This is a genomic window from Pedobacter nototheniae, from assembly GCF_004335085.1.
In the GTDB taxonomy this organism is placed as follows: Bacteria; Bacteroidota; Bacteroidia; order Sphingobacteriales; family Sphingobacteriaceae; genus Pedobacter; species Pedobacter nototheniae.
In genome coordinates, this window is record NZ_RQRS01000021.1 from 1 (window position 1) to 57,671 (window position 57,671).

53 protein-coding genes (1 of these 53 running past the window's edge) are annotated in these 57,671 nt (G+C 35.9%); 27 read left to right on the forward strand and 26 right to left on the reverse strand.

Going from position 1 to position 57,671, the window contains the following annotated elements; translation table 11 throughout:
- From EHC72_RS16930 to holA, 7 genes are all read right to left on the reverse strand, one after another.
- Positions 1–6,919: MBG domain-containing protein (locus tag EHC72_RS16930; RefSeq protein WP_165585856.1), on the reverse strand; the 6,919-nt coding region annotated here is incomplete at its 3' end.
- 203 nt (positions 6,920–7,122) lie between these two features.
- Positions 7,123–7,671, reverse strand: coding sequence for a phage tail protein (locus EHC72_RS16935; protein ID WP_131538902.1), 549 nt, complete (start codon positions 7,669–7,671; stop codon positions 7,123–7,125).
- A 449-nt stretch (positions 7,672–8,120) separates the two neighbouring features.
- Positions 8,121–8,654: an adenylyl-sulfate kinase gene (gene cysC / locus EHC72_RS16940; protein WP_131538903.1), complete on the reverse strand. Its 534-nt coding sequence runs from the start codon at positions 8,652–8,654 to the stop codon at positions 8,121–8,123.
- Positions 8,654–9,619: a hypothetical protein gene (locus tag EHC72_RS16945; protein ID WP_131538904.1), complete on the reverse strand. Its 966-nt coding sequence runs from the start codon at positions 9,617–9,619 to the stop codon at positions 8,654–8,656. The genes cysC and EHC72_RS16945 overlap by 1 nt, the downstream gene beginning before the upstream one ends.
- Complete coding sequence (locus EHC72_RS16950; RefSeq protein ID WP_131538905.1) at positions 9,620–10,303, reverse strand: aspartyl/asparaginyl beta-hydroxylase domain-containing protein; 684 nt, start codon at positions 10,301–10,303, stop codon at positions 9,620–9,622.
- Between the two features lie 121 nt (positions 10,304–10,424).
- The gene (locus EHC72_RS16955; RefSeq protein ID WP_131538906.1) at positions 10,425–10,787 is read right to left on the reverse strand and encodes a VOC family protein; all 363 of its coding nucleotides are present in this window, start codon (positions 10,785–10,787) and stop codon (positions 10,425–10,427) included.
- Positions 10,788–10,798: 11 nt separating this feature from the next.
- Complete coding sequence (holA, locus tag EHC72_RS16960; RefSeq protein ID WP_131538907.1) at positions 10,799–11,821, reverse strand: DNA polymerase III subunit delta; 1,023 nt, start codon at positions 11,819–11,821, stop codon at positions 10,799–10,801.
- A gap of 132 nt (positions 11,822–11,953) precedes the next feature.
- Here holA and EHC72_RS16965 point away from each other — a divergent pair, with 132 nt between their 5' ends.
- Positions 11,954–12,415 carry a type I restriction enzyme HsdR N-terminal domain-containing protein gene (locus tag EHC72_RS16965; protein ID WP_131538908.1) on the forward strand — a complete coding sequence of 154 codons (462 nt, stop codon included), beginning with the start codon at positions 11,954–11,956 and terminating at the stop codon, positions 12,413–12,415.
- 103 nt (positions 12,416–12,518) lie between these two features.
- Here EHC72_RS16965 and EHC72_RS16970 read toward each other — a convergent pair whose 3' ends face one another.
- The 4 genes from EHC72_RS16970 to EHC72_RS16985 all read right to left on the reverse strand — a co-directional run bounded on the left by EHC72_RS16970 (position 12,519) and on the right by EHC72_RS16985 (position 18,753).
- On the reverse strand, positions 12,519–15,185 hold the full coding sequence (locus tag EHC72_RS16970; protein ID WP_131538909.1) for a valine--tRNA ligase: 2,667 nt from the start codon (positions 15,183–15,185) through the stop codon (positions 12,519–12,521).
- Between the two features lie 279 nt (positions 15,186–15,464).
- The gene (locus EHC72_RS16975; RefSeq protein WP_131538910.1) at positions 15,465–16,094 is read right to left on the reverse strand and encodes a Uma2 family endonuclease; all 630 of its coding nucleotides are present in this window, start codon (positions 16,092–16,094) and stop codon (positions 15,465–15,467) included.
- 3 nt (positions 16,095–16,097) lie between these two features.
- Positions 16,098–16,727 carry a Uma2 family endonuclease gene (locus tag EHC72_RS16980; protein WP_246029451.1) on the reverse strand — a complete coding sequence of 210 codons (630 nt, stop codon included), beginning with the start codon at positions 16,725–16,727 and terminating at the stop codon, positions 16,098–16,100.
- 28 nt (positions 16,728–16,755) lie between these two features.
- Entirely contained in the window at positions 16,756–18,753 is a 1,998-nt protein-coding gene (locus tag EHC72_RS16985) for a heavy metal translocating P-type ATPase (protein WP_131538911.1), read from the reverse strand.
- Positions 18,754–19,045: 292 nt separating this feature from the next.
- On the opposite strand from EHC72_RS16985, the gene EHC72_RS16990 reads away from it, so the two are divergent.
- The 4 genes from EHC72_RS16990 to EHC72_RS17005 all read left to right on the forward strand — a co-directional run bounded on the left by EHC72_RS16990 (position 19,046) and on the right by EHC72_RS17005 (position 22,943).
- Positions 19,046–21,082, forward strand: a complete 2,037-nt coding sequence (locus EHC72_RS16990) for a M13 family metallopeptidase (protein ID WP_131538912.1) — start codon at positions 19,046–19,048, stop codon at positions 21,080–21,082.
- 143 nt (positions 21,083–21,225) lie between these two features.
- On the forward strand, positions 21,226–22,014 hold the full coding sequence (locus EHC72_RS16995) for a DUF2625 domain-containing protein (protein ID WP_170311736.1): 789 nt from the start codon (positions 21,226–21,228) through the stop codon (positions 22,012–22,014).
- Positions 22,004–22,486 carry a tetratricopeptide repeat protein gene (locus EHC72_RS17000; RefSeq protein ID WP_131538913.1) on the forward strand — a complete coding sequence of 161 codons (483 nt, stop codon included), beginning with the start codon at positions 22,004–22,006 and terminating at the stop codon, positions 22,484–22,486. The genes EHC72_RS16995 and EHC72_RS17000 overlap by 11 nt, the downstream gene beginning before the upstream one ends.
- Entirely contained in the window at positions 22,467–22,943 is a 477-nt protein-coding gene (locus EHC72_RS17005) for a DinB family protein (RefSeq protein ID WP_131538914.1), read from the forward strand. The genes EHC72_RS17000 and EHC72_RS17005 overlap by 20 nt, the downstream gene beginning before the upstream one ends.
- Before the next feature lies 1 nt (position 22,944).
- Here the strand turns inward: EHC72_RS17005 and EHC72_RS17010 are convergent, their stop codons facing one another.
- Positions 22,945–23,283, reverse strand: coding sequence for an MmcQ/YjbR family DNA-binding protein (locus tag EHC72_RS17010; protein ID WP_131538915.1), 339 nt, complete (start codon positions 23,281–23,283; stop codon positions 22,945–22,947).
- Positions 23,284–23,397: 114 nt separating this feature from the next.
- Here EHC72_RS17010 and mnmD point away from each other — a divergent pair, with 114 nt between their 5' ends.
- From mnmD to EHC72_RS17030, 4 genes are all read left to right on the forward strand, one after another.
- The gene (gene mnmD, locus EHC72_RS17015; RefSeq protein ID WP_131538916.1) at positions 23,398–24,060 is read left to right on the forward strand and encodes a tRNA (5-methylaminomethyl-2-thiouridine)(34)-methyltransferase MnmD; all 663 of its coding nucleotides are present in this window, start codon (positions 23,398–23,400) and stop codon (positions 24,058–24,060) included.
- A 108-nt stretch (positions 24,061–24,168) separates the two neighbouring features.
- Positions 24,169–25,116 carry an aldo/keto reductase gene (locus tag EHC72_RS17020; RefSeq protein WP_131538917.1) on the forward strand — a complete coding sequence of 316 codons (948 nt, stop codon included), beginning with the start codon at positions 24,169–24,171 and terminating at the stop codon, positions 25,114–25,116.
- Between the two features lie 78 nt (positions 25,117–25,194).
- Positions 25,195–26,307, forward strand: a complete 1,113-nt coding sequence (locus EHC72_RS17025) for an AI-2E family transporter (protein ID WP_131538918.1) — start codon at positions 25,195–25,197, stop codon at positions 26,305–26,307.
- Complete coding sequence (locus tag EHC72_RS17030) at positions 26,308–26,604, forward strand: hypothetical protein (RefSeq protein ID WP_131538919.1); 297 nt, start codon at positions 26,308–26,310, stop codon at positions 26,602–26,604.
- On the opposite strand, the gene EHC72_RS17035 is transcribed toward EHC72_RS17030, so the two are convergent.
- Positions 26,597–26,803: a hypothetical protein gene (locus EHC72_RS17035; RefSeq protein WP_131538920.1), complete on the reverse strand. Its 207-nt coding sequence runs from the start codon at positions 26,801–26,803 to the stop codon at positions 26,597–26,599. The two genes, EHC72_RS17030 and EHC72_RS17035, sit on opposite strands and share 8 nt — an antisense overlap.
- 183 nt (positions 26,804–26,986) lie before the next feature.
- Here EHC72_RS17035 and mazG point away from each other — a divergent pair, with 183 nt between their 5' ends.
- The 3 genes from mazG (at position 26,987) to EHC72_RS17050 (ending at position 29,123) form a co-directional block, all read left to right on the forward strand.
- Positions 26,987–27,793: a nucleoside triphosphate pyrophosphohydrolase gene (gene mazG / locus EHC72_RS17040; RefSeq protein ID WP_131538921.1), complete on the forward strand. Its 807-nt coding sequence runs from the start codon at positions 26,987–26,989 to the stop codon at positions 27,791–27,793.
- On the forward strand, positions 27,794–28,594 hold the full coding sequence (gene truA, locus EHC72_RS17045; RefSeq protein WP_131538922.1) for a tRNA pseudouridine(38-40) synthase TruA: 801 nt from the start codon (positions 27,794–27,796) through the stop codon (positions 28,592–28,594).
- An 88-nt stretch (positions 28,595–28,682) separates the two neighbouring features.
- Positions 28,683–29,123, forward strand: coding sequence for a hypothetical protein (locus EHC72_RS17050; RefSeq protein ID WP_131538923.1), 441 nt, complete (start codon positions 28,683–28,685; stop codon positions 29,121–29,123).
- 174 nt (positions 29,124–29,297) lie between these two features.
- On the opposite strand, the gene EHC72_RS17055 is transcribed toward EHC72_RS17050, so the two are convergent.
- Positions 29,298–30,518: an ABC transporter permease gene (locus EHC72_RS17055; protein ID WP_131538924.1), complete on the reverse strand. Its 1,221-nt coding sequence runs from the start codon at positions 30,516–30,518 to the stop codon at positions 29,298–29,300.
- A gap of 126 nt (positions 30,519–30,644) precedes the next feature.
- On the opposite strand from EHC72_RS17055, the gene EHC72_RS17060 reads away from it, so the two are divergent.
- Both EHC72_RS17060 and EHC72_RS17065 read left to right on the forward strand, forming a co-directional pair.
- The gene (locus EHC72_RS17060; RefSeq protein WP_246029452.1) at positions 30,645–31,937 is read left to right on the forward strand and encodes an exo-beta-N-acetylmuramidase NamZ family protein; all 1,293 of its coding nucleotides are present in this window, start codon (positions 30,645–30,647) and stop codon (positions 31,935–31,937) included.
- An 83-nt stretch (positions 31,938–32,020) separates the two neighbouring features.
- Positions 32,021–32,233, forward strand: coding sequence for a hypothetical protein (locus EHC72_RS17065; protein ID WP_131538925.1), 213 nt, complete (start codon positions 32,021–32,023; stop codon positions 32,231–32,233).
- Positions 32,234–32,260: 27 nt separating this feature from the next.
- On the opposite strand, the gene EHC72_RS17070 is transcribed toward EHC72_RS17065, so the two are convergent.
- Both EHC72_RS17070 and EHC72_RS17075 read right to left on the reverse strand, forming a co-directional pair.
- Positions 32,261–34,114, reverse strand: a complete 1,854-nt coding sequence (locus EHC72_RS17070; protein ID WP_131538926.1) for a PAS domain-containing sensor histidine kinase — start codon at positions 34,112–34,114, stop codon at positions 32,261–32,263.
- A gap of 32 nt (positions 34,115–34,146) precedes the next feature.
- On the reverse strand, positions 34,147–35,184 hold the full coding sequence (locus tag EHC72_RS17075; RefSeq protein WP_131538927.1) for a DNA topoisomerase IB: 1,038 nt from the start codon (positions 35,182–35,184) through the stop codon (positions 34,147–34,149).
- A 100-nt stretch (positions 35,185–35,284) separates the two neighbouring features.
- On the opposite strand from EHC72_RS17075, the gene fmt reads away from it, so the two are divergent.
- Both fmt and EHC72_RS17085 read left to right on the forward strand, forming a co-directional pair.
- Positions 35,285–36,193, forward strand: a complete 909-nt coding sequence (gene fmt / locus EHC72_RS17080; protein ID WP_131538928.1) for a methionyl-tRNA formyltransferase — start codon at positions 35,285–35,287, stop codon at positions 36,191–36,193.
- A 23-nt stretch (positions 36,194–36,216) separates the two neighbouring features.
- A complete protein-coding gene (locus EHC72_RS17085; protein ID WP_131538929.1) occupies positions 36,217–36,642 on the forward strand; it encodes an SRPBCC family protein in 426 nt (141 codons plus the stop codon).
- Positions 36,643–36,686: 44 nt separating this feature from the next.
- Here EHC72_RS17085 and EHC72_RS17090 read toward each other — a convergent pair whose 3' ends face one another.
- From EHC72_RS17090 to EHC72_RS17105, 4 genes are all read right to left on the reverse strand, one after another.
- Entirely contained in the window at positions 36,687–38,012 is a 1,326-nt protein-coding gene (locus tag EHC72_RS17090; protein WP_131538930.1) for an alpha/beta fold hydrolase, read from the reverse strand.
- Between the two features lie 77 nt (positions 38,013–38,089).
- Positions 38,090–38,914: a helix-turn-helix domain-containing protein gene (locus tag EHC72_RS17095; protein ID WP_131538931.1), complete on the reverse strand. Its 825-nt coding sequence runs from the start codon at positions 38,912–38,914 to the stop codon at positions 38,090–38,092.
- A 4-nt stretch (positions 38,915–38,918) separates the two neighbouring features.
- Positions 38,919–39,758, reverse strand: coding sequence for an aminotransferase class IV (locus EHC72_RS17100; protein ID WP_131538932.1), 840 nt, complete (start codon positions 39,756–39,758; stop codon positions 38,919–38,921).
- 3 nt (positions 39,759–39,761) lie between these two features.
- Positions 39,762–40,790 (reverse strand): RluA family pseudouridine synthase, encoded by a 1,029-nt coding sequence (locus EHC72_RS17105; RefSeq protein WP_131538933.1) that lies wholly within the window; start codon positions 40,788–40,790, stop codon positions 39,762–39,764.
- Between the two features lie 485 nt (positions 40,791–41,275).
- On the opposite strand from EHC72_RS17105, the gene EHC72_RS17110 reads away from it, so the two are divergent.
- The 4 genes from EHC72_RS17110 to EHC72_RS17125 all read left to right on the forward strand — a co-directional run bounded on the left by EHC72_RS17110 (position 41,276) and on the right by EHC72_RS17125 (position 44,246).
- A complete protein-coding gene (locus EHC72_RS17110; RefSeq protein WP_131538934.1) occupies positions 41,276–42,148 on the forward strand; it encodes a 1-aminocyclopropane-1-carboxylate deaminase/D-cysteine desulfhydrase in 873 nt (290 codons plus the stop codon).
- 89 nt (positions 42,149–42,237) lie between these two features.
- Entirely contained in the window at positions 42,238–43,098 is an 861-nt protein-coding gene (locus tag EHC72_RS17115; RefSeq protein ID WP_131538935.1) for a hypothetical protein, read from the forward strand.
- Between the two features lie 8 nt (positions 43,099–43,106).
- Positions 43,107–43,688: a Crp/Fnr family transcriptional regulator gene (locus EHC72_RS17120; protein ID WP_131538936.1), complete on the forward strand. Its 582-nt coding sequence runs from the start codon at positions 43,107–43,109 to the stop codon at positions 43,686–43,688.
- Between the two features lie 123 nt (positions 43,689–43,811).
- The gene (locus EHC72_RS17125; protein ID WP_131538937.1) at positions 43,812–44,246 is read left to right on the forward strand and encodes an SRPBCC domain-containing protein; all 435 of its coding nucleotides are present in this window, start codon (positions 43,812–43,814) and stop codon (positions 44,244–44,246) included.
- Between the two features lie 50 nt (positions 44,247–44,296).
- Here the strand turns inward: EHC72_RS17125 and msrA are convergent, their stop codons facing one another.
- Positions 44,297–44,788: a peptide-methionine (S)-S-oxide reductase MsrA gene (msrA, locus tag EHC72_RS17130; protein ID WP_131538938.1), complete on the reverse strand. Its 492-nt coding sequence runs from the start codon at positions 44,786–44,788 to the stop codon at positions 44,297–44,299.
- Positions 44,789–44,987: 199 nt separating this feature from the next.
- Between msrA and EHC72_RS17135 the strand changes: the two genes are divergently transcribed.
- From EHC72_RS17135 to EHC72_RS17145, 3 genes are read left to right on the forward strand one after another with little or no spacing between them, the layout of a single operon-like run.
- A complete protein-coding gene (locus EHC72_RS17135; protein ID WP_131538939.1) occupies positions 44,988–46,229 on the forward strand; it encodes a porin in 1,242 nt (413 codons plus the stop codon).
- 55 nt (positions 46,230–46,284) lie between these two features.
- Positions 46,285–47,700, forward strand: coding sequence for an inorganic phosphate transporter (locus EHC72_RS17140; protein WP_131538940.1), 1,416 nt, complete (start codon positions 46,285–46,287; stop codon positions 47,698–47,700).
- A 39-nt stretch (positions 47,701–47,739) separates the two neighbouring features.
- Positions 47,740–48,573, forward strand: coding sequence for a universal stress protein (locus EHC72_RS17145; protein ID WP_131538941.1), 834 nt, complete (start codon positions 47,740–47,742; stop codon positions 48,571–48,573).
- Between the two features lie 23 nt (positions 48,574–48,596).
- Here EHC72_RS17145 and corA read toward each other — a convergent pair whose 3' ends face one another.
- Positions 48,597–49,568, reverse strand: coding sequence for a magnesium/cobalt transporter CorA (gene corA, locus EHC72_RS17150; protein ID WP_131538942.1), 972 nt, complete (start codon positions 49,566–49,568; stop codon positions 48,597–48,599).
- A gap of 590 nt (positions 49,569–50,158) precedes the next feature.
- Here corA and lat point away from each other — a divergent pair.
- Entirely contained in the window at positions 50,159–51,490 is a 1,332-nt protein-coding gene (gene lat / locus EHC72_RS17155) for an L-lysine 6-transaminase (protein WP_131538943.1), read from the forward strand.
- A gap of 2 nt (positions 51,491–51,492) precedes the next feature.
- Positions 51,493–51,897 (forward strand): hypothetical protein, encoded by a 405-nt coding sequence (locus EHC72_RS17160; RefSeq protein ID WP_131538944.1) that lies wholly within the window; start codon positions 51,493–51,495, stop codon positions 51,895–51,897.
- Positions 51,898–52,197: 300 nt separating this feature from the next.
- Here EHC72_RS17160 and EHC72_RS17165 read toward each other — a convergent pair whose 3' ends face one another.
- Positions 52,198–53,559, reverse strand: coding sequence for an acyl-CoA dehydrogenase family protein (locus EHC72_RS17165; protein WP_131538945.1), 1,362 nt, complete (start codon positions 53,557–53,559; stop codon positions 52,198–52,200).
- Between the two features lie 102 nt (positions 53,560–53,661).
- Between EHC72_RS17165 and EHC72_RS17170 the strand changes: the two genes are divergently transcribed.
- The gene (locus EHC72_RS17170) at positions 53,662–54,228 is read left to right on the forward strand and encodes a hypothetical protein (RefSeq protein WP_131538946.1); all 567 of its coding nucleotides are present in this window, start codon (positions 53,662–53,664) and stop codon (positions 54,226–54,228) included.
- A 16-nt stretch (positions 54,229–54,244) separates the two neighbouring features.
- Here the strand turns inward: EHC72_RS17170 and bshB1 are convergent, their stop codons facing one another.
- Genes bshB1 through EHC72_RS17185 form a run of 3 tightly spaced genes read right to left on the reverse strand, consistent with a single transcriptional unit; the run spans position 54,245 to position 56,105 of the window.
- Positions 54,245–54,961, reverse strand: coding sequence for a bacillithiol biosynthesis deacetylase BshB1 (gene bshB1 / locus EHC72_RS17175; RefSeq protein WP_131538947.1), 717 nt, complete (start codon positions 54,959–54,961; stop codon positions 54,245–54,247).
- A 7-nt stretch (positions 54,962–54,968) separates the two neighbouring features.
- Positions 54,969–55,481 (reverse strand): glutathione peroxidase, encoded by a 513-nt coding sequence (locus EHC72_RS17180; RefSeq protein WP_131538948.1) that lies wholly within the window; start codon positions 55,479–55,481, stop codon positions 54,969–54,971.
- A 9-nt stretch (positions 55,482–55,490) separates the two neighbouring features.
- Positions 55,491–56,105 carry a DUF4294 domain-containing protein gene (locus tag EHC72_RS17185; protein WP_131538949.1) on the reverse strand — a complete coding sequence of 205 codons (615 nt, stop codon included), beginning with the start codon at positions 56,103–56,105 and terminating at the stop codon, positions 55,491–55,493.
- Positions 56,106–56,215: 110 nt separating this feature from the next.
- On the opposite strand from EHC72_RS17185, the gene EHC72_RS17190 reads away from it, so the two are divergent.
- On the forward strand, positions 56,216–57,671 hold the 5' portion of the coding sequence (locus EHC72_RS17190) for a RelA/SpoT family protein (RefSeq protein WP_131538950.1). Its footprint extends 752 nt past the window's final position; only the first 1,456 of its 2,208 coding nucleotides appear in the window; it begins with the start codon at positions 56,216–56,218; its stop codon lies off the right edge, out of view.

Sequence of the window (57,671 nt, forward strand, 5' to 3'; positions counted from 1 at the left end):
TTAACGCACCGCTTGCCGTAAGCACCGTGGTAATGCCCTTACTAATGCTGTTGCCCTTGCTGCTTACAATACTGATGATTGGTGCTGGGTTATCCAAAATGGTTAGGCTTTGGCTCACCGCAGCGGCGGCCGTATAGTTACCGTTACCGGCCTGGTTTGCTGTTATCGTTACTACACCTGCTTTTAAAATCTCAACCTGGTTGCCATTTATAATCCGCGCTACGCTAACATCGCTGCTGCTATAGCTTACCGCCAAGCCTGAAGTAGCTGTGGCCGTTAGGGTAAATGGTGCATCGGTAGATAGTTTATTTGCCAGTGCCGCAAACGTGATGCTTTGGCTGGTAGCCGAAATAACCAGGCTGCCCGGCACATAAGTAATGCTGTAATTGGCTGCCGCAGCACCACTTGCCGTTATTGGGTAGGTACCCGATGGGGAAGCTAGCGTTGCCGTAGTGCTAATTAATGGCGCACTGCTTAATACCGTGCTCCCCTCGCCACTGATAAAACCATTGTAGCTTACCGTTAACGCAGGGTTGGCCACACCATAAAGCCTGGTTTTATTATCTGCGGTAATAATTAAGCCTTTTGGCGTAATGCTTAGGCTTGCAGGTGTGTAGGTAATGGTATAGTTACTCCCTGCAGTAAGCGTGTTCTGGCTTATTAAATAAGTGCCCACATTCTCGCCCGTTGCACGGCTTAATGATCCGGTAATTGCATCTGTACCCACCAGTGAGCCTGCGGCAACTGTATAACTTAAAGCCGGATCTGCAGAACCATAGGTTTTACTCTTGGCATCTGCCGTTACCGTAATCCCCTTAGGGGCTATTACTAAACTTCCTGTAACATTCGGAGCCGCATAATTGGCGTTATTCAGGCTCGCTACAACAGCATAAGTTCCTGCTGATGTAGGTACAGTTGCAGAACCATTGTAGCTTAAGCTTACTCCACTTAAACCGGCAGGTGTAGTTACAGCAGTAGCGCTTTTTGCGGTACCATTATAAATTTGTGCCAAATTGCTAAGTGTAATAGAAGCTGTCGCCTTATTAACTGTTAAAACCTGTACAATATTAGGTGCAGGATTATAACCTGACCCACCAGCTTGTGATGCTGTAATATTTGCTGTTCCTGCACCATTAATTGTTAAAACATTACCACTAATGCTAGCAACAGCTGGATTATCTGAAGCAAAACTCACCGTTAAGCCAGAAGTTGATGTTGCAGCCAAAGTAACCGGTCCGTTTCCAAATATTTGCGTTGGAATTGTGGTAAAAGTAATCGTTTGATCGCTTGTAATAGCTGTAATGCTAAAGCTTAATGTTGAGCTTTGACCGCATCCACTATCAGTTACCTTAACATCAAAATTAAATGTGCCCGATACTGTAGGTGTTCCGCTTATTACACCCGCTGGACTTAAACTTAAGCCATTAGGTAAATTACCAGAAGCTACACTATAAGTATAAGTACCTACACCACCAGTAGCGCCAAGATTTGCACTATAAATATTTGCAACTTGAGCTTGTGGTAATGTTGATGCCGTTAAAGCAATTAGAGATGGTTGGGTAATGGTGAAACTTCGTGTGGTTTGGCAAAGATTTGCATCTTTTATCGTTACCGTATAAGTTCCGGCTGTAAGCCCTGTTGCTGTTGCTGCAGTACCACCACTTGGTGCCCATAAATAAGTATAAGCTCCTGTACCTCCACTTACTACAACAGTAGCAGAACCAGTTGCACCACCATTACAAGCAACATTAGATTGTGAAGCACTTGCAATAATTGCAGTAGGTTGTGTAATGGTAAAACTCTGAGTGGTTTGGCAAAGATTTGCATCTTTTATCGTTACCGTATAAGTTCCTGCTGTAAGACCTGTTGCAAAAGCAGCCGTTCCACCACTTGGTGCCCATGAATAAGTATATGGACCTGTACCTCCACTTACTGTTACAGCAGCCGAACCAGTTGCACCACCATTGCAAGAAACATTAGATTGTGAAGCACTTACAGTAATTGCAGTAGGTTGGGTAATGGTAAAACTTTGTGTGGTTTGGCAAAGATTTGCATCTTTTATCGTTACCGTATAAGTTCCAGCTGCAAGACCAGTAGCCGTTGCGCCAGTGCCACCACTTGGTGACCAAGCATAAGTATATACGCCTGTACCACCAGTAACAGTTACAGTTGCTGTTCCAGTTGAGCTGCCATTACAAAGCACATTAGTTTGTGATGGGGTAGCAACCAAAGCAGCTGGCTGTGTTATGGTATAACTTTGGGTGGTTTGGCAAGCATTTGCATCCGTAATGGTTAGCGTATAAGTTCCGGCAGTAAGCCCTGTTGCTGTTGATGCAGTGCCACCAGTTGGTGACCAAGAATAAGTATAAGCGCCAGTACCACCAGTAACAACTGCAGTTGCAGAACCATTTGATCCTCCATTACAACTTACATTGGTTTGAGATGGAGCTACAGCTAGTGCTGCTGGTTGTGTAACGGTAATGGTTTTAGTAAGTGTACAACCATTTGCATCTGTAATCAACACGCTATAAGTTCCGGCGATAAGCCCTGTTGCTGCTGATGCAGTGCCACCACTTGGCGACCATAAATAAGTGTATGATGGTGTTCCGCCTGATACCGTTACAGCAGCTGAACCATTTGATCCTCCATTACAACTTACATTGGTTTGTGAAGTAGTTGCAGCAATTGCAGTAGGTTGTGTAATGTTAAAATTACGAGTAGCTGTACATCCGTTAGCATCCGTAATGGTTACGGTATAGGCACCTGCTGCAAGGCCAGAAGCTGTTGCTGCAGTACCACCACTTGGCGCCCATGAATAAGTGTATGAACCAGCACCACCGCTTGCTGTTACACTAGCAGAACCAGTAGTACCGCCATTACAAGCAACATTAGTTTGTGCAGCACTTGTAGTAATCGCTGTAGGTTGCGTAATGGTAAAACTCTGAGTGGTTTGGCAAAGATTTGCATCTTTTATCGTTACCGTATAAGTTCCGGATACAAGACCTGAGGCCGTTGCGCCAGTGCCACCACTTGGTGCCCAAGCATATGTATATGCACCTGTACCACCAGTAACAGCTACAGTTGCTGAACCATTTGATCCTCCATTACAACTTACATTGGTTTGAGATTTAGTAGCAACTAAAGCAGCTGGCTGTGTTATGGTATAACTTTGGGTGGTTTGGCAAGCGTTTGCATCCGTAATGGTTAGCGTATAAGTTCCGGCAGTAAGTCCTGTTGCTGTTGCTGCTGTGCCACCACTTGGCGACCAAGAATAAGTATAAGCGCCAGTACCACCAGTAACAACTGCAGTTGCTGAACCATTTGATCCTCCGCTACAACTTACATTGGTTTGAGATGGAGCAACAGCTAGTGCTGCTGGTTGTGTAACGGTTATGGTTTTAGTAAGTGTACAACCATTTGCATCTGTAATCAACACACTATAAGTTCCGGCTGTAAGCCCTGTTGCTGCTGATGCAGTGCCACCACTTGGCGACCATAAGTAAGTGTATGATGGCGTTCCGCCTGATACCGTTACAGAAGCTGAACCATTTGATCCTCCGTTACAACTTACATTGGTTTGTGCAGTAGTTGCAGCAATTGCAGTAGGTTGTGTAATGTTAAAATTACGAGTAGCTGTACATCCGTTCGCATCCGTAATGGTTACGGTATAAGCTCCTGCTGCAAGGCCAGAAGCTGTTGCTGCAGTACCACCACTTGGCGCCCATGAATAAGTGTATGGACCTGTACCCCCACTTACTGTTACACTAGCAGAACCAGTAGAACCGCCATTACAAGCAACATTGGTTTGTGCAGCACTTGTAGTAATTGCAGTAGGTTGTGTAATAGTAAAACTTTGTGTGGTTTGGCAAAGATTTGCATCTTTTATCGTTACCGTATAAGTTCCAGCTGTAAGACCTGAGGCCGTTGCGCCAGTGCCACCACTTGGTGCCCAAGAATAAGTATATGCGCCTGTACCACCAGTAACAGCAACAGTTGCTGAACCATTTGTTCCTCCATTACAACTTACATTGGTTTGAGATTTAGTAGCAACCAAAGCAGCTGGCTGTGATAGGGTATAACTTTGGGTAGTTTGGCAAGCATTTGCATCCGTAATGGTTAGCGTATAAGTTCCGGCAGTAAGCCCTGTTGCTGTTGCTGCCGTACCACCGCTTGGTGCCCATGAATAAGTATATGGGCCAGTGCCACCAGCAACAACTGCAGTTGCTGAACCATTTGATCCTCCGTTACAACTTACATTGGTTTGAGATGGAGTTACAGCTAGTGCTGCTGGTTGTGTAAGCGTGATGGTTTTAGTAAATGTGCAACCATTTGCATCTGTAATCAACACGCTATAAGTTCCGGCGATAAGCCCTGTTGCTGCTGATGCAGTGCCACCACTTGGCGACCATAAATAAGTGTATGATGGTGTTCCGCCTGATACCGTTACAGCAGCTGAACCATTTGATCCCCCATTACAAGCAATATTAGTTTGTGCAGTAGCTACACTAAGCGCTGAAGGTTGTGTTATCGTAAAATTACGAGTAGCTATACATCCGTTTGCATCTGTAATGGTTACGATATAAGCTCCTGCTGTAAGCCCAGAGGCTGTAGCTGCAGTACCACCACTTGGTGCCCATGAATAAGTGTATGGACCAGTACCACCGCTTGCTGTTACACTAGCAGAGCCATTAGTACCGCCATTACAAGCAACATTGGTTTGTGCAGCACTTGTAGTAATTGCAGTTGCTGGTTCAGTTAAAATAACAGCCTTCGTTATCATACACGAGTTAGCATCCGTAATGGTTACCGTATAAGTTCCGGCTGTAAGACCAGTAGCCGTTGCGCCAGTACCGCCACTTGGTGCCCAAGAATAAGTATATGCGCCTGCACCACCGCTTGCTGTTACGCTAGCCGCACCGTTTGCACCGCCTTTACAACTTATATTGGTTTGTGAAGTAGTTGCAGCAAGGGCCGATGGCTGTGTTACAGTTACTGATTTTGTTGATGTACATGAATTAAAGTCTGTAACCGTTACATTATAAAGGCCCGCCATAAGACCAGTAATCGTAGAAGTTGTTGCTCCATTAGACCATAAATAAGAATAAGGTGCAGTTCCACCTGATGCTACAACAGCAGCTACGCCATTTGATCCTCCGTTACACGCAACATTTGTTTGTGCCGTTGTAGTAGTTAAAAGTGAGGGCTGAGTAATGGTAAAACTACGGGTGATAAAACATGCATTTGCATCTGTAATGGTTACAGTATAAGTTCCGGCAGTAAGCCCTGTTGCTGTTGCTGCTGTACCACCACTTGGTGACCAAGAATAAGTGTATGTTGGCGTTCCGCCTGATACCGTTACAGAAGCTGAACCATTTGATCCTCCGTTACAACTTACATTGGTTTGTGAAGTAGATGTAATAAGCGCTGAAGGTTGTGTTATCGTAAAATTACGAGTAGCAGTACATCCAATTGCATCGGTAATGGTTACGGTATAGGCTCCTGCTCCAAGGCCAGAAGCTGTTGCTCCAGTACCACCACTTGGTGCCCAAGAATAGGTATAAGGACCTGTACCGCCGCCAGCCACTACAGTAGCTGTACCATTTGTACCCGCATTACAACTTGTATTTGTTTGCGAGCCTGATGCAGTTATTCCTGATGCCGGTTGGGTAATAATGACATTTTGTGTTGCTGTACAACCAATATTATCCGTAATAGTTACTACATAAGTACCTGCAGTTAGCCCAGTAGCCAAAGCTGCTGTACCGCCACTAGGTGACCATGAATAGGTGTATGGCGAAATACCTCCGCTTGCTGATACAGTAGCAGAGCCCGTTGATGCACCAAAACAAGCTATGTTAGTTTGAGAGCTAACAGAGGTAGTTATATTAGATACGGTTAGTATTCCACTATTACTACTGGTTGTACCATCAGTATTAATTGCATTTGCCCTATATCTGTTTCCACTTAAAGCTCCTGAAGCTCCCGTAATAGTTAAAACAGTACCTGTAACACCGCTGTAAGGGGCTGTATTTGCTAAATCAGCAAAATTAATTCCACCATCAGTACTTACCTGCCATTGATAGCTTAATGCTCCCGTTGCCGAAACACCAAAAGTTGTATTTCCATTAGCACAAATCGTTCTGTTAGGTGGATTTCCTGTTATAACAGGGGGTGAAGAAATTGCATAAGTGCAACCACTTGGAGTTGAAAAATATACCCCACTAGTGCCTGGGTTTTCTAATTTCCAGTTAGTAGGATCAAATAATTTTGCCTTTAATGCAGCAAGGGATGGTGCTGTAGAATTAGTACAGTTAAAAAGCCCATTATCAAATTCTAAGGATATTATGCCCCATAAAGCATTGGTTCCGCTTGTCAATCCAGGAGGTATTCCGGAGCGAGTACTTGTAAATGGCCATCCTGTTGAAGACACTACATCCCAACTGGCAGCGGTAGAAGCAGCATTACTTCCACTTAATATTTCGCTATTCATTTGAATACCCGAAATAAAAGTTGGTGAAGAAGAAGATCCTTGATAAGCCAAAATCTGATCCCCACCTTGGCTTAATAAAAATGGGCCCGTTATTGGACCAACACTTCCTGAAGATAAACTTTCTAAAGTAGCACCAGTGGGATCAACATTTATTCTTACCTCAGTAAATTGAGATAAGGCAGTAGTAGATGTCCACGTAAGCGTTCCTTCGCTTGTACCCAATGCTGAGGTTATAGAATTCCAGCCATTATCTGTAAAGGTAATGGTGGTTCCAGCGGAAATACCCCCCGTTCGTAAAATTACAAACGAAAATTCATTTCCTAATACTCCGCCAGTCAGGTTTGAAACATAGCCTGTAAAGCCTATATCTCCTGCAACAAGCGTAGTTTGAGCCCTAAGGCTTATCCCCCCAAGTATAAGGAGGAGCATAATTAATAGTTTTTTATACATGTTAATTATTGTAAAGTTTTACCATAAAAAATATCGTATCTGTATTGGTTAATATGTTAAGTATAGTGTTGATCTTGTGTTTGATATTTAAAAGGATTTCATATAAAAAAGCCTTAATCTAAATCACAGTCATTCAAAAAAGTATTAAAGTACTGCCCTTAAAGAAAGGACAGTGCTTTAAATTAATTTCTGGCAGGAAAAACACCTTCTACACAAATAATATAATTTAGGGCTAGGTAAGGTTGTACAATAGAAAATGGAATAGAACTACCCATTACTGCAGTAGTTAAATTTACAGCCATATTCCCTCCAAATACATTCGGCGATGCTTGACTATTGTAAAGATTTCCTGTTGATACTGGTCCCAAATATGATGAGTCTGGACTATCTGTGTTTGCTGAATCGCCATTTACAGGTAATTTTACCGTTCCTGTAATAGGATGGTTATGGGGAGGCATGTTACCGATATTTAAACTGACAGATTCAGTTCCTGCAATTTGACCCAAAACATAATAAGACAAACCAGGTCCTTGTCCGGTGCCCACTGGTACCCTGCTTCTTAAATCTGGCAAAGCAAATGTGTTTTGACCATTGCCCCCATAAGTAGTTCCTAAAATTGAAAATAAAGCAGTCCAATTAGATATTGGGAGAATTTGCCCCTGGCAAAGCATAAAACCACGTGGAGCATAGTTTCCTCCAAAAGCCTTAATTATTCCTAAATACTCGTCCATAATAATTTGATTGTTTGTAGTTTTTGTTTATGATATTTATTTAATTGATTAGTTCGTAGAATGGAATTGCAAGAAGAAAAGCTAAAAAAATTGATCATTTTTAACCTTTTTGCTATGCTTTCAAACCATAAATAAATAAAAACTACAGAATCAGCGGAGATTGCTGAATCGAAACAATCTTTAGAAATAGAAACATTCGCATAACGCGAGTTTCCTGAATTACTCAAGAGGTTGATTATCATGGGATGAAAGCATTAAAATAGGGTCAGTTAAAAAATAGTAACGCTCTTAAAGGATGAAATAAGAATCATTTCAATTATTTAACTGATTAAAGCTAAGCCATATTTGTAACTAATAAAAGTCATTATTGACATTTGTCATGTACTTTTATACAAATAAGCTATTTACATGGAAACGAAAGCTGAAAACAGCTTTTGTAAAGGCTTTATTTAGTTTTGTATTATTAAAACCAATATGTATTTTATTAATGTATCTATACTTTTAGCTACTGATAATTGTGTGGTATCGATAATTAAATCTGGATTTAGAGGTTTTTCAAATACATCATTTACGCCTGTTAGGTTATATATTTTTTGCTCATTTCCCTCTGGTAAATCAGCACGCTTGTACAAACCTTTTGTATCTCTTATTTTTAAAACGGACAATTCACAAGATATATAGATCAGTTTGGCACTATATTTTTTCCTTAAAAGTGTTCTAGCTTCTTCATATGGGTTAATGGCAGCAATAATAATCAAATCATAATCTGCACTTAAGTCATCTGCGAGTTTACCTAAGCGAGAAATATTTTCAATCCGATCGGCTTTGCTAAAACCTAAATCTTTACATAAAGTTTGTCTATAAACATCTCCGTCAATTGTTTTTACACGATAACCTAATTCTGAGAGTTGATGGAATAACCCATTTGAAAGTGTGCTTTTACCCGCCCCGGATAAGCCTGTAAATTGTAGGATAACTGCCATTAATCAGTAGGATTAATCTTAATAGAAATAAACGCCAATAAATCTTGATAAACTTCTGTTGCCTCAGGATAAGCATCTGCTTTTATACTTGACTTTTCTTCCGCAAAAACCTGATCTGGATATTTGCTATGAAAATTTAATCTGCCTAACATCAACGCATCATTTCTATTGCCCAATCCAACAGCTTTAAAAAAGTTTATTGCCACAATATCAATTCCCCAGCTGTAATCAAAAAAAGAATTTAATGGATATTCTTCTTTTGCAATTTCGAGTAAAGCCTGGTAATAATGTTTCAACACTTCCGAGGTATAAAAATTGAAATTCTGATGATGAAACTCATTAAGTTCAACTTTCAATAGTTTAGCAGATACCATTCCAGGGATACTGTGAATCCCTCTTTTCTTTATGTGTGAGTTAATAACAGCATGCGGTGCCCTTGATAAAAAGTAAAAAGGAGTATTGGGAAACCATTTTCTCAATTGCTCATAGTGATGAATATGCCAACTATCGAGTTTTATAAAAAAATGTTTCTCATTTCCCGTTCTTTTTTGACCTAACATTTTCAAAACAGCTTTAAACCATTCTTCTATTTGGTTTTCGCTTAACCGATTATCCAGTGATGCCGCCATTAGTACCTCATCAATTATCGGAGCTTCCGCAATCACAATATTATAATCATCAGTACCTAAAAGCTGTGAAAGTAACGTTGAGCCACACCTTGAAACATGAAAAATAAACGCCGTAGGTTCTAAGGAGTCCATGGAGCTGGCTCGTTCAGTTAAAAATTCAAGAGTGCTTGATGAGTTATATCTTGACCTGTTGAGCATTTTAAATCTACAGGCATTAATTGTTTCATCAAAAAAAGGTTCTTTAATGAGGTGCTTATTAAGATCAAGCCATTCTACATTCCAAACATCAGAATCATAGTTCAATTTGTAAGGAATCCAATTTCTTAAAAAATCCATTTATTTAGATTCTTTAATTTCATTGATCAAATTTCGGGCAACATCATTGTCCATCCTCTCCAGCTCGCTAATGATTAACAGTTTTGTTTCATCATCTAAAATCTGTTTTTTCTCCACCTCCAAATTATAGCCGTGAGCAGAAAAAAGCTCATCAGTCCACTGGTTTCTGATACAATCGACAATTAAATGAATTCTAACGTTATCACCATCATTTTTAATGCTGTGAGTTTCATTAAAATCGATATACCAGCAACTTCCTGGAAGCAATTTTAAATTTTCTCCTCCTACAATAAAACTCACTAAATTATTGGTTACAATTGGAATATGAAGCCTGAATGTTCCATCTTTATAGCCACACCCCATATCACGATGGGGCTTAATTTCACTACCTGGCTGCAAGGCTAATAATCTAACGGCTTCTTTTTCGCACTGCCACGAATCCAGTATTGATTTTATATATGGCAGCCCAAGTAATAAGGCTGTATCTTTATAGTACGATACGTTATAATTTGCATAAATATCGGTTTCAGAACCGGATGCAGAACGAAGGGCTATGCTTTGCCAAGAACCATTATAATCTTTTTTATTAAAATGATCTTGCCAGTTTTTTTCGAGACAGGTTTCAAGTTCCTGAAGAAGACTTGCTACATTATAGCTAGTATTGAAATGAATAAATTTGAGCACGTTAGTTTGGGATGTTTAGTAAACTTAACAAGAATTCGAATCTTTTCAGAATTTTTTAAGAAAAAACCTTCACAAATAATCGAATACCAAACAGAAACTTTGCTGCTCTTTATTAAAAGACTTACTTTATTTTAAACTCAGGGTTTTCAATAATCCCGATTACGTTACCAAATGGATCAAAAATACTTCCTACCCAAATATTTCCACCAACGTTTTCGGGTTTCTGATGTATTTCTACTTCGAGCTCCACAAACCTTGCAAATGTTTTTTCAATGTTTTCAACCCCCCAATAAGTAATAGAATGATTTCCGTTACTATATCCAGAATCATCTGGGTTTAAACCTAACTCAAATCCTCCAACATTATAACCAACATAATAAGCTTCATTAAAGTAGGGTTCAATTTCAAAAATCTTATTGTACCATTCTTTAGCGGCTTCTAAATCGCCAACGTAGTAAACTATGGTTCTTAATCCTTGTAGCATATCAATTTAAATTAATGAATCATTTTAAAAATCAATTCCTTTAAAAGCTCGCCATCATTTACGTTTCCACTACTATCCAAGCCTTTACTTTTTAGATCGTACTCTCTTAACAAGCTTATAATTTGAAAAACTTTTCCTGTATTATAGTTTCTTGCGGCAACTTCATAATCTTTAACAAAAAATGGAGGAATGCCTAATGCCGATGCTGCTTCTGCTTTATTCTGCAAATAATGATACCTTAAAATTTTGGTAAAATAACCAGCAAGATTAGCTAAAACCATAACCGTTGGATTTGCCTTTGGGTTATTTGCAAAATAAGTAATGATGCGATTACATTTTAAAACATCACGAATAGCCAAAGCTTTTTGCAACTCAAAAACATTATATTCTTTACTGATACCAATATTTTTTTGAACCAAATCGGTATTTATTGTAACCTCTTTGGAAATATTAAGCATCAATTTCTCTATTTCATTGGCAATTTTAGAAAGATCAGTTCCTAAATATTCAGCCATTAAAGCCGAAGCCTGCGGATCTATTTTATAACCTTTATCTTTAACAAAATCTTCTATCCAAGGCACTAGTTTATAATCACGAACAGGATCTGATTGAAAAATTAATCCACTTTTACTTATGGCCTTATATATTTTCTTGCGTTTATCAAAATTTGCATACTTATAAGCTAAAACCAAAATAGTGCTTGGCAAAGGCTTTTCGAAATAGTTTAAAACAAATTCTGCTTCTTTACTATTGCCTTCTTCTTTGGCCCATTTTAAATCTTGAGCCTCTTTTACAATTACAACCTGATAATCAGACATCATTGGATATCGCTTTGCGGCACCCAAAACAGTAGCCATGTCAGTATCCTTTCCGTACAAAACAGTTTGATTAAACCCCTTTTCGGCATCGTTCAACAGCTTATCTTCAATATAATCTGTAACTTCATCAATATAATAAGATTCTTCACCGTGCAACAAATACACAGGTTTAAATTTTCGGGCTTTTATATCTTTGATAATTTCGGCAGCAGTCATTGCCTGTAAAATTACAATTTAGCTTTCAGGAATAAAGTTTTTTAAGAAATTGTTTATACACAAATTGGTAACTTTGCCAATAATGGTTTGTAATTGAAAAATTGATTAATAACCCATTGAATTGATGAACGAATGACTTTTACGCCAACACCATTAAATCTTCCTCCCTATCCATTTAAAATTACCCAAAAGGAAGATGGCATTTTTATTTTTGATGAGCTGAGGAAAAAACATTTGGTTTTAACGCCAGAAGAGTGGGTTCGTCAGCATTTTATTCAGAATTTAATTCATCAAGGGAAATTTCCTAAAACATTAATTCAAATTGAAGGTGGTTTAATTTTAAATCAATTACAAAAACGAAGTGATATTTTAGTTTACAATACTGCTGGAGAAAAGTTGATGCTGATAGAATGTAAAGCTCCAAAAGTAAAAATCACACAGTCGGTTTTTGATCAGGCCGCCAGATATAATTCTGTACACCAAGCCAAATGGATTGCTTTAACCAACGGATTACAGCATGTTTATGCCAAAATAGATCATCAAAAAGGCAGTTTTAGTTTTATACAGGAGCTACCAGAATATACCCTTTTATAGATCATTTAAAACCTTTTTGAATCCTTCAAGTTCAGCGGAAATGAAAAAATCCCTTTGAAAAATATATTCCAAAGGGATTTAAGTAAATTATATTGACTTGATATTATCCTAACAAAGCCAAACTTTCTTCAATAATTTTAATTTTGGTTTCTGCATCAGCTTTTTTATTGCGTTCATTTGCAATAATTTCAGGCTTAGCATTTTGAACAAAACGCTCATTACTTAATTTAGCATCAACAGATTTTAGGAAACCTTGTAAGTAAACTAAATCAGCATTTAATCGAATACGTTCGGCATCAACATCAATATTATCAGCTAAAGCGATAAAAAATTCATCTTTACCTGCCATAAATGCTGTAGCTCCCGGAATTTTATCATTTACAAATTCAGCCTCGTTAATATTTGCCAATTTAAAAATGATATTTAACCATTTCTCGTAATCCAAGCCAGAATTTACCTTCAAGTTTAATGGCAAAGCCTCTTTTGGAGAAATTTGCTTCTGATTACGAATATTTCTTATTTCTGCAACAACAGTTTTAATTACTTCAGCATCTTTTAATAAAGCCTCATCAAATGCGCCACCCTTTGGATATTCAGCAACAATACAACAATCCATTTCTGCACGCTCACCAAAAACCTCATCATGCCACAATTCTTCTGTTAAGAATGGCATATACGGATGAAGTAATTTCAAAATATCTTCGAAAAACGCAACTGTTGCTTTGTAAGTTTCTGCATCAATTGGCTGTTGATAAGCAGGCTTAACCATTTCCAAATACCACGCACAGAAATCATCCCATACCAGTTTATAGGTAATCATTAAGGCCTCAGATAAGCGATATTGCTTAAAGTTATCTTCAATTTCAACTAAAGCCTCATTAAATCTATTTTGGAACCATGAAATTGCCTGATTATTTGGATTTTCAAGGTTTTCATTAACCTCCCATCCTTTTACTAAACGGAATGCATTCCATATTTTACTGGCAAAATTACGTCCTTGCTCGCAATGGCTTTCATCAAACATTAAATCATTTCCTGCCGGAGAAGACATTAACATACCCACACGAACGCCATCTGCGCCATACTTTTCAATCAATTCTATTGGATCAGGAGAGTTGCCTAAAGATTTAGACATCTTTCTGCCTAATTTATCCCTCACTATCCCCGTTAAATAAACATTAGTAAATGGCTTTTTGCCCATAAACTCGTGCCCAGCCATAATCATACGTGCCACCCAGAAAAATAAAATCTCCGGTGCCGTAACCAAATCATTGGTTGGGTAATAGTAGTTTATATCTTTATTATCGGGATTTTTAAAACCATCGAACACAGAAATTGGCCATAACCATGATGAAAACCAAGTATCCATCACATCGTCATCCTGTTTTAAAAAAGGCTCTAACTGATTTTTAAATCCAGCCTTTTCAGCATCCGAACAAGTTTGATCAAGGTTTTTCTTTTTCCAAAACTCTTCTAAAGCCTCATCTTTAGTTTTAGCTACAACCCAATTTCCCTTATCATCGTACCATGCAGGAATACGCTGCCCCCACCATAATTGACGTGAAATGTTCCAATCGCGAACATTTTCCATCCAATGGCGATAAGTGTTTTCAAATTTATTTGGAATTAAATTTACCTCTCCATTTAACACATCAGCTAAGGCAGGCTTTACCATCTCTTCCATTTTAACAAACCACTGCATAGATAGCTTTGGCTCTATGGCTGCATTGGTACGCTCAGAAAAACCAACTTGTGATTTATAATCTTCAACTTTTTCTAAGTGACCGGCTTCTTCTAATAAAACAGCGATTTTTTTACGGGCAACAAAACGATCTTCTCCAACTAAAATAACTGCAAGTTCATTTAAAGTACCATCGTCGTTTAAAATATCGGTAACAGGTAAATTATGTTTAACGCCTAGCTCATAATCATTTAAATCATGTGCAGGTGTAACTTTTAAGCAACCTGTACCAAATTCAATATCAACATATTCATCTTCAATAACTGGTATTTCATGATTAACCAAGGGTACAAAAACCTTTTTACCTTTTAAATGGCTAAAACGTTCATCATTAGGGTTAATGCAAATCGCGGCATCAGCCATAATGGTTTCCGGACGAGTAGTTGCAATTGTTAAAAATTGGTCGTCCGTTCCTGAAATTAGATATTTGATGTAATATAATTTCTGATTAACCTCTTTACGAATTACTTCCTCATCAGAAACTGCCGTTTTACCAGCAGGATCCCAGTTTACCATACGGATGCCACGGTAAATCCATCCTTTTTTATAAAGGTGAATAAAAGTATCAATAACAGCTTCAGAAAGATCATCTTCCATGGTGAAACGAGTACGATCCCAATCACAACTAGCACCTAATTTTTTAAGTTGTTCTAAAATGATACCACCATATTTTTCTTTCCATTCCCAGGCATATTTTAAAAACTCTTCTCTGGAAATATCTTTTTTGTTGATGCCTTTTTCTTTAAGCATGGCTACAACCTTAGCTTCGGTTGCAATAGAAGCATGATCTGTACCAGGAACCCAGCAAGCATTTTTACCTTGCATACGGGCTTTACGAATTAAAACATCCTGAATGGTATTGTTAAGCATATGGCCCATGTGCAGCACCCCAGTAACATTTGGCGGCGGAATTACAATAGTGTAAGGTTCGCGATCATCAGGTTCTGAGTGAAAAAACTTCTTTGATAGCCAATAGCTATACCATTTGTCTTCGGTTTCTGCAGGATTGTACTTTGTGGATATGCTCATGAAAATTATTCAATATCTGTTTGAGCCAGCAAAAATACGCTTTTAAGGGCAAAATTTAAAGTATAAAAAGCGTTGAAATGAGCACCTAAAAAGACTGAATGCCTGCTCTCATTAGGCAAATAGTAAATAATTTGAAAAGCAAAGACAGTAGCTCCATTAATGTTCGTCCCGCTTTCTGCTATATCCCGACAGAAAAAATCGGGATGCCGCGACAATCGAGTTTAGAAAACTTAGAGCACTGCCGAAAACTTAAGAAATTTTCTAAAACAAAAAAAAGTTCTAATTCAAATCAGCAAAAACATCATCTAATAATAATTCAAAACCAGGTAAAACTGATGAAGTTATGCTTTCGCTGAGGGTAAAAATTTTTGATGGAGAAAATCTACCATCGTTTAGTGTATAAATTAAAATAGTTTGATCGCTTTGGCTTACAACCCAATATTCTTTAACGCCAAACTCTTCATAAATTTTATATTTATAAAGCAACTCTTTCTTATTATTTCCTGGAGATAAAATTTCGACAACTAAATCAGGTGCACCAATACACCCACGATCATCTAGTTTACTTTTATTACAAATTACACAAATATCGGGTTGCAAAACGGTGTAAATTGAAGCATCAGCAGGGTTTTCTTTTGGAAAGCGAACATCAAATGGAGCACAATAAACCTGGCAGCTTTTACTTTCTAAGAATTTACCAAATGCTAGTGAAATCGAAAAAGATATCTTTTGATGAATCCTTGAAGGTGCCGGGCTCATTTTAAAAACCTTACCTTTAATTAGTTCTACACGATCATCAAAAAGCCATCGTAAATAATCAGAATAGCTATAAGTTAATGACGCATCAATATCCTCGAACTTTTTTATAGGTTCATCGTCTAATTCTGGATATGGAATTGGCTTATTCATGGCTTAATTTAAATCAGCAAAAGCATCGTCTAATAATAATTCAAAACCAGGCAAAACTGATGAAGTTATGCTTTCGCTGAGGGTAAAAATTTTAGATGGAGAAAATCTACCATCATTTAGTGTATAAATTAAAATAGTTTGATCGCTTTGGCTTACAACCCAATATTCTTTAACGCCAAATTCTTCATAAATTTTATATTTATAAAGTAATTCTTTCTTATTATTTCCTGGAGATAAAATTTCGACAACTAATTCAGGTGCACCAATACACCCACGATCATCTAGTTTACTTTTATCACAAATTACACAAATATCGGGTTGTAAAACGGTATAAATTGAAGCATCGGCAGGGCTTTCTTTTGGAAATCGAACATCAAATGGAGCACAATAAACCTTACATTTCTGATCTACAAGAAAGTTTAATAGTGATTTCAATATATTAATAGAAATTTCTTGATGAACCCTTGACGGTGCCGGGCTCATTTTAAAAACCTTCCCTTTAATTAGTTCTACACGATCATCAAAAAGCCATCGTAAATAATCAGAATAGCTATAAGTTAAAGACGCATCTATATCCTCGAACTTTTTTACAGGTTCATCGTTTAATTCGGGGTATGGAATTGGTTTGCTCACTCCCAAATATACTAATTTTTATAGTATTTTAAAACTTCATTTTCTGTATCCTCACTGCATTTAATATTGCCAAAAGTGCAACGCCAACATCGGCAAAAACAGCTTCCCACATGGTTGCAATGCCACCAGCGCCTAAAATCAACACTAAAGCTTTTACTGCAAATGCTAATACTATATTTTGAAGAACCACATTTTTAGTCGCCTTGCCAATTTTTATAGCAGTGGCTATTTTCGATGGCTGATCTGTTTGAATTACTACATCAGCAGTTTCTATGGCTGCATCACTTCCCATTGCGCCCATGGCAATCCCTATATCACTAATAGCCAACACAGGTGTATCGTTTATACCATCGCCAACAAATGCAACAACTTTAGATGCATCTTTTTTAATTTCTTCTAGTTTGGCAACCTTATCTTCAGGCAATAAATCACCAAAAAATTTATCTATCCCTAAACTGTTGGCAACTTTTTTCACAATAGAAGTTTTATCACCACTTAACATAACCACTTGAGTAACGCCATTGGCGTGCAAGCTTTTTATTGCTGCTGCAGCATCTTCCTTAATTTCATCAGCAATTAATACATAGCCAGCATATTGTTGGTTTATAGCAACAACAACAATGCTTTCTTCAATATCATTTAGCTTTTGATCATAACTTACATTAAAATTTTCGAGCAGTTTAACATTTCCAGCTAAAACCTCCTTACCATTTACATTTCCCTTTAAGCCCATGCCAGCAATTTCCTTAATGTTTTCGGCAGGGTGAAGCTCTTTTCCACCTGCATATTCAACAATTGCTTTTGCTATTGGGTGGGTTGATTTAGCTTCTATAGCAGATAAAAGATTTATAAAATCACTTTCATCAATAAGTGCTTCAACCTTTTGCACCTTAAAAACACCTTTAGTTAATGTTCCTGTTTTATCCATCACAACTGTGTTGAGCTTGGTAATTAACTCTAGAAAGTTAGATCCTTTGAATAAAATTCCATTGGCTGATGCTGCACCGATACCACCAAAATAACCTAAAGGAATGGAAATAACCAATGCGCATGGACAAGAAATAACCAGGAAAACCAGCGATCGATACAACCACGTTTTAAAAACATAATCATGACCCAAAAATAAAATAGGAATAACAACAAGAGCCAATGCCAGGAAAAACACAATTGGAGTATATACTTTTGCAAACTTGCGAATAAACAATTCTGTTTTTGCTTTACGTGTTGTTGCATTTTGTACGAGTTCTAAAATTCTTGAAATCGCACTTTCTTCAAATAATTTGGCAACCTTAATTTCTATAACTCTATCTAAATTAACCATACCTGCCAATACGCTTTCGGCTTTACTTATGGTTTTAGGCTTACTTTCTCCTGTTAATGCTGCCGTATTGAAACTACTTTTATCAGATAATAATTCTCCATCCAATGGTACTTTTTCTCCGGCTTTTACCTGGATAGTTTCTCCTATTTTAACTGTTTCAGGTTTTACGGTTTCATAATGCCCATCTCTTAAAACGCTGGCGGCATCAGGTCGAACATCAAGCAATGCTTTAATATTTTTCTTCGCCTTGTTAACGGCAGCCATTTGAAACAACTCACCAATGGTATAAAAAAGCATTACAGTTACGCCCTCAGGATATTGCCCAATACAAAAGGCTCCAATGGTGGCTATAGACATTAGTGAAAACTCTGTAAAAAAATCTTTGTTTTTAAAAGTCTCCCAAACCTCTCTTAGCACAGGCAAGCCTACAGGTAAATAGGCTAAAATATACCAGTATGGACGAACAAGATTAAATGCCTCAATGTTAAATAAATTATCAAATGCAATACCAATAAGCAACATAACCAAAGTAACTATTGCAGGCAAATAGGTATTAAATTGTGATGGATCTTCTGAGTGGCTATGGTCATGGCCGTGATCGTCATCGCCGTGAGCATGATCGTGGCTGTGATTGTGTTGATGGGCTGGTTTTGCTTTATTACTGCAGCAGCCATCATCTTTATGTAGGGTTTCTGAATCGTTCATTTCTTCTTATAATATTCAAAATTAGTCAAAATAAAATTGCTATTATGAATCATTCTTAATAAGAAAAATTATTACAGTTGCACAATAAATAGTGTTAAAAAATGTTAATAGTGTATAAAGATTTAAAAATCATGAAATCTATTAAAACCATATTTTCGCCAGCTGAATTTATTAGACGCCTCGGTTTAGCTAAAATATACTACTGGTTCAATAAGTAATATTTCTATTATATTAATTATATATCATTTAGTATTTCCTAATTTTCGCTGTTATAACTAACTTTTAATAGCGAATGAAATATCAACATTTAAAACGATACTTTGCATCATTGGGTATTATTGCGGCCAGTTTTTCTGCAAATGCACAAGTACCAAAAAAATTTATTGATCCTGCCAACATGGATCTTTCTGTTAAACCCGGAGATGATTTTTACAGATATGCAAGTGGTACCTGGATAAAAAATAATCCTGTGCCAGCAAAAGAAACCCGCTGGGGAAGTTTCAACGAACTTCGTGATTTCAATATCAACGCAGTAAAAAGCCTTGTAGAAGATGCCGCAGCCGACAAATCAGCGCCTGCTGGATCTGTTAAAAAACGTGTAGGCGATTTTTACAGTGCAGCTATGGATAGCTTAACCATTGAAAAGTTAGGCTACTCTCCTATTAAACCTGAACTTGAAAAAGTTAAACAACTAAAAGACATTAAAGGCATTTTAGATCATGTTGCGTATATGCGTACCAATGGTTTGGCTGGCGGCATGTTTGGTTTAGGCGTTGGGCAAGATCGTAAAAATGTAAATAAATACATGGTTAATCTTGGTCAGGGCGGCACTACCCTACCAGATCGTGATTATTATTTAAAAGATGATGCACGTAGCGTAAAAATCCGTGAGGCTTACAATACGTACATGGTTACATTATTTACCTTAACAGGAAGCACTCCTGCTGAGGCACAACAAAAAGCTACAACGGTTTTCAATATAGAAAAACAATTTGCCGAAGCGCAAATGAGCAGATTGGAAATGCGTGATCCTTACAAAACTTACAACAAGTTTACCGTTGCCGAATTTAATAAAACCACTCCTGATATTAACTGGAATACTTATCTACCTAAATTCAAAATCAATGGTCAGGATACTATTTTAGTTTCTTCGCCTAAGTTTTTTGCCAGTTTAGATGGTATGCTTAAAAGTGTTTCCGTTGCGGATTGGAAAACCTACTTAGAATGGAATATTTTAAAAGGATCGGCTTCTAGCTTAAGTTCTCCTTTTGTTAAAGCGAGTTTTGCTTTTAACCAGGCACAAACCGGACAAAAAGTTCAAACTCCACGTTGGCAGCGCATGTCATCTTTAACTGATGGTACTATTGGCGAATTATTAGGACAGCTTTATGTTGCTAAATATTTTAAACCAGAGGCTAAGGAACGCATGAACCAGATGATTGTGAATTTGCGTAAAGCATTTGAAATCAGAATTAATGGTTTAGAGTGGATGAGTGCTGAAACTAAACAAAAAGCTTTAGCAAAATTACACGCTTTTACACCTAAAGTGGGCTATCCAGAAAAATGGAAAAACTACGATGGATTGGTAATTAATAAAGGAACTTATTTCCAAAACCTAAAAAATGCCAGTGTTTGGGGATACAACGAAATGGTAAATCAATTGGGCAAACCAGTAGATCGTAAAAAATTCGGCATGACACCTCCAACGGTTAACGCATATTACAGCCCTACTTTAAATGAAATTGTTTTCCCTGCCGGAATTTTACAATTCCCATTCTTCGATCCAAATGCTGATGATGCCGTAAACTATGGTGGTATTGGTGCCGTAATTGGTCATGAAATGAGCCATGGTTTTGATGATAGCGGAAGCCAATATGATGCAGCTGGTAATTTAAAAAACTGGTGGACACCGGAGGATAAAGCAAAATTTGAAGCGAAAACAAAAGCCCTCGGCGAGCAATTTGATGCTTACACTGTTTTAGATACCGTACACGTAATTGGTAAATTAACAATGGGCGAAAACATTGGAGATTTAGGTGGATTAAACGCTGCTTATACTGCGTTTAAAATGACTAAAGAAGGCCAAAGCAATGAAAAAATCGACGGTTTTACTCCAGATCAACGTTTCTTTTTAGCTTGGGCGCAGGTTTGGAGAGGTAATATTTTACCAGAAAGTGCTGCACAGTTAATTAAAACTGATCCACATTCTCCAGGAGAATTCCGTACCATTGGTGCCCCTGTAAATATGGATGCATGGTATGAAGCATTTGATGTTAAACCTGGTGATAAATTGTACAAAAAACCTGAAGATAGAATTAGAATGTGGTAATCTTATTTCCCTAAAATAATTCATCCCGAAGAGGAATATCAAACCTATATTACAACGCCCTGAGTTTTCAGGGCGTTTTTTTATCCCTTTTTTCATTACGATCTGATTTATCATTCTATATTTGATAAAATAAAATTTACCCCATGATAAAAGCATTTAAAGTGTTTTCTATTTTTTGTCTTTCCATGATTTCTATAGCCAGCATTGCCCAAAATAAAATGCAAAGCTTGGATGAATTGGTTAACAAAACCGACCCTGCCTGGCCGCTTGTTCAAAAATGGATAGATTCTGCCAAGAACAAGATTGAAGTACTTGAAGTTGATTCTGCCAAAGCAAAGGATGCACTTTACAATGCACAAATTTCTACCTATTCTACCCTGGGCGCCGTTGTTTATAATACAGGTGGTATTATGATTGATAACGGTTGGATAAGGATTCTTGGCTCGGGTAGCGCCAAATTAAACCGCACTTTACCTGAGTGGAATAAAGGCAAAACCATTACCGAATACGGCGATAAACCTGGCTACCTTTTAGTTGCAGATGACGCCGCTGGCGGTTTCTTCGCTATTAATTATGGCGCTTTAGGTACTGATATTAAAAATGTTTATTATTTGGCACCAAACAGCTTAAACTGGGAACCATTGGGCGCTGGTTATGGCGAATTTATTTTATTCTGTTTTGATAGCGACCTCAATAAATTTTATAAAGGATTGAGATGGTCAACATGGAATCAGTTTATAGCTAATTTAGATGGAAATAAATCTTATAGTTTTCGCCCTTATTTGTGGGAAAAAGAAGGAACAGACATTGAAAAGTGCAGCCGAAAATTAGTAGCTACAGAAGACCTTTATAAATTTAATATCATAAAACAAAAGGAGCTACAAGAAACACCAAAAACAGATAAGAAAGACGAGCAAAAAAATGAGCAATAAAGTACCTGTAACAAGTCAAATTGCATGGTCTGCATTGATTATCCAATTTGTAATTATCTTTTTGCTGTATTATACCTTTCAGTATTTAGCATTTGTAGAACCTTTAATATCTGCTGCTGTTGCCTATGCAATGTTGGCTTTTATTCTTCGCAAAACAATTGCCAGCAATCACCGCAAAGGAATAGTACTCATTAAACAACGTCAATTTTTACAATCTATCCCTTACTTTGAAAAAAGTATTGCCTCGCTTGAACAACACAGCTGGATAGATAAATACAGATTTATAACGCTTTTTAGTTCTTCTAAACTATCTTATAAAGAAATGGATCTTTGCAATATTGCTTTCGCCTATAGCCAAATTGGCGATGGAGAAAACGCCATTATCTATTACGAAAAAGCTATGGCTTTAAACTCTAACAATGGGTTGGCAATTGCCGGGCTAAACATGTTGAATGCCACAAAACAGAAATAAAATGCACCCTACTATACTACAGATAAAGAATACCCGTAAATACATTCTCGAATTGGTTAAGGATTTATCCGTAGAGCAATTAAATAAGGTGCCCAATGGTTTTAACAACAACATCATTTGGAATATTGCACACCTTACAGCTGCACAACAAAATATGTGTTACGTAAGATCGGGACTAAATATTACCATTGATAACCAATATTTTGAACCCTTTTTAAGTGGAACCAAACCTGAAAAACTCTTTAATTCAGCAGAAATAGATTCCATTTACGAGGTGCTTTTAAGGAGTATGGATAGGCTTGATGAAGACTATTCAAACGGTATTTTTAAACAATTTGAGCCCTGGGATAAGCGTTATGGAATGAAACTAACCTCAATAGAAGATGCCATTAACTTTGTTCCCTTTCATGAAGGGATGCATTTGGGTTACATTATGGCTTTGAAAAAACTGGTGTAAGCTAGTTATATTTTGCCTGCGTCTTTTTTGGCAGCTTGGCCAATACCAAAGCCCTCGAATCTGCAACTCTACTCTTTAATTCAGGATCAGGCAGCACTTCTAAGTTTTCTATCTGTATCCATTGGCGCTTTGCCATATGAAAAGCCTGCTTAATACCATAACGAGCTGTTAATATATCAAAATCATCAGGATTACACTTTATAGAAAAACGACTTCCCTCTTCTATCGCTATTATAACAAATATTTTCTCTTCAATCATAAAGCATAAGTGCTCCCATTTCATCCCTTCAGTTGTACCCGGCAAGCTTAAACAATATTCTCTAAAAGTTTCTATATCCATTTTAGTTGAGTTGTATCCATTATGCCGAAATCATTTCAGCATTCCAAATATCCAAAATATTTACGTAATCATAAAAAATCCGTTTAATCGCATTCAAAAACTTATTTTTGAACCATGAATATTTTAACACCAACCGCCGATGGATCTAACACTTTATACAACGAAACCATTGGCGAACATTACCATAGTAAACACGGCGCTTTACAAGAAAGTAAACATGTTTTTATTGATGCAGGATTAAAGTTTGCTAGTAATGAAAAATCTGAAATCTCTATTTTAGAAGTTGGTTTTGGAACCGGATTAAACTTTATTTTAAGTTTCGAATATTGTACTGTACATAATTTAAAATTAGATTATACCAGCATAGAAGCCTTTCCATTAACTATTGATGTGATAAACCAAACAGGTTACGCTGCTTATGTGAATACAGAAATATGGAATAATTTTATTACGCACTATGATAATACCTTAGTAGCTTCTCAAAGTTTATCGCCGCTGTGCAACCTGGAAATCCCTCATACAACCCTTGCCGATTTTACAACAGATAAAAAATTTGATATAATTTATTACGATGCGTTTTCTGTTCAGCATCAACCAGAAATGTGGACGGATGAAATTATTGCCAAAGCTTGTGGTTTCTTAAAACCCGGTGGTACATTTGTTACCTACGCCATAACAGGAAAACTTAAAAGAGCGGTAAAGGCTTGTGGTTTTACAATAGAAAAACTTCCTGGTGCGCCCGGTAAAAGAGAAATGCTGAGAGCCTTAAAAAATTAATCTTCCTACTCCTTTTTGCTCTGGTTATTATAAATTGACACTTTTTATACGCCCGCTTAAAACTCCTAACAATTTGATTTGTTAATGTATCATTAGGAATTAAATATTATGGAAAAACGAATTTTAGGAAAGTCTGATTTAAATATAGCACCAATAGTTTTTGGAGGAAATGTTTTTGGCTGGACAGTTAATGAACAAAAATCATTTGAAATATTAGACCATTTTATTGGTGAGGGTTTCAACTTTATAGATACTGCCGATGTATACTCTCGTTGGGTACCTGGTAATGAGGGTGGCGAATCAGAAAAAATTATTGGTAATTGGCTTAGTAAGCAAAATAAACGCCATGACGTAATTATAGCCACCAAAGTTGGCTCTGATATGGGGAATGGAAAATCACTTAAAAAAGATTACATTATTAATGAGGTAGAGCATTCTTTAAGTCGTTTAAAAACTGATTACATCGATCTTTATTTTTCTCATTTTGATGATGAAACCACACCCGTTGAAGAAACATTAAGTGCTTATGATGCTTTAATTAAGGCAGGAAAAGTTAGGTGGATTGGCGCTTCAAACTTCTCTGCTGATCGATTAAAAGAATCTTTACTGTTTTCTAATCAGCATAGTTTACCACAATATCAAGTTTACCAACCAGGTTACAACTTATTTGATAGAGAAGATTTTGAACGTGACCATGAAAAGATTTGCCTCGAACACGGCTTAGGTGTTGTTACCTATTACTCTTTAGCTAGTGGTTTTTTAACAGGGAAATACCGCAGCGAAGACGACTTAAATAAAAGCCAACGTGGTGGTGGCATTAAAAAATACCTTAACGAACGTGGATTTAATATTTTAAAGGCTTTAGATCAAGTTGCTGAAACACATAACACTCAACCTGCGGCAGTTGCCCTGGCCAGGTTAATTTACCACCCATCAATTACGGCACCAATTGCCAGCGTTACAGATTTAAGTCAACTAAAATCTTTTACCGATGCAGCCAACCTAAAACTCAGTCCCACTGATATTTCATTATTAAATAAAGCAAGCATCTATTAGAAAAAATATTATATATTTAAATGCCTGATTAAAACAATTAGTCGGGCATTTTGTATATAACGGGACATTAAAAAATCTATGAAAACTACCGGACTATCATTTCTTCCTAAATTGGCCCTTGTATTATTTTGCCTTATCAGCATAACTTACATCGCAATACTGGGGCAATCGTTGCTTGCACCTCTATTATTTTCATTTTTAATGGCGTTATTGCTTTTACCAGCAGCCACCTTTATGGAAAAGAGATTTAGATTTAAACGCAGCTTATCCACTATTTTCTCTGTTATATTAATGATTGCCGTTATTGGTGGCATCATATTTTTCTTTGGCAACCAACTTACAGATTTATGGCAAGATTGGCCCTTATTAAAAGAAAAGGCAAATGTTTCTTTCCACGAGTTACAACACTGGATTTCCTCCACCTTTCATGTAAATACCGAAAAACAAATTTCTTATTTAAATGATAGCGCAGAAAAAGCACTGGCAACAAGTGCTACTGTGGTTGCTGCAACCCTAGCTACCTTATCATCAACATTTTTATTTTTAGGCTTTACGCTATTATTCACCTTCTTTCTTTTAAACTATCGCCACATATTATTCACCTTTTTAACATCGGTTTTTAAAGAAGAACATAGAGAAAAAGTAACAGAAATTGTAGGGCAAATTCAAAGTATTATCAAGAAATACATTATCGGTTTATTTCTTCAAATGCTTATTGTTACCGTTTTAATGATTACTGTTTTATCTATTCTGGGCGTAAAGTATGCTGTACTATTGGGCTTAGTGGCAGGCATTTTTAATGTGGTGCCCTATCTGGGTATTTTCTCAGCCTTATTGGTAAGCTGTTTAATTACGTTTGCTACAGCTGGTGCTACTAAAGTTTTGTTAGTTTTAATTGCCTTTGTTGGGGTACACGCTATAGATGGAAACATCCTTATGCCACTTGTAGTAGGCTCTAAAGTAAAAATTAATGCATTAATTGCTTTTATAGGCATTGTTGTAGGCGAAATGATATGGGGTATTTCGGGTATGTTTTTATGTATTCCTTATTTAGCAATGCTAAAAATTATTTTCGATAGAGTGGAAGAATTGCAGCCGTGGGGGCATTTAATGGGTGAAGGTGTTAAACCTTTAAAGAAAAGGAAAGTCTACCAGATTACTAAGAAAATAAAACTCGAAGAAAAAGAATAAATGGCCGAAAATAGATCGCCACACATATTAAGTACCTCTGCCAATTTATTAGGTATATGCTTTATAGTGCTAACATCACTAAAGAAATTAAACCTTACTGATGGTTCTTTAATTGATGAATTTGCGGTTTTAGCTGTCGTTATCTTTATGACGAGCTGTATCCTTTCCTTCATTTCCATGCGTAGAGAAAGACTTGCCAGTAAAAAGCTGGAGAAAATTGCTGACATTGTTTTTCTCTCCGGCCTTGTGGTATTATTCGTCGCAACAATTTTAATTGCCTTTAATATCATTAAATAATAGCCTTACCGCTAAAAGCATATATCGACATCGTCAAAGCATATGTTGCATCGCTAAAAGCATATATCGACATCTTCAAAGCATATGTTGCATCGCCAAAAGCATATACCGACATCCTCAAAGCATATGTTGCATCGCTAAAAGCATATATCGACAACCTCAAAGCATATGTTCTATCGCTAAAAGCATATATCGACATCTTCAAAGCATATGTTGCATCGCCAAAAGGATTAAATTACAATCGCCTTAAATGTTCTTATATATCTTATATGGTCAAAAATAACATTTGATGCTACTTACACTACCAAACCATTTCGCTTAAATCATTTATTTTGGTAGCTGCACTATGTTTTGGTAATTTAGCAACTTAAAGAATTTTACAATGCCTAACAATCCAATTCCAGCCATTGCCAGTAATCCTGCTGATGCATTTTTACGTTTGCTTACCGTATTAGATACCTTGCGTACACAGTGTCCTTGGGATAAAAAGCAAACGATGGAAACGCTTCGTCACCTTACTATAGAGGAAACTTACGAACTATCTGACGCTATTTTGGAGGGCGATATTGATGAAATCAAGAAGGAATTAGGCGATGTAATGATGCATTTGGTTTTTTATTCGAGAATAGCATCAGAGAACAACGACTTTAATATTACCGATGTATTAAATGGTGTATGTGATAAATTGGTAAATCGCCATCCACATATATATGGAGATGTAGAGGTACAGAATGAGGAAGATGTTAAACGCAACTGGGAGCAGATTAAATTAAAAGAAGGCAATAAATCTGTTTTGGCAGGTGTACCAGCATCCTTGCCTGCATTGGTTAAGGCATCAAGAATACAAGAAAAAGCTCGAGGTGTTGGTTTCGACTGGGAAGATAAAACTCAGGTTTGGGAAAAGGTTGAAGAAGAATTGCAAGAATTTAAGACCGAATTTAATGTAGCCGATGGTACTGCAATTGATATAGAAAAGGCTGAGGCCGAGTTTGGCGATGTACTTTTTTCCTTAATAAATTATGCACGTTTTATTAACATCAACCCTGAAAATGCACTCGAAAAAACCAATAAAAAATTTATTAAGCGCTTTCAGTATTTAGAAAATAAAGCCAAAGAGAATGGAAAAGCTTTAGCGGATATGACTTTGGCCGAAATGGATATTTATTGGAATGAGGCGAAGAAATTATAAATGAGGTATTTTTTTCATATTGCCTACCAAGGGCAACATTACAACGGCTGGCAAAAGCAACCTGGGATTTTAAGTGTACAGGATGTTTTAGAAAAAGCCCTTCAACAGATTTTTAAAAGTATTATTCCAATTATTGGCTGTGGCAGAACAGATGCACATGTACATGCAAGTCAATTCTTTTTCCATGCAGATATTGAACAGCATTTTGATTTTGATCTCCTTTACCGATTAAATAAAGCACTACCTCAAAACATTGCCATTTTTAATATAATTAAAATGGAAGGATTACCACACGCCCGTTTTGATGCTGTACAAAGGCAATATGATTATTTTATCCATACCTATAAAGATCCTTTTTTAAGCAACCAGAGTTCCTTTTATTTAGAAGAAAATTTAGATTTAAAACAAATGAAGGCAGCCGTAAATTTGTTGCCTCAATATAAAGATTACCGTGCCTTTTGTACCCAGCCCAATAAGTATGAGCATACAATTTGTAATGTTATGGAGGCCGATTTATTTGTTAATACTAAAGGAGATAGAATTCGTTTTCACATTGCAAGCAATCGTTTTTTAAGTAAAATGATTCGCATTTTAATGGGTAAAATTTTGAAGGTTGGCAAAGGCAATTTAAGTGTTGATGAGTTTGAAAGTTTGCTTATCTCTTTACAAACACCAAAACTTTTAGAACCTGCCCACCCAACGGGCTTATACTTATCTAAAGTTACCTACCCATATTTAAACCTTGCCCCCAGAACAGAATTTTTAACTGCAATGCAAGGCATTGAATGGCTTTCTGTTTAATTTTTTAATAATGCTGTAGCGTTTCATGCCTTTTCATCGTTTTTAAGATTGTAGTGGTTAATCAAAAACTAACCCTACCGCACACAGCATGAAAACAAAATTATACTTACCATTAATTACGTTGTGCATTTTATTGGGTTGTAAAAAGGATAAAACAGTTAAACAACCTTTTATTACAGGCAAATACGTAGGTACTTTTAATTATACTGTAGCAGGTAAAACCGAAGTTGCACCAGCTCAGGTAATATTTGGTCCTACTAATTATACTTCTATTGGGCAGCCTAATAAAAAACCTGCAGGAGGCTCAGGCACCTATACTTTTAATACCGATTCTTTTTTATTTACAGATACACACCCCTGGACAGCTGATTTTGATTGGGGATTGATTTTAAAGGGCAATTTCGATTATGAGGTAAAAGGAGATAGCTTAATTTTAACAAGATGGGTACAAACCAATGCTGGAGGAATAAATTTTATTTTAACAGATTATAAGTACCGTTTAAAAAGAGTTAGCAATACTGAGTATTAACCACATTATAAATAATATCGGTTAATTTCTTTTGCTTAAAAAGACGAACCGGGGTGACAGTAAGTTTGGAATTTGTAAGGTGATTATTATTCTTTCCTTTTTATTGTGATACGCCCCGGTTCGTTTTTTTTATTCAAACTCCACCAAAAAGCGTTTAACAAGTTGCAGCTTAATTTATTTAAACCTAATGGCTTTTAAGGGTGATACTTTACTAATTAATAATGAGGGGATAATAAGTACAGTTAAACACACTACAATTGTAACCACATTTAATAAAAGTATATCCATAAAATGAAACTCTATTGGTGCATAAGCTAAGAAATAAGAAGCTTGGTTGAGTTTAAAAATGTGTGTAGCTTGCTGTAAAAAGCCTAAACCTAAGCCAAGTATATTACCCAATACTAAGCCAATACCAATTAGATACGCAGCATTGTACAAGAATATTTTCATGATACTGAAATTATTAGCTCCAAACGCTTTTAACATACCAATCATATTGGTGCGCTCTAAAATCATAATTAATAAGGCAGTAACCATATTAATTACCCCAACAATAAGCATTAAAATAAGTAAAACTCTGGTATTTACATCTAAAAGGCCTAGCCAAATAAATATATTAGGGAAATTTTCTGTTATAGAAAAAGATCTAAGTGTAGTTGGTAAACTATCATAAATACGATCAGCAACTGGCTTTAACTCATTAAAATTTTTAATCTTAATTTCAATCCCCCCTATTTCATTAGATTTCCAGTTGTTTAAACGCTTAACAATATTTAAATCGCCTAATACAAAGCCCTTATCTATATCTTCTACCCCAATATCATAAATACCAACAATTTTAAACTTGCGTGGCCTTAATTGGTTTTGAACAAAATACATAATAAAATCATCGCCTGTTTTAAGCTTTAGGCGGTTTGCCGTATAGTTAGAAATCAGTAACTGCTGCATGGCCTTAGCACTATCGGCAAAATTAATTATTGTACCACTAATCAGGTGTTTTTTAATATAATCCCAATTATAGCTTTTATTTACACCTTTAAAATTAATTCCTTCTATTTCGCTATTGGCTGATAAAATTGCCGGTTTGGTGGCAAAAGGATAGTAATAATTAATTGCAGGGTTTTTATCAAGCCTTCTTTTGGTTGCAGCATCTAAAACAAATGGCGAATGCTCAAAAGAATTATTTAAATCATAACGTGTAATTTGTACATCGCCGAGGTAGCCACGTACTTTATCCTGAATTTCAGTTTTAAAGCCTTTAATAATCGCAATAGAAAGAATCATCACAGCTAAACTCAGCATTACACCTGTTATCGCTATGCGAACAATTAGCTTAGAAAAAGTCCGCTCTGATTTAATGGCTATTCGCCCGGCTATAAAATATTCGAAATTCAATTTGATAAATTTGTAACTTAGCAAAAATGCTCAATTCCTTTTAAATAAAGGCATTTATTTAGAAAAAGCATAAGTTAAACAACAAAATTATTCTATCGTTTGGTGCCTCGGCACTTAAATTATTAAATGAACAATTTTCTGAACCAAATTAATATGAGAACTTACATCAGCATTGCACTATCAAGCTTTATTTGCATTTCTGCCTGCGGACAGCCTAAACCTTTGGGCGAAGATTTAAATCCAAGAAAAAGCACCGCTTTAATAGATCGGGATAGAAACAGTGCAAAAGCAGGATCAATACAAACAGGTGCTGAACAAACAGAAAAATACTTACCACTTTTAAAAGGTAAACGTGTGGGCATGGTAGTTAACCCAACATCCGTAATTGGTAACCAAACCGTTGTGGATAGTTTACTTAAAAGGGGGGTTAAAATTGAGAAGATTTTTGGTCCTGAGCATGGTTTTAGAGGAAATGCCAGTGCAGGTATTAGCGTTGATGACGCCGTTGATGCCAAAACTGGTATTAAAGCAATTTCTTTGTATGGCAAACACAGTACGCCAACAGCAGCAGATTTAGCTGATATAGACATTATGGTATTTGATATACAAGATGTTGGCGTTCGGTTTTATACCTATATTAATACACTGCAACATGTTATGGAAGCTTGCGCAGTAAATAATAAAGAGGTTTTAATTTTGGATAGACCAAACCCGAATGGTTATTTAATTGATGGCCCTATTTTAGATCCTAAATTTAAATCGGGTATAGGCATTCAGCCTATTCCAATAGCACATGGTTTAACGGTTGGAGAATATGCACAAATGCTAAATGGAGAGGGCTGGCTAAAGGATAAGGTTAAGTGTAAGATCAATATTATTAAGGTTGCAAATTATAATCACGATATGGAGTATACTTTACCTGTTAAACCATCGCCAAATTTAAATACGCAACAAGCAATAATGCTTTATCCTACTACTTGTTTATTTGAGGGTACTTATTTAAATCATGGTCGTGGTACTATGTTTCCTTTCACCATTGTTGGCGCACCAGCTTTAAAAGGCAAGTACAGTTTCAGTTTTACCCCTAAAAGCATTAAGGGTATGGCAGAAACTCCATTATTTCAGGATCAGGTTTGTTATGGCTTAGATTTAAGGACGGTAGATATTGAAAAGGTTAGAAAGAGCAAAACGATACAATTGCAATGGATTATTGAGCTTTATAAAAACTCACCAAATAAAGCAGATTTCTTTAACTCCAAACTGAGCAAGGAAATGGGTACGATAGAGCGCTTGGTAGGTGTTGCTGATTTTAGACAACAGATTATCGATGGCAAATCTGAAAAGGAAATAAGAGCAAGCTGGGAACAAGGTTTAAGCGCATATAAAACAATGCGTAAGAAATATTTGTTGTATAACTAGTGTAGAATTATAAAGTGCGTAAATGGCTTACAGCGATAACACACCTTTACTGGTTCTGCCATTTACGCATAAATTAATTAGACATGAGCGGACCAAAAGAAAAAAGCAAAAAACCCGGAAGCAACTACGAACAGGAAGTGCCGAAAGGGCGTGAGCCTGTTGACCATAAAACGGTTAAAAACGAGCGAGAAAAAAAGCATAATATAAAAGAGGATGATGATACGAACCTTGCTAAAGAACGTGAGGAGAGCGAACAACCTGTGCATCCTATTAAAAAAGCACCAAAAAAGCAGTAAAGCCTTTTTGTTGTTGGTATTTCAGAATTAGCAATTAACTTTTAAAGCGAAATAAAAGGTAGAGCCTTTACCTTCGGTACTTTCTACCCAAATGCGACCGCCTTCACTTTTAATAATTTCTGATGAGATATAAAGACCTAAGCCTAAACCTGGGTAGGTATGTAAAAGGTGGCCACCAACTCTATAAAACTGATCGAAAACCAGGTGGAGCATATTTGGAGAAATACCAATACCATAATCTTGAACGCTCAAAATTACTTCATTGTTTTCTTGGTAACTTTTAACATCAATATGCTGCGAATCTGTAGAATACTTAATGGCATTTGATAGGAAATTGGTAATTACCTGCCCTATCCTTTCTCTATCAGAGTATAATAGTACATTACTTTGTAAATCGGTATTAATATGATGCTTGCTTGTAGTGTGCTGAATTTCTTCTACTACTTCTGCTACAGCCAAATCAAAATCAAATTTGGCAGGATTAAATACCATTTTACCAGATTGAATTTTGGTTACATCAAGCAAATCTGCAATTAAACCAGTTAACCTGTTTAACTGTAGATCCATTTTTTTAACCATGTTGGCTTTCTTTTCATCACCTTCACTTCTAATCAGCTTTTCTAAAACCTGTGTATAAGCTTTAATACTGGTTACTGGTGTTTTTAATTCGTGACTGGCAACGCCTAAAAACTCATCTTTTTGTTTTTGCAGTTGCACAAGCTTAGTTACATCGGTAGCGCCATGTACAATGGCATAGGTTTCTCCGTTTACGTTTTTTAAGGGTTTATAGGTAAAGTTATACCACCCTTTTTTAGGCTCTCCATTTATAATGAGCATGGCTTCCTGCTGGTCGCTGTGGTAAGGGATTCCGGTGCGGTAAACTTCTTGCAAAATTGGAATAAAGGGCTGTCCTGCAAGTTCAGGAATTGCCTCAATCATAGGTTTACCAATAACACTTACATCTTTATCCCACATTTTAAGCATCTCAGCATTTGCCAGTCTAATTACAATATCCTCGGTTTCGTATAAAGCCATAGGCATTGGATTTTCTAGTAACAGGTTTTTAAAGCGCTCTTCGCTTTCAGCAATTTTATCTCTTATTTTTACTTGATTAGTTACTTCATTTGCCACCACCATGATACCATTGATGTGGTTATCCTCATCCCGTATTGGATCGTAAACAAAATTAAAGTAGCAATGTTGTAATACCCCATCACGCTTTATTACGGCCAATGTTTCGTTTCCATAATGAGAAATTCCTTCGGTATAAACTTTCTTTAATAACTCTAAAAATGGTTGCCCAATTAGTTCTGGCAACCCTTCCATAAGCTTTAAACCGATAACTTCTTTTGGTTTACCCCATAAAGTAAGTAAATCCTTATTGGCTTCTTCAATAATAAAATCTTCGCCTCTTAAAATGCCAATGGCTACGGGTGCATTACGAATTATTCTTCTAAAAAGAACTTCATTTCTTTTAATCTTTAGCCTGGCGTTAACCAACTCGGTTACATCTGTTGCATTATTTAAAATAGCACAAACGTTACCATTAGCGTCTCTTAAAGGTTTATAGATAAAATCGTAATAAAATGTTTTTAAAATGCCGTCATTAATCAGCTGCACTTTATCTTCTTTGGCTTCATAAGCAATACCAGAAGTATAAACTTGCGTTAAAATATCCATAAAGGGCTGGCCCTCCAACTCAGGTAGTGCTTTGGCAAGCTCCATTCCTATTACTGATGCATCTCTTTGCCAAGCTTTTAAAATAGCTTTATTCGCCACCTTTATCACCATATTTTCTCCGGTATAAAGGGCAATAGGCATAGCCGATTCCTCTATTAAAAGAGTAAATAAATCTGAATCATTGTTAAGGTCAAGCTGCATAAAAGAGTTCGAGATCGCAAATATAATTTCTTTTATTTACTAGTTGATTTTAAAAAAGACAATAACACTTTTTCATCGTGTTCTAAACCTGTTTTACTTATCGTTTTGCCTTTACTCATTTTATTCATATACTTTTTAAGCTCATTGTTTTCAAAGGCTGTAAGCAAAATTGGGTATACATAAGAACTTTTGCAAACGGCACGGGTGTTGCCAAGTTTTTTGGCTACACAATCCAAAACATTAATCATTACTTTTTTTGAGTTAATGGTTTCATCTACACTGCAATTTGCAAATTGCCTTAAAGCTTCCAACGTACCACCCCAGGTTCTAAAATCTTTAGCGGTAAAATCATCACCAGTAATTTCTTTAATGTAGTTATTTATCTTTCCAGAATCAACACTTTTATGCTCTTTTCCATTAGAATAAAATTGGAATAGTTCCTGTCCGGGTATATCGCGGCATTTTTTTACCAGTTTGGCTAAATTTCTATCATTAAGTTCTACCTTTTGTAGTACACCCTTTTTGCCAACAAAATCCATGCTAATTTTACTACCATTTATTTTAACGTGCTTATCTCTAAGGGTTGTTAATCCAAAAGATCCATAAAGCTGTTTATAACTTTCGTTGCCCACTCTGATAAGGGTTTTTTGAAGCACATCAACACAAATTGCCAACACCTTTCGTTCATCAAAATCTTTACGCCTTAAATCTTTTGCTAAACGCTTTCGCGCTTCTGGCAAGGCCCTACCAAACTCATACAAACGGTAATATTTATGATCAGATCTTCTGCTCGTCCATTTTTGATGGTACTTATATTGTTTCCTTCCTGCGGCATCAATCCCAGTTACCTGTAAATAAGCATTTGGCTTATTGGCAATCCATACATTTTGCCATGCAGGCGGAATTACAAGTGCCTTTATTCTGCCTAGATGCTTTTCATCGGTAATTTTATGACCATCTTTATCTTCATAAAAAAACTTCCCTGGTTTGCCTTTACGATAAATTCCTGGCATGGAATCAGTAACATAAACCAATCCACTCGCCTTAACAACATCTTTACCTTGTACCATTTTAACCTATAAGTATGATTTATTTTTTAGTTATTTTGCAAAACTTAATGATGATACACACGTTAAGTTTTATAAATAGTTAGAAACACAACATATTCTGATGAAAATAGTTTTTATGGGTACGCCCGACTTTGCCGTTGCTTCTTTAGATGCGCTCGTACAAGCCAATTTTAATGTGGTTGCTGTGGTTACAGCACCTGATAAACCTGCTGGCCGTGGACAAAAATTAAATGAAAGTGCTGTTAAAAAGTATGCAGTTGAAAAGGGAATTCCGGTATTGCAACCCGAAAAACTTAAAAACCCTGAATTTTTAACAGAGCTTAAAAGTTTTAATGCCGATTTACAAATTGTTGTGGCTTTTAGAATGTTGCCTGAGGTTGTTTGGAATATGCCACCAAAGGGAACCGTAAATTTACACGGATCATTATTACCACAATACCGCGGTGCTGCCCCAATAAACCATGTAATTATTAATGGCGAAAAGGAAAGTGGTGTAACTACGTTCTTTTTAAAACACGAAATTGATACTGGAGATGTAATTATGAGCGATAGCATTGCGATTGCCGATGACGAAACTGCTGGAGAGCTGCATGATAAATTAATGATTGTTGGCGCCAAATTATTAGTTAAAACGGTTAAAGCAATCGAAGAAAATAACTTTACAGAACAACCGCAACCACAAAGTATAGATTTAAAGCATGCACCGAAAATTTTTAAGGACGATTGTAAAATAGATTGGAACAATAATGTACAATCTGTTTACAACTTAATAAGAGGATTAAGTCCTTACCCTACTGCTTTTACTTTACTTAATGATAAAACCTTAAAAATTTTTAAAGCTGAACTTGAGGATAAAGAACCTGGAATTTCTGCTGGAAGCTTTTTAACGGATGGTAAAACTTACTTGAAATTTGCAACCAAAAATGGTTTCATAAAACTTATAGATATACAATACGAGGGCAAAAAAAGAATGCTTATAGAAGATTTTTTGAGAGGAATGAGATTATAATCAATCACGCTAAATAAATACCTATGAAAACAGACCCAATTATAGTAGAACAGGTGGTTAATGTTAAGCCAAGTGAGGTTTGGAAAGCCTTAACTGATAAAAACGAAATGAAAAGCTGGTACTTTGAATTGAATGATTTTAAACCTCAGGTGGGTTTTAAATTTGACTTTCTGGGTGGTGCTGAAGATAAGCAATACCTTCATTTATGTAAGGTAACGGAGGTTGAAGAAGATAAAAAATTATCTCATACCTGGGTATATGATAATTATGAAGGAAATTCGGTTGTAACGTGGGAACTTTTTGAAACTGCAGATGGTACACGTGTAAAGCTTACGCATGTTGGTACCGAAACTTTTCCTAAGGATGATCCTAATTTTGCCCGCAAAAGCTTTGAAGCCGGCTGGAACCAGATTGTAAGAACAAGCTTAAAGGATTATTTAGAAAAATAATTCCCTAATTATTTACTGTATCATAAAATTTGTGGTACAGTAAATTACTCTTCTAAAAAGCTTAATACTGTTTTATTAAAAAGCTCAGGATTTTCTGTAACTACAAAATGCGTTTGCTTTTTAAGTAAAATTAATTTCGCATTAGGAATGCTGTTTGCAATTAAACGGGTGTGGTTTTCGAGAATTAAATCTTTTTCTCCTGCCATTATTAAGGTTCTTGCTTTTATAGCATTTAAAGTTTCGGGATTAATATTTGGCTCTTTTAATAACATTTCAAGTAGGCGAAGAGTAACTAAATTACTAGCCTTATTTTCTTCCTTTATACGTTTAATATCGTGCTCAGTTGTACTAATTATCTTTTTTGATAAGGCGCTAGCTGATGGGTTAAGGTTTGCCCCCATTGTAATTAACGTTTTTACGTAATCTGGATATTTACTGGCTAAAATAAGACTGGTATTGCCACCATCACTCCATCCAACAATATTGACATTTTTTAAGTGCAGAGAATCTAAAACGGTTTTCAAATCATCAGCAAATAAGTCGTAAGAAAAATTTTCTGTAATTAAATCCTTGCTGTTCCCTTGTCCCCTGGTATCAATAGCAATAACCTTATATTTTTTTGATAATACGGGAATTTGCTGCCAAAAACTGTTTATTGATCCGCCATTACCATGCAGCAATAAAAGCGGTTCGCCACTGCCATAAGTTTCATAATAAATACGTATGCCATTGCTAACCTTTATAAAATTACCCGCTTTTTTATTGTACCCATAAATAATTCTTTCATCAGGTTTAGCATTTTCAGAATGGATATGAAGACTGTTTTTATAATTCGGGTCTGCATCAAGATGTAAGTTTACTTTAACATCCTTTTTGTTTTTAAGGGTTTCGGTATTGCTCAAGCCATCAACAGGGTTTTTATATGAAGACAATTCAAAATCACCATTTTCTATTGGAACTTCTATCCAGTTGCCTTCATGGCTTTTAACCATCATCTTGATATTGTCGAAGTAGAAATCACCATTACCATAAATATGAAGATACAACCAAAAATTACTTGCCTGCGTCGCAATAATCCCTGTAATGATGGTTTTTTGCCAGCCTTTATTATTGGTTAAACCTGCCGCAATTTTGCGTGTATCTTCAATAAAATCCCACTTGCTTTTACCAACCTGCAGTACCGAAAATCCTGCTTTACCCTGTTCATTATTTACAATTGTTTTTGCTTCGGCAGTAATTTGATATTCTAATCCAGCATATTTTTTAACAGGAATTATTTTTACCAAAGCCAAATCGTTTAGTGTAGCCTGTTGTTGTGCTTTGCCTAAAATGGTACAAAGAAGAAAAAATATAGAAAGAAAAATTCTCATGTAGTTTTACTTAAATAATTACTTACAAAGCAAAACTAGTATTAACACAAACGCTAAAATTGTAAAAATGTAAACAACTACATAAAAAGCCAGTTTCCGGCTCCTTTTTGTAGCTTAACGTTTTCGAAAAACTTTTTAGGAGTTAATCCGGTAAGCAACTTAAACTCTTTAACCATATGAGATTGATCGTAAAAAAGAGATTCATAACTTAATGAAGTCAGGTTTTCTTCCCTTTTTAAAGAATCTATTCTATTGTTTAATGTTTCTCTAAATCGGTGAATTTTACGAAAGTCGGCAGGGCTTTTCCCTAAATACTTATTAAATAATTTGTTGATATTTTGTCTGCTAGTAGCATACTTAAGGGCAAGCGACGCAATACTTTTTTCCTGATCTGTTTGTAAATCGTCCAATAAGCTTTCTACCAACACATGTTTAAAGCCGTTAAGCTTTGAGAGCCAATATTTTTCAATTTTATTAATTTTTTGCTGAGTATTTTCTTCATTTAAAATGGAAATCATATTGGTTTTATAATCTTCATATGGATTAAAATGATTTAAAAGATCGTTGCTAAAAGGGATTATTTGCGGAAGAAAAGCATTTAACCCCAATGGCTTAAAATGAAAAGTAATTTCGGTTATTGCACCACAATGTATTGCTTTTATAGGCATTGTATAGTTACCTACCAGTATAGAAGAAAACTCAATTTCTTTATTTTGCGCTATTACAACCTGATTATTTTTTAATTCTACCAGCGTATTTCTATAAACTGATAGATTAATAAAGTTATTAGGAAACGTGAGGTACTCTACATCGTCCTCTTCTTTTTCTTTTAGCAGAAAATAATAACCATCTAAAAAAGGTTTTAATAATTCGCTTCTGGTTTGATAAAACTGAACCTGCACTGCATTAAAAACTATTCAATTTTTCGACAAGAAACTTTGAAAATTCGTTAAAATAGCGTTTTCTACCGTAGCCCATAACCCACTGAATACCTTGTGTAGCGTTTGTAATAAAAACCTCTTCGGCTTCTTTTAAAATCTCCGGATTAATTTGTGCCTCGATAAGTGGAATATTATTCATTTTTGCTATTTGCATTACAGCAGTACGCATTACACCGCCAACGCAACCTTCGGTTAAGGCAGGGGTATAAATTTGCTTGTTGTAAACCACAAAAACATTTGCACTAATGCTTTCGCACAAAAAGCCATGCTGATTTAAAATCATCGCTTCATCCAGGCGATTATTGGTTTTATAAATACCTGCCATAACATACAACAAGGCATTAGATGTTTTAAAGTTTGATAATTTATTAACGGGTTTCGTCATTTCATCAAACACATCTATTATCAACCCTTTGGTATTAATATCGTATAAATTGCTTTTTAAGGGAATACCTTCTAAAACATAACCAGCTTTATTTACTTCTGGAGTATAAACGCCAGCGCCAGCGCGATAAACAGACATTCGAAAACGGACATTTCCATTCCATTTATTCTTTTTAGAGAGATCACTTGTTTTTTGTCGTAAAAAGTAATCATCCATTAAAGCATGGCCATCCATTTTTAAGGCTTTCATTCCAGCAATAAGCCTATCAGCATGCAAATCAGCAAATTGAAGTTTATTATTAATCATGCGCATGCTCTCAAAAAGACCATCGCCAAATTTAAATCCTCTGTTGGATGCTGTAATCACAGGAGTATCTACCGTGTGGTATTCATCATTAAATAAAAGGTACTCTTGGGGCATATTTTATGATGTAGCGGTATAATTTTTCCATTTAGTTAAGGCTGCCTTAAAATCTTCGGGTAATTCAGATTCAAAAAACATATATTCTTTTGTTGTGGGATGAATAAAGCCCAATGATTGTGCATGCAGCGCCTGCCTTGGTAATAATTGGAAGCAGTTTTCTACAAATTGTTTGTACTTGTTAAACGTTGTTCCTTTTAAAATCTTATCTCCGCCATAAGTTGCATCATTAAATAAAGGATGCCCAATATGTTGCATATGTGCCCTAATTTGATGTGTACGCCCAGTTTCAAGCTGGCAACTAATTAATGTTACATATCCTAAACGTTCTAAAACGGTATAGTGTGTTACAGACCATTTTCCTTTTTCTTCATCGTCATAAATATCCATTACCCGACGATCCTTTACGCTACGACCGATGTAACCAGTTACAGTTCCATCATTTTCTACATCACCCCAAACCAGCGCAATATATTTCCTGGTAATGCTGTGATCAAAAAATTGCTTTGCCAAGTGTGTTATAGAACGTTCGTTTTTACTAATCAACAACAATCCGGATGTATCTTTATCAATACGATGTACTAAACCCGGACGGCCATCATTGCCAGGTAACTGGGGCAATTGCTCAAAATGAAAAGCCAAAGCATTAACCAAAGTTCCGGTATAATTGTTAAATCCTGGGTGTACAACCATGCCCGCAGCTTTATTAACTACGAGTAAATCGCTGTCTTCGTAAATAATATCAAGAGGTAAATCTTCAGGATAAACTTCGGTATCACGTGGCGGATGCGGTAAAACAATTGAGATTTCATCAAAGGGTTTTACCTTATAACTTGCCTTAATTGGTTTTTCATTAACCAGCACATTACCGGCTTCAATGGCATTTTGAATACGATTACGAGACGCATTTTCTACCCGATGCATTAAAAATTTATCGATTCTTAGTAAGGATTGCCCTTTATCAACGATAACTCTTAAATGCTCATATAAATCCTGCTCTTCTGATTCCTGAAGCTCTACTTCGTTTTCCATGCTGCAAAAATAAACTTTTAAGACTAAGATTTTTTCAAATGATTTTAGAATTTGGAAACTATTTTAGTTGTACCATAATTTCAACAGTTAAGGGGAAAATTGAGCAATTAAATCAACGAATGATTTACTATACAGTAATATATTTAAATTATGATAAAATTGTTCAGCTTTAACTACAAAATAAGAATACTATACAGTCATTTTTAAATATTTGAGATTACACAATATTAACTTTACTCAAAAATTGCTTCTGCACGTTAAATTTGTGTTAAGTTTAAAAAGGTACGATACGTTAGCAAAATTTGGCTTGCTATTTGCTCTAGCAGCATTACCTAATAATAATTACCATGAAAAATTTTACACAGAACGTTAAAATTGTACTTAACTTTTTTCCTTACCTAGTAAGAAAAATCTATTTTAAGTAATAACCTCTTAAAAAATTTTGAAAGACACTTGCAATTTGCAGGTGTTTTTTATTTTTACACGTGTTCGAAAATATATACAGCCCCATACATAAAATAGAATTTGCGCCTTTTAATAACTTCTTTGTTAAAAGAGACGACTTGATAGATCCTTACATTTCGGGCAACAAGTGGCGAAAACTAAAGTACACCATTGAAAAACTCCAGTCTGAAAAAAAATCACATATTGTAACTTTCGGCGGCGCATACTCCAACCACTTGCTGGCAACAGCAGCAGCGGCAGCGAAACTTAAATTAAAGGTTACAGCTTTTGTTCGTGGCGAAGCTGTTAAAAATGAAATGCTTATGCTTTGTTCTTTATTTGGCATGGAGCTTATTTTTACCGATCGCGAAAGTTATAAAAACAAAGCCCAATTGTTTAATAGCCACTTTGGTAACGATAATGAAGCTTATTTTATTGATGAAGGTGGCGCATCAAACGAGGCCATTCTGGGTTGTGCTGAAATTATAGATGAACTACCAATTGCTTACGACCATATATTTTGCGCCGCTGGTACGGGCACTACCGCCGCCGGATTATTAAAAGGAATACAGCAGAAAAAATTAAATACTAAGCTGCATGTTATCCCAGTTTTAAAAGGTGGGGATTTTATTAAGGATGAGATTGAAAAGTATACCCATTTATCAGAAAACCTAGTGCTGCATACCGATTACCATTTTGGTGGCTATGCTAAAACAACTCCCGAATTAATTTCCTTTATTAAATTATTTACTGCCCAAACGGGTTTATTAATTGATCCGGTTTATACTGCAAAGATGTTTTATTCGATTATCGATTTAGAGCAGAAAAACGTAATTGATAAAAATGATAACATCTTAGCGATTCATACAGGTGGTTTATTAGGGATTTTGGGAATGAAGGAAAAGTTTATCTAAACTAAAATTTATCAAAACGGCATTAAAAAGTATCGAGACAAGAATTATAATTTTATACTATTTTTGATCTGTATTTCTAATTCATCACAATGCATCGCGATTATAGTTCTATTAGTCCATCAGCCAAAGCATTATTGCTTACTAAAAGCTTAACAACTATTCCTTTTATAGCAGATGCAGCAAGATTAATTTTAGGAAATGAGGTGGTAGATCAACTGGCTGCAGATAAACATGATGAAACCTTTTTAAAACGTTTATTGCATTTCGAAAGTCGTTACTTATCGCTGGATAGTTTACTTTTTGCCTCGGGAAGCTTAAACGTTCTCGAAATTTCTTCAGGCTTCTCTTTCCGTGGATTAAACATGGCTTTAAACCATCCTAATATTTATTACCTGGATACAGATTTGGCTGAGGTGATAAATATTAAACAGGAACTAACGGAGTTGTTGATCCGGCAGGAACAACTACATTTAAAGGGAAAACTACAAACTAAAATACTAAATGCGCTTGATGAAAATGGCTTTGCTGAAGCCTTAAAACAAATGCCAGCAGGTAAATTAAGTATTATTAATGAGGGCCTGCTAATGTATTTAAATATGGATGAAAAAGCTAAGCTTTGCCAAATTATACATAAAGCACTAAAATTAAGAGGTGGTTATTGGATTACAGCAGATATTTATATTAAGAAAGATTTGGGGCAAAATACCAATCCTGACGCTTTTAACCAGTTTTTAAATGCACACCATGTTGAAGAAAATAAATTTGAGAGCTTTGAGCAAGCTGAAGCCTTTTTTAAAGATCAAGGTTTTAAATTAATTACCAAAGCAACTTCTGTATGGCATCAGCTATCATCTGTAAAATATGTAAATGCCGAAATAATGAAGAGCTTAGTTAAACAGGCCAGCACCATTGGAAAAATTAGAGAAACCTGGGCACTTAAAGCCATTTAAATAAGCTTATGACAGCACTTGAAAACCATTTAGCTAATTATTTTGGTGTAATTGATTCTGCAGATTTAAAGGCAATTGCCAATAAATTTAAGCTTACTGAAATTAAAAAGGGCGAATATTTCCTTAAAGTAGATAAAACGGTTAATCAACTGGCTTTTACACAATCAGGATTATTAAGAGTTTTTGTTAATACTGGCGATAGAGAAATTACACAATGGATTACTCAGGAAAATTCTTTTTTAACCGATCTTTCGGGCTTTATATTAAATTCGCCATCTCGATGGAACATTCAGGCACTAACGGATGTTACGCTATATTTTATCAATAAAACAGATTACATCGATTTGGGCAAGCAAATACCTGCGTGGCAAACTTTCGAAACCCGCTTTATTACCAAGTGCTTCGCAATAATGGAAGATCGTATATTTAGTCACCTTTCAATGTCGGCGGAAGAAAGATACCACCATTTTTTTAATCACAATAAGGCATTATTTAATACCGTACCCTTGCAGTACCTGGCTTCTATGCTGGGCATGACGCCTGAAACCTTCAGTAGAATAAGAAAAAAGCAGCATTTTATTTCTTCTTGATTTTTATCAAGAGCAAGCCGCTTAATCGTTTGCATCTTTGTATAAGCAAACGGAATTTTAAAATGAGAAGTTTTTTTCTCTGTGTGCTAAATAGTTATAATCTTATTTATTTACAGTAGAGTTATGCCAACGGAAATTAAAACCACCATTTTAATCAATGCAACACCTAATAAAGTATGGAATATTTTAACCGACTTTAATGAGTATCCTAATTGGAATCCTTTTATAAAATCAATTAGCGGAGCGGTAAAGATAGGCCAGAAAATAAAAGTAGAAATTGCTCCGCCAGATGCTAAGAAAATGATTTTTAAACCAGAAGTTCTAATTTTAGAAAACAATAAACACTTCAGTTGGATTGGACATCTATTGTTTCCAGGAATTTTTGATGGTCAGCACCACTTTGAACTTATTGATAATGGTGATGGAACAACTACCTTTAATCAAAGTGAAAGATTTACAGGCATTTTGGTGCCACTATTTAAAAGCCAACTGAATAATAATACTGCCAGAGGTTTTAATTTAATGAATGAGAAACTTAAGGAAGTGGCAGAGCAATAAATCTTAAAAAGATCGTCATTGCTTTTTAATTTGCAATGACGATAAATGATTTAATTTAATTTCCACTCTGGTCGTTCAAAATGGCAGGTATACCCATATGGGTTCTTTTGCAAATATGCTTGATGTTCCTCTTCGGCATTCCAAAAATCGGTTGCTGGTACAACTTCTGTAACAATTTGCCCTGGCCATTTGCCTGATGTATTCATTTCTGCAATTAATGCTTTGGCTGTTTCCTCCTGTTTTTCATCCACAAAAAATATAGCCGATCGGTACGATGTACCCACATCATTTCCTTGTCTGTTACGTGTTGTTGGGTTATGAATCATAAAGAAATATTCAAGCAACTTACGATAAGATAATTTCTCAGGGTCAAAAATAACTTCAATACCTTCAGCATGCGTACCATGATTACGATAAGTTGCATTAGGTACATCGCCCCCGGTATAACCCACTACAGTAGAAATTACACCTGGATAATTACGAATAAGTTCTTCTACTCCCCAAAAGCAACCGCCAGCAAGAATGGCTTTTTCAGTACTCATATATATCTCCTTTTTTAATTAACTAAAATACGGCGATGAACTGTAATTGGCAAACATATACGCCGCCAAAAATAGTTTATGCCTTATAGTGCTGCAAAATTACCAAAGGGCGACAAAACCAAGAATTAAACACTTTTTAAGACAAAGGGATAACGCTATGTTGATGTTGGGGTAATATTGCAACGGTATTTTTACTTTAATGATAAAAGCTCTTCTGTTGTTAATGATCATTTTACCTTTTATAGCTGTAGCACAAAATAATAATGCGCCATCAAGTTATGATCCACACGACATTAAAATTACGGGTTACCTGCAAACCCAATTTCAAAAAGCACAGTCTGCAGGAATAGCATCATTTTCTGGCGGTGATTTTTCTGCAAATTCAGACAATCGCTTTATGATTAGGAGAGGGCGTTTAAAAATTGATAGAGTAGATAAATATACCAGTATTGTTTTTCAGCTGGATGCTACACAAGATGGATTACAATTAATGGATGCATTTATTCAGCTAAAGGAACCCAAATATAAAGCTCTATTATTTACTGCAGGTTTATTTAATAAGCCCTTTGGCTATTCTATAGTTTATTCATCTGGTTATCGCGATTTTCCTGAACGAGCACGTGTGTTTCAAACATTAATGCCTCGTGAGCGTGATCTTGGTGCCTTAATTCATTATAATCCTCAAAAAGTAGCCAAGTTTTTAACATTGGAAATTGCTGTAGTTAATGGTAGTGGAAAAAATGCTAAAGATTACGACAGTAAAAAGGATTTTATAGGCAACCTGGGTTTTAGGTTCGATAGCCTTGCAAACAAGAAGTTGCACCTGGGTTTTGGAGGCTCTATTTATAAAGGCTCTGTTCGCAGTAATACCAAAACTTATTTTACCTCAACAAATAATGGTTATGCAGCAAATACTAGCGAAGGTTTTGTAGGCAAAAACATAGAAAGGAACTATTATGGAGGCAATTTACAACTCCAATACGATAGTTATTTTGGCACTACCACCCTTAAAGGAGAATATGTTGCTGGTAAACAACCTGGTGTAGCATCAGCGGGTTTAGATAAATTAATAGGTCCTTATGCAAGTCAGAGCTTTGGTACACAACCACTAGATAATTTATACGAGCGCAATTTTAGCGGCTATTATTTATGGTTTACCCAACAAATAGCCAAAACCAAGTTAACAGCTTTAATTGCTTACGATGTGTATGATCCCAACACCGATACTGCGGGCAAAAGCATTGGCGTGGAAGGTAATTTTACTAACGCGGCCGATATAAAATATAGCACTATCGGCTATGGCCTAGCCTATCAATTAAATCAACGCTTAAAATTTACAGTTTATAACGAGCACATAAAAAATGAAACTACAAGCTTAAAAAACTATTCCAATGATACAAGGGATGATGTGTTTACAACACGAATGCAATATCGATGGTAGTTTAAAGGCTAAACTATAAACACTAAACCTTTCCAAATTTAAATTAAAAAATACTATGCTTTTTTGCAACATTCTACCCTTTTTAGGTGAAACTGATTTAACCACTGGCCTTTCTATAGTCTTTGGGCTATGCTTACTTGCCGTTGTTGCCTTTGAATTTGTGAACGGTTTTCATGATACAGCAAATGCAGTAGCAACGGTAATCTATACCAAGGCACTTAAGCCTGTTATTGCAATTCCATGGTCGGGCTTTTGGAACTTTTTAGGTGTTACTACAGGTGGTATTGCCGTAGCCATGGGTATTTTAAAGCTTGTACCCATGGATACCTTGATGACGCTTCCGGTAGCGGTTGGGGCAAGTTTGGTGCTAGCGGTTTTACTTGCTGCAATTATATGGAATTTAGGAACCTGGTATTTAGGCATCCCTTGCTCCAGTTCTCATACTTTAATTGGTGCCCTAATAGGTGCCGGATTAGGTTTTACCTGGTATTATGGTGGTAGCGGTGTAAACTGGCATAAAGCCGAAGAAATTGGTTTATCACTTATCCTTTCTCCACTTATAGGCTTTGGATTGGCTATTTTACTGATGCTTTTTTTGAAACATGTAATTAGATATAAAGCGCTTTTTCATATTCCACAAGGCGAAAATGACAGACCTCCGCTATTAATCAGAATAATATTAATTATAACATGTACGCTAGTAAGTTTTTTTCACGGCAGTAACGATGGGCAAAAAGGTGTGGGTCTTTTTATGTTAATTTTAATTGCATTTTTACCAGCCAAGTTTGCTATAGATCATCATATACCTAATAGCAAAATTATTTCTACGCTAAATCAAACCGAACAAATTTTACAGAAACTCTCTATTAGCAACACTAAAAACAGTGTAGAATTTACTGCGCTAAACGCTAATATTGAAACAGTAAAAATTCATTTGGCCAACAAAAACGAAAAAGATAAAGAAGGAACATATAAATTTAGAAAACAAGTAGAAGGCCTAGTAAAATCTATTGGAGCCCTAAAGGATAATAAAGCAATCGTTATTGATGAGAAAAATAGCGCAGCACTTAACCAAAGTATTATTGACTTAAAAAAATTGACTGATTTCGCGCCAATCTGGGTAATTATCGTAATCTCGGTTTCATTAGGTTTAGGCACCATGATAGGTTGGAAAAGAATTGTTGTTACCATTGGCGAAAAAATTGGTAACGAGCATTTAAATTATGCTCAGGGCGCATCAAGCGAAATTGTTGCGGCATCAACTATTGGTATAAGTACCATTTTGGGTTTACCAGTAAGCACAACCCACGTTTTATCAAGTGGTATTGCCGGAGCAATGGTTGCATCAGGCGGAAAAAGCAATTTAAATGCAGGTACATTAAAAAGCATTGGCTTAGCATGGGTATTAACTTTACCGGTTTCCATATTGCTATCTTTATTGTTATTTATGCTATTCCACCTATTTATTTAATAATTCAGTTTTTGATTAATTTACATTCAACATAAAAAAATGAAACAGATACTCGTTGCCTCAGATTTTTCAAACAGCGCAAGCAATGCTATGGTTTATGCTTTATCCTTAGCTAAGATTTTGCAAATGGAAGTTGCTGTAATTCATGCCATACATCCAACCGAGGGAATAAACAATAGCACCTACAATGCAATTTTTATTGAAGATTATTACGCAAAAAAAAGATCAGCATTAAAAGAATGGGCAGAAACATTTAGCAAAAATGAGGAGTTTGCATCTGTAAAAATCAAAACCGTTTGTGATGTAGGCTTTTTGCGAAGTGTAATTACCAAATATGTAGAATATAATTCTATATCGTTTTTGGTAATGGGCATTACAGGGGCAACAGGTATTAAAGGAATTGTGGGTAGTAATGCCAGCATGGCGGTTACAAAAATGCGTATCCCAACGTTAATTGTTCCCTTGGAAAGAACATTGGCTGTAAGCCCGGTAATAACTTTGGCTACAGATTATAAAACAACTAAATTATCGGTAAGAGATGTTAAAGCACTAAATCAGATTCTTAAATCATCAAACCCCAGAAAACTAGAAGTACTTCATATTTCAGAAAAAGATATGGATGCTAAAGCCATAAAAAGCGGAGAAAAGAAATTGGAGAAACTACTTCCGTCAGTAGAAATTAACTTTAACTATGTTGATGATGAAGACTCAAAAACATCAAATGGAATTATAGATTTTATAGAGAAAAATGAAACCGATATTCTATGCTTAGTTAAGCGAAATCAGAACATTATTTACCGTTTATTTGCCAGTAGTACTGTAAACGAAATCTTAAATAAATCCATAAAGGCAGTATTGGTACTACACGAGTAAAATTATTTTTTAGAGCATTTAGCTTAAATCCAACCCGATCTTTTAAAAAGAAAATAAACAAATACACAAGAAACAATGGTAAAACCAATAATGGCGTAAAAGCCATATGCCCAATCTGTATTGGGCATTGTTCTAAAATTCATTCCATAAAAACCTGCAATCATGGTTGGTAGGGCAATAATTGCGGCCCAACCTGCAAACTTTTTCGAAATATCGTTTTGGAGAATAGATAAAAGCGAAAAATTAGCATCTAAGGCTGTATTAAGTAGTTCTCGTGTGTTTTCAATCATCTCGTTTATCCGAACAACATTGTCGTAAACATCTCTAAAATATGGTCTGGTTTCTTCTGAAATGTATTTGATATCGAATCGCATTAATCGATTACAAACATCAATTAATGGAGATACGGCACGTTTTATTTCAAGCAGCTCTCGCTTTAGTTGATAAATAAGCTCTGTTGTTTCTTTGCTGGGTTTATCCTTAAAAATTTTATCCTCAATATTAGCTAAATCCATCTCTAAGTCTTGTACAACAGGATAATATTTATCAACTATAAAATCCATCACAGCATAGAGTGCAAATCCCTGCCCCTTACCTAATAACTCTGGTAAGCTTTCGCATCGATCGCGAACTTCAGTATAAGGAACAGAAGCGCCATGCCTAACTGTAATCATAAAATTATCACCCACAAAAATATGCGTTTCGCCAAAATCAACATGATGCAAGCTATTAATCTGTGCGGTACGCAAAACTACAAATAACGAATTCCCATAAATCTCTATTTTAGGTCGCTGGTGCGCTTTATGTGCATCCTCAATGGCAAGTTCATGAAGCTTAAATTCTGCCTGTATCTTTTCCAACGTTTCTTCAGATGGCTCATGCAATCCTATCCAAATAAACTCGCCCTTTTTTACAAGATCAGCCATATTGTCAAAATCAACTTCTCCTATTCTTTGGCCTGCAGAATAAGCAATAGAATTTATAATTTCTTTCATTGGATCAAGCGCATATTTAAAATATAGCAAATATCAACTATTGAGATTTACTTACTGTTTACTTAACAAAAAGTAATATTACCTGCTGTGCATTTAGGCATTTCTTTTCCGAACTCTGTTTTGATTTTTTCGTTTTGATTTTTTTTCAAACAGAAAAACCAAAACAAATTCTGTTTTGATTTTTCTGTTTTGATTTTTTTCAAAACGAAAAAATCAAAACACTTTTAGAAACTGTTTAAATTTTGTCTAAAAAAATGATCATTGTTCTAAACTTGTTTCAAAACCTATCTTAAAAGTCCCTCAATGCCAATAATCTATATCCAAAACTCATTATTATTATTGAAGGCTAAAGGTTTTCTTTTTTGCAATTCTATTTAAACAGTTTTGCTTTAAAACGACGGGATTTCGCCCGCCAAAAGTTAATTATTCGTCAAAAAGTTTTCCACATTTCTTAAGTCCAAAATGCGATTTTGTCCAAAAACATACTTTAAACTGTTTAAACCTATTTTTTGCCATCAGAGTACAAAAAGTGCCTAAATTTTGATTTCAGGGGCTTTTTACTAAATTTGAAATACACCAAAACCAAATTTATGTACCAATTAACAGTACCCGCCAATCGCGTTAACGAGTCTCTTAAAAAACATATTTTAGCTGATGGTTTCGACCTAACCTATGACATGGAGAAAAGCCATGGCGCTTACATTTACGATTCGAAATACAACAGAACTTTACTTGATTTCTTTACCTGCTTTGCTTCCGTTCCTTTAGGTTACAACCACCCTAAAATGGTAAACGATGAAGCTTTTAAAAGCAGTTTATTACAAGCAGCCATTGCCAACCCTTCAAATTCTGATGTATACACTCAACAATATGCACAATTTGTAGAAACATTTTCTCAGGTAGGCATCCCTTCTTATTTGCCCCATGCCTTTTTTATTGCTGGCGGCGGGCTTGCCGTAGAAAATGCCATTAAAGTGGCTATGGATTGGAAAGTGCAAAAAAACTTTGCCAAAGGTTATACAGAAGAAAAAGGATTTAAGGTTTTGCATTTTGAAAAAGCTTTTCATGGCAGAACAGGTTATACTTTAAGCTTAACCAATACCTTACCTGATAAAACCAAATGGTTTGCAAAATTTGATTGGCCACGAGTAAGTACTCCAGATGTGAAATTTCCGCTGCAGGGCGATAATTTAAGTCATGCCATTCAAACTGAAGAAACATCTATACAACAGGTTAAAAAAGCCTTTGCTGATAATAAAGATGATATTTGTGCCATAATTATAGAGCCAATTCAATCAGAAGGCGGCGATAATCACCTGCGTGAAGAATTTTTAATCCAGCTAAAAGCTTTGGCTGATGAAAATGAAGCTTTCTTAATTTATGATGAAGTACAAACCGGAGTAGGATTAACAGGTAAATTTTGGTGCCACCAACATTTTACCGAAAAAGCCCGTCCTGATATTATTGCCTTTGGAAAGAAAATGCAAGTATGTGGTATTTTAGTTGGCAACAAAGTAGATGAAATTGAAACCAATGTGTTTAAAGTTCCTAGTCGCATTAACTCCACTTGGGGCGGAAACTTGGTAGATATGGTTCGTTCTACCCAAATTTTACAAATTATAGAAGAAGATAAACTTTGTGATAATGCCGCCCAAATGGGTAATTACCTCAAGGAAAACCTAGCTAAGCTTTCTCAAAAATTTGATAAAATGACTAATGTACGCGGTAAAGGTTTATTATGTTCTTTCGATTTCCCGAATAAAGATATGCGCAATGCATTTATAGCTAAAGGATTAGAAAACAATGTGATGTTTTTAGGCTGTGGCAATCAAACCATTCGCTTCCGACCTGCTTTATGCATCGAACAAAAACATATTGACGAGGGATTGACAGTTATGGAAAAAATATTGCCTTTATTGTAGGCATGAACAAAAAATCTCTTTCTTACATCATTGTTGCCATCGTTTTAATTTTAACTTTCTTTATTGCGAAAGATACTTTTAACCAACCTGGTGCTGAAGATATGAAAGCTGGTTTTACGGAAATTGTTAAATATAGAAATGCTAATAATACCGGCCCCGTACAAAGAATTTACGTTGTAACGGTTAAGGACAGCGTTTGGAAAGAGCTGGAAGATTACGGCAATTTAATGCCTCACACCAAATATGGCAATACTAAAGTTTACTTCTTTATGGAAAAAACAGCCACTCCACAAGTGCTGCAACCTGGAGAAGTAAACTTTGACCCTCAATTTAACCCTTCGTGCATAGCTTTATACGAAAAAAGCGCCATGAGCCAAGTGGCATTTAATAAACGTCCTTTTAAATAATCATTATTTCGCTGGGAGTTGCTTACATAATTAACTTTTTTTGATTTGGAAATGAGCAGTTCAGTGCATTTGGCAACTTTAGCCCCGCTTTTTCTCCTGCCAATTGAAAAAAATTGGCATCCGTTCCAATCGGGTTTAGATACAAAGTAGTTGCAAGTACCGGCCTGCGTTTAATAAACCCGATCGAAAGCGGTATCCCGATTTTTTCATCGGGATTTAGCAAAGAGCGGGATTGCATAAGCCATAGAAACCTGATATTCGTTTCCAAAACATTCTTATTTATTAAGCAAAGTATTTATATTATACAAAAGCCGAAAACCCGGTAATTGCACGACCAACAATTAGTGTATTAATCTCTTTGGTACCTTCGTAAGAATAAATTGCCTCGGCATCAGCCACAAATCGGGCAACATTATATTCGAGCAAAATTCCATTGCCACCCATAACCTCACGGGCTTTACTCACTACATCACGGGTGCGTAATGAGCAAAATACTTTAGCTAAAGAAGCATGCTCATCTTTCAGCAAACCTTGATCCTGCAGTTGCGATAAGCGATAGCAAAGCGTTTGCATGGCGGTAAGATTGGATAACATCTCCACCAAATGATTTTGGATTAATTGAAAGGAAGCAATCGGTTTACCAAATTGTTTACGCGTACGGGTATAATCAAGCGCATTTTCATAAGCACCACGTGCACAACCAACTGCTTGCCAGGCTACCCCTGCCCTGGTCATTTGTAAAACTTTGGCAGTATCTTTAAATGAATTGGCATTTTGCAAACGATCTGCCTCTTCTACTTCACAATTGGTTAAGGTTATAATACCGTTCTGCACAATACGCAAAGCCATTTTATCCTGCATTTTTTCGACAGCAAAGCCAGGATTTTCCTTTTTAACGATGAAGCCTTTTACTTCGTTGCTATCTTCATCTCGTGCCCAAATAATTAAAATATCGGCGAAGGTTGCATTGCCAATCCACTTTTTTTGTCCGTTTAAAACCCATTTATCGCCCACCTTTTTACATGTAGTGGTTAAGCCACCTGCCGCTGCAGAACCTACTTCGGGCTCTGTTAAACCAAATGCACCAATAATTTTAAATTGCTGCATTAAAGGGAGCCATTGCTGTTTTTGTTCTTCTGAGCCACATAAATAAATGGAACCCATAGCCAAACCGCTTTGTACGCCAAAAAAGGTGGAAATAGAAGTATCAATTCGTGCCATTTCCATCGCCAAAATACCTTCCATCAAGTTAGATTTACCTGGGCAGCCATATCCTTTATAGGTTAAACCACATATATTTAATTCGGCTAATTTGGGTATAATTTCGAAGGGAAACTCTGCCTTATTCCAGTAGTGATTTACAATTGGCTTTACTTCTTTCTCCAAAAAAGCCCGTACTTTTAATTGCAATTCACGGTCTTCGTCATTTAAAGCTTCATCTCCCAAATGATAAAAATCACCTTCAATTGGCGGGAGTTCTCTCTTTTTATGAGATCCGCCCATCATTTTCATCATACCCTGAATTTGTTTATCGTCTAAACTAGAAATGGTTTCGACCATTTTGGGTAGATCAACTTTTTTTGAAAGCGCCTCAAGCTTATCAAAATCTACATGTTTAAAAAGGTTGTATGCGTTTTTTAGAGAAGAAAATATATTGGCCATCTTTATTCGTTTTTAGAGTAACAAACAAAGAGCGGTTTTTGTTGGTGAGTTGATTTTTAAAATAGCTTAAAGTATATTCGAATTTGAATAATAAATTGATCTATGACCTTCTTATATACAATCCGTGCTACATATGACAAAACCTATAATGAAAATGGTGGTTTATCTTGGGATAAATATATCGAATGGAGTAAATTAAACCATTTAACAGAACTTATTTCTTTAGATGGTATGTTAAATGAAACTTTAGTCAAACCTAATTACGACGATCCAGATGATTGGGATTACATACATGTCATAAATCTGTATCAAACAAATTTTTTCACAACCTTAGATTATATCCTTAAAAGATCGGATACAAAAGGTAAATTCCATTTGTTAAAAGTTATTGTAGAACCGGAACTGGATTGTAAAGACATTCCATCTGAAGATTATGAGTTTATAGGCTACGAATTATTAGATCAATACTTTAACATAAGCGCTTTGACAAATTGTGGCGGTTTTGATGAAACTTTCTCACCTTCAGACCTGAACAAATTTGGACTTATAACTGATTATTCAAAAGCATATCACATTAAAAAATGCTTATTAGAAAATAACCCAAACGAAGAGCACGCAGATACTAACGTCATTGCCGTTTGGCGGCATAAAACAATTGGACGGCGCTAAAAACTTATAAATAGACTTATCTCAAATCAAATAAATTATCTACACCTAATAATTTTCTTGAGGTAAAACCTTCACCAAAGGTTGCACCAATGCTTTTACCAAATTCTCTGGCTCTGCCTATTGTACTTTCAAAAAATTCGGGAGAAGAAATATAAGTATCCAAACCATCAACATCGGGGTTATAAAACTGTGTTTTAAATGCCTTAATTGATTTTATTTTCGTTTCCATATAATCTGTAATATCCACAATTACATCAGGTTTAATGTATCTATCCTGTATATATTGCAGCAACAATCTTGGGCGATGTGCTGCCTGACTTTCGCCATCAACAATAGTCTCTATTTTAGGTAATCCAGATAAAAATACCGAATCGTACACTAAATCTCCTGCCCTGCCGTGGTCGGGATGACGATCATGTAAAGCATTGCTTAAAATAATTTCTGGCTGATATTTACGAATAGCTTTAATTACTTCTAAGCGGTGAAATTCATCATTCTGAAAAAAGCCATCTCTAAATCTTAAATTTTCACGGGCGTGTAAACCTAAAATCTTTGCAGATTCCTTAGCTTCCTCATCGCGGGTTTCGGCTGTGCCACGCGTACCCAGCTCGCCTCTGGTTAAATCTACAATGCCCACTTTTTTACCAAGCGCAATGTGTTTTAAAATAGTACCCGAACAGCATAATTCTGCATCATCAGGATGAACTGCAATAACTAAAATATCTAATTTCATTATAAATCTAAAGGGAGTTTTCATCCAGCAGGCGCTGAACTTTCTTTTTAATTTTTGAGCTTAATGGTTTGGTAAAGGGAAGAAAATAATCTTCAACCTCTCCTTTTTTGTTAATCAGAAATTTGTGGAAATTCCATCGCGGTTTTGAGCTCAGCTTTCCATTTTGCTTTTTATCGCTTAAAAACTGATAAAGTGGGTGGGCATGATCGCCACGCACCATAATCTTATCTAAAATAGGAAATTGAACGCCGTGGTTTATTTCACAAAATGAAGTGATTTCTTCGCCATTTAAAGGCTCTTGTTTACCAAAATCATTGGTTGGAAAACCTAAAATTTCAAAATCAGGATTATTAATTTCATCCTTTAACTGCTGTAATTCTTTAAGTTGAGGCGTAAAACCGCACTCAGAAGCTGTATTTACAATTAAAAGAACTTTATTTCTGTAAGCCGATAAGAGTTGATCCTCACCGTTAATTTTTTTCACCTTGAATGGGTAAATATTTGGAATGGTTTCCTTCATTAGGGTAATTTATTGATAGAAACCGGAAGTACGAATAATCGATTCGATGTCCCGATCCTGATTAGCGTCATAAGTACTTTTTAAGTTATGACCAACTACACGTGCAATAATCTGATAGGAAAACGCTGCAAAACCACCTTTTGTTTGTTTAACAATATCATAAGTAGTTCTTCCAACTTCTCTATCTATCAGTTTCGTTAATATTTGTCCTTGGGCAATGGTTAACTCCTTAATTTCGCGGTTAAACATTTCTTTTATTTCCTTATCACAAGCTTTAAGCAGCTCTTTCTGTTTTTTCTTTTCTGTAGTAACAACTAAATCTTGCTCCAATTGCTCATAACGGCGTTTAGCGAACAATGCGTAAGGCATTACTTTTAAAACGTTGTAGCGCAATCGGTTATAAGCTGCCTGCTCTTCTGGCGATTTCCAAATCCTGGCTGCGTAAATACTTACGTCATTAAGTTGCATCCACGGAATCATAATTCCGTTATCATTTGTAGAAGCCACTCTAATTGTGTCATTTTTCCCCATTTTAGGAAAAACAGGCTCAACATTCTCTTGCGCTTTTAGTGAGCAACTAAAAATGATTACAATACACAGAAAAAAGAGCCCTTTAAAATTCATAATTTTATACGTTGACAAAGTTAGGTGTTATTTCATATATTAGGTGTTCCATAGAACTAATATAAGTTTTATTCAATAATAAGACGCAATTTTTTACGCAAAAAATACAAATGAAAACAGAGTTAGTGATTGACTTAGAGGCTGAGAAACAAGAAATTCTAAAAAGATACAGGGCATTATTACGGGCGAGTAAATCCACTTTACAACGTGGAGATAAAAAAGAAATTAGAAAGGCATTTGATATGGCACTCGAAAGCCATAAAGATATGCGTCGTAAATCTGGCGAACCTTATATTTACCATCCAATTGCCGTGGCTCAAATTGCTGCTGAGGAAATTGGTTTGGGCACAACTTCTATTGTTTGTGCCTTATTGCATGATGTTGTTGAGGATACTGATATTACCCTCGAAGATATTGAGCGTGAATTTGGGAAGAAAACTGCCAAAATTATTGATGGCTTAACTAAAATATCAGGGGTTTTTGATACCAACAGTTCTTTACAAGCAGAAAATTTTCGTAAAATGTTGCTTACCCTTGCGGATGATGTAAGGGTAATTTTAATCAAACTTGCTGATAGACTGCACAATATGCGGACGATGGATTTTATGCCTCGCCATAAACAGCTTAAAATTGCTTCAGAAACTATTTATTTATACGCCCCACTTGCTCACAGATTAGGTTTGTATGCTATAAAATCAGAGTTGGAAGATCTTTCCATGAAATATCTTGACCCTGATACGTATAAATTTATTGCAAAAAAATTAAATGAGAAAAAGGCCGAACGTGCTCTATTTATCAAGAAGTTTGTTGAGCCAATTGATGAAATTATACATGAACAGGGCTTGGTTGCAGATGTTTACGGTCGCCCAAAATCTATCCATTCCATTTGGAATAAAATGAAAAAGAAAAACATTCCCTTTGAGGAAGTTTATGATCTTTTCGCTATTCGGATTATTCTGGATAGCGCCCCTGAGAATGAAAAGGCAGATTGCTGGAAGGCTTATTCGATTGTAACCGACTTATATCGCCCTAACCCCGATCGTTTGCGAGACTGGGTTTCTTCGCCAAAAGGAAATGGTTATGAAAGTTTGCACACCACTGTAATGGGCCCACGTGGGCAATGGGTAGAAGTACAAATTCGAACCCAACGTATGAATGAGATTGCGGAGAAAGGTTTTGCAGCACATTGGAAATATAAAGAATCCAGCAACGATAATGGTTTAGATCAATGGATTCAGAAAGTTAGGGAAATGTTAAGCAACCCTGAAGCGAACGCCCTTGACTTTTTGGACGATTTTAAAATGAACCTTTTTTCTGATGAAATCTTCATTTTCACTCCAAAAGGTGCTTTAATTCAGCTGCCTTTAGGTGCAACAGCCTTAGATTTTGCCTTTGAAATTCACACAGATGTTGGCGCTACCTGTATTGGAGCCAAGGTAAATCATAAGTTAGTACCTATTTCTTATAAACTTCAAAATGGCGATCAGGTAGAAATTATTACCTCAAATAAGCAAACGCCAAAAGAAGATTGGTTAAATATTGTGGTTACCGCGAAAGCGAAATCCA

What these genes read in the sequence shown, in the direction of transcription:
- EHC72_RS16935 (WP_131538902.1), bottom strand. Translation starts at nt 7,671, where the DNA reads ATGGACGAGTATTTAGGAATAATTAAGGCTTTTGGAGGAAACTATGCT.
- cysC (WP_131538903.1), bottom strand. Translation starts at nt 8,654, where the DNA reads ATGGCAGTTATCCTACAATTTACAGGCTTATCCGGGGCGGGTAAAAGC.
- EHC72_RS16945 (WP_131538904.1), bottom strand. Translation starts at nt 9,619, where the DNA reads ATGGATTTTTTAAGAAATTGGATTCCTTACAAATTGAACTATGATTCT.
- EHC72_RS16955 (WP_131538906.1), bottom strand. Translation starts at nt 10,787, where the DNA reads ATGCTACAAGGATTAAGAACCATAGTTTACTACGTTGGCGATTTAGAA.
- holA (WP_131538907.1), bottom strand. Translation starts at nt 11,821, where the DNA reads ATGACTGCTGCCGAAATTATCAAAGATATAAAAGCCCGAAAATTTAAA.
- EHC72_RS16965 (WP_131538908.1), top strand. Translation starts at nt 11,954, where the DNA reads ATGACTTTTACGCCAACACCATTAAATCTTCCTCCCTATCCATTTAAA.
- EHC72_RS16970 (WP_131538909.1), bottom strand. Translation starts at nt 15,185, where the DNA reads ATGAGCATATCCACAAAGTACAATCCTGCAGAAACCGAAGACAAATGG.
- EHC72_RS16975 (WP_131538910.1), bottom strand. Translation starts at nt 16,094, where the DNA reads ATGAATAAGCCAATTCCATATCCAGAATTAGACGATGAACCTATAAAA.
- EHC72_RS16985 (WP_131538911.1), bottom strand. Translation starts at nt 18,753, where the DNA reads ATGAACGATTCAGAAACCCTACATAAAGATGATGGCTGCTGCAGTAAT.
- EHC72_RS16990 (WP_131538912.1), top strand. Translation starts at nt 19,046, where the DNA reads ATGAAATATCAACATTTAAAACGATACTTTGCATCATTGGGTATTATT.
- EHC72_RS16995 (WP_170311736.1), top strand. Translation starts at nt 21,226, where the DNA reads ATGATAAAAGCATTTAAAGTGTTTTCTATTTTTTGTCTTTCCATGATT.
- EHC72_RS17000 (WP_131538913.1), top strand. Translation starts at nt 22,004, where the DNA reads ATGAGCAATAAAGTACCTGTAACAAGTCAAATTGCATGGTCTGCATTG.
- EHC72_RS17005 (WP_131538914.1), top strand. Translation starts at nt 22,467, where the DNA reads ATGCCACAAAACAGAAATAAAATGCACCCTACTATACTACAGATAAAG.
- EHC72_RS17010 (WP_131538915.1), bottom strand. Translation starts at nt 23,283, where the DNA reads ATGGATATAGAAACTTTTAGAGAATATTGTTTAAGCTTGCCGGGTACA.
- mnmD (WP_131538916.1), top strand. Translation starts at nt 23,398, where the DNA reads ATGAATATTTTAACACCAACCGCCGATGGATCTAACACTTTATACAAC.
- EHC72_RS17020 (WP_131538917.1), top strand. Translation starts at nt 24,169, where the DNA reads ATGGAAAAACGAATTTTAGGAAAGTCTGATTTAAATATAGCACCAATA.
- EHC72_RS17025 (WP_131538918.1), top strand. Translation starts at nt 25,195, where the DNA reads ATGAAAACTACCGGACTATCATTTCTTCCTAAATTGGCCCTTGTATTA.
- EHC72_RS17030 (WP_131538919.1), top strand. Translation starts at nt 26,308, where the DNA reads ATGGCCGAAAATAGATCGCCACACATATTAAGTACCTCTGCCAATTTA.
- EHC72_RS17035 (WP_131538920.1), bottom strand. Translation starts at nt 26,803, where the DNA reads ATGTCGATATATGCTTTTAGCGATAGAACATATGCTTTGAGGTTGTCG.
- mazG (WP_131538921.1), top strand. Translation starts at nt 26,987, where the DNA reads ATGCCTAACAATCCAATTCCAGCCATTGCCAGTAATCCTGCTGATGCA.
- truA (WP_131538922.1), top strand. Translation starts at nt 27,794, where the DNA reads ATGAGGTATTTTTTTCATATTGCCTACCAAGGGCAACATTACAACGGC.
- EHC72_RS17050 (WP_131538923.1), top strand. Translation starts at nt 28,683, where the DNA reads ATGAAAACAAAATTATACTTACCATTAATTACGTTGTGCATTTTATTG.
- EHC72_RS17060 (WP_246029452.1), top strand. Translation starts at nt 30,645, where the DNA reads ATGAACAATTTTCTGAACCAAATTAATATGAGAACTTACATCAGCATT.
- EHC72_RS17065 (WP_131538925.1), top strand. Translation starts at nt 32,021, where the DNA reads ATGAGCGGACCAAAAGAAAAAAGCAAAAAACCCGGAAGCAACTACGAA.
- EHC72_RS17070 (WP_131538926.1), bottom strand. Translation starts at nt 34,114, where the DNA reads ATGCAGCTTGACCTTAACAATGATTCAGATTTATTTACTCTTTTAATA.
- EHC72_RS17075 (WP_131538927.1), bottom strand. Translation starts at nt 35,184, where the DNA reads ATGGTACAAGGTAAAGATGTTGTTAAGGCGAGTGGATTGGTTTATGTT.
- fmt (WP_131538928.1), top strand. Translation starts at nt 35,285, where the DNA reads ATGAAAATAGTTTTTATGGGTACGCCCGACTTTGCCGTTGCTTCTTTA.
- EHC72_RS17085 (WP_131538929.1), top strand. Translation starts at nt 36,217, where the DNA reads ATGAAAACAGACCCAATTATAGTAGAACAGGTGGTTAATGTTAAGCCA.
- EHC72_RS17090 (WP_131538930.1), bottom strand. Translation starts at nt 38,012, where the DNA reads ATGAGAATTTTTCTTTCTATATTTTTTCTTCTTTGTACCATTTTAGGC.
- EHC72_RS17100 (WP_131538932.1), bottom strand. Translation starts at nt 39,758, where the DNA reads ATGCCCCAAGAGTACCTTTTATTTAATGATGAATACCACACGGTAGAT.
- EHC72_RS17105 (WP_131538933.1), bottom strand. Translation starts at nt 40,790, where the DNA reads ATGGAAAACGAAGTAGAGCTTCAGGAATCAGAAGAGCAGGATTTATAT.
- EHC72_RS17115 (WP_131538935.1), top strand. Translation starts at nt 42,238, where the DNA reads ATGCATCGCGATTATAGTTCTATTAGTCCATCAGCCAAAGCATTATTG.
- EHC72_RS17120 (WP_131538936.1), top strand. Translation starts at nt 43,107, where the DNA reads ATGACAGCACTTGAAAACCATTTAGCTAATTATTTTGGTGTAATTGAT.
- EHC72_RS17125 (WP_131538937.1), top strand. Translation starts at nt 43,812, where the DNA reads ATGCCAACGGAAATTAAAACCACCATTTTAATCAATGCAACACCTAAT.
- msrA (WP_131538938.1), bottom strand. Translation starts at nt 44,788, where the DNA reads ATGAGTACTGAAAAAGCCATTCTTGCTGGCGGTTGCTTTTGGGGAGTA.
- EHC72_RS17135 (WP_131538939.1), top strand. Translation starts at nt 44,988, where the DNA reads ATGATAAAAGCTCTTCTGTTGTTAATGATCATTTTACCTTTTATAGCT.
- EHC72_RS17140 (WP_131538940.1), top strand. Translation starts at nt 46,285, where the DNA reads ATGCTTTTTTGCAACATTCTACCCTTTTTAGGTGAAACTGATTTAACC.
- EHC72_RS17145 (WP_131538941.1), top strand. Translation starts at nt 47,740, where the DNA reads ATGAAACAGATACTCGTTGCCTCAGATTTTTCAAACAGCGCAAGCAAT.
- corA (WP_131538942.1), bottom strand. Translation starts at nt 49,568, where the DNA reads ATGAAAGAAATTATAAATTCTATTGCTTATTCTGCAGGCCAAAGAATA.
- lat (WP_131538943.1), top strand. Translation starts at nt 50,159, where the DNA reads ATGTACCAATTAACAGTACCCGCCAATCGCGTTAACGAGTCTCTTAAA.
- EHC72_RS17160 (WP_131538944.1), top strand. Translation starts at nt 51,493, where the DNA reads ATGAACAAAAAATCTCTTTCTTACATCATTGTTGCCATCGTTTTAATT.
- EHC72_RS17165 (WP_131538945.1), bottom strand. Translation starts at nt 53,559, where the DNA reads ATGGCCAATATATTTTCTTCTCTAAAAAACGCATACAACCTTTTTAAA.
- EHC72_RS17170 (WP_131538946.1), top strand. Translation starts at nt 53,662, where the DNA reads ATGACCTTCTTATATACAATCCGTGCTACATATGACAAAACCTATAAT.
- bshB1 (WP_131538947.1), bottom strand. Translation starts at nt 54,961, where the DNA reads ATGAAATTAGATATTTTAGTTATTGCAGTTCATCCTGATGATGCAGAA.
- EHC72_RS17180 (WP_131538948.1), bottom strand. Translation starts at nt 55,481, where the DNA reads ATGAAGGAAACCATTCCAAATATTTACCCATTCAAGGTGAAAAAAATT.
- EHC72_RS17185 (WP_131538949.1), bottom strand. Translation starts at nt 56,105, where the DNA reads ATGAATTTTAAAGGGCTCTTTTTTCTGTGTATTGTAATCATTTTTAGT.